The organism is Spirosoma luteum DSM 19990, from assembly GCF_000374065.1.
In the GTDB taxonomy this organism is placed as follows: domain Bacteria; phylum Bacteroidota; class Bacteroidia; order Cytophagales; family Spirosomataceae; genus Spirosoma; species Spirosoma luteum.
Map to the genome: position 1 here is coordinate 1 of NZ_KB893273.1, position 49,521 is coordinate 49,521.

Here is a 49,521-nt window from a genome sequence, read left to right on the forward strand (position 1 = left end):
TCGGCATACCCGGTTTTAACTATATCTACGTAGACGGTTGCAACCGATATGATCCGAACAGCACGGCCCGCGACGCCAATGGAGACCCATACGCGCCGTCTTTCTCTAACATCATGTCCTACTATAACAATTGGACTGACGCTTGTCCGCATGACTTCACACCCGGCCAGAACGACCGAATGCTGGCCGGTTTAGCCCTACGCCAGAGTCACACCAGTTATACCCTGAATGCACCGGCCACCAACGTGACAGCCGTAAGCAATCTGGTCGGCAGTTTCAACGGAACCATGATCGTATTGAACTGGCAGGATAATGCCAACAATGAAATGGGGTATTTTATTGAACGCTCCACCTCCGCCACCACGGAGTTCGTTCCCATTGGTGGGGTGGCTCCCAACGTAACGACATTCAGCGATACTAAAATTGCAAACCGAACAACCTACTATTACCGCATTCGCCCCTCTAACACAACGTCAGGCAGCCTAAGCCCGGTTATCAGCGTGGCCGCTGAAATCCCCCCGGTAACCGGGCTAACAACCACCAACATTTCTGCCAATAGCGCGCAACTGAACTGGAATAGCCTTGGCACCGGAGCCGTGTATGATGTGCAGTGGCGTGCGGTGGACAGCGCCAGTTGGAGTTCGATAAATGGCCTGTCAACAACGAGCGTTACGCTGTACGCGCTAACGATAAATAAAGCCTATGAGTGGCAGGTGAAAGCATCGGCCAATGACACCTACTCCAACCCTGTGAGCTTTACCACCACATGCCCAATCTCCCAATACTACAGTAGCAACCCCGGTAGAACAACTACTTCGTTATACTGGCAAGGGTATACCGGTCAACTATTTACCCTACAGTGGCGACCGACCGGGACTACTGACTGGCTGACGATCAGCAACCTGACGAACTCTTCCTACCAGCTAACCGGCTTAGCCGCAACAACGCCTTATGAATGGCGGCTTGCCAGCAGTTGCCCCGGCTCAACCACCATAAATAATGGCTATTCCTCTGTTCAGTCGTTCACTACGTTATCGTGTCAGCCCCCTATTCCCTACACTGGGTTAGTCTTTGCTGAGTCTGCAACCCTTTCCTGGAGTTATACAGCATACGAAGTGGGCCGAACCACCGAACTCCGGTACAGGCAGGTGGGCATTGCCAGTTGGACAACCATCAGCAACCTGACTGGTTCGGGCATTACGCTGACCGGACTTCTGTTCAATACGTCCTATGAATGGCAGATAAGGGGCGTTTGCAGCGCGACTGATATCTCAGCTTATTCGGCGCCAACGATCAACACATTCACAACAACCTGCCGTGTGCCGACAAACCTAGCCAGCACTGCAACGGCTACGGGAGCTTTCCTGACATGGTCGGCCAACTACCAGCCCGAATTAGGAAGTACTTACGAGGTGCAATACCGGCTGGCTACCAGTCCCGACTGGATTACGGTCGGTGGCGTCACTGGTTTTTCGTACACCTTGGCGGGTCTGCCTGTTAATTCTACTTACCAATGGCGGATTCGGACCGGTTGCTCAGGCGGCAATCAATCCACGTATACCGATACAAATTTTTTCACAACTAACTGTAATGAGCCTTTTAATCCTTATGCTTCGTTGGTATCCTCCGGGTCGGCTCAACTAAACTGGTCGCAGGTGGTCGATTCGGAAACTCGCAACGAACTGCAATACCGGCCCGCTGGAACGGCCAACTGGACCACCGTCAGTAACATCGTTCCAACCGTGAGTACGGTTAATAATATGTATGTTGTAACCAACTACAATTTAACGGGACTCATTAATACGACTGCCTACGAGTGGCAGGTAAGAAAAATTTGTTCAGCAAGTCAGTCTTCTGCTTTTTCGCCTGGATCAAACTTCACCACCCAATGCCGGGTCCCCCCCTATATATCCGCATATGCTCAGGTCACTTCGGCTACGGCATATTGGGATCGAATGGGAGTTGATGTTCGGTACGATCTTCAGTATCGGATGGCTGGAGCTGCGGACTGGTCAACGTTCAGCAATTTGACCAACCCTATTCAATTAATCCAAAACTTAACCGGCAATACCCCCTACGAGGTCCGAGTCAGAACTGGCTGCAGCGAGACTATCTACTCCGATTATTCAGCCGCCTACACCTTTTCTACGGGGTCGTGCACCATTCCCACGTCGCTAATTACCAGTGATATAACAATAAACTCTGCAAAACTGAACTGGAATTTTTATTCGGCCGGTGCTGACACCCGCTACGAGGGTCGGTATCGGGTGATAGGGAGCGCCGACTGGATGCCATTGACCAGCATTACCAGTTCCGGCGGAACTGCCTATCAGGTGCTGACGGGGCTGGCCAGTGACACGCAATATGAATGGCAGATAAAAACCGTTTGTTCGTCCACCGAGAGTTCGGGCTTTTCGTCCTCCAATACGTTCAGAACGCTCGTGCTTTGTCCCGACATGCGTACTGTAAAGGATGGCACCTGGTCCGATCCAGCAGTCTGGTCCTGCGGCCGAACTCCTACATTCTCGGATCTAGTTACCATTAAGCACATGGTACAAATGCCCAACTATTACCAAGCCCGGGCGATGGGGGTTACCTACGATTTGGGGAAGCAACTGCTATTTGATTTTTACAGTGTGCTTCTATTCGGGCAATAATTGTCAATAGGGTTCCGCCAGTCAGTGAATTTTCTAACGCATTTAAATCAAATCTTTAACCAGTATCAGCCATGAAACTCAATTTCATTTGCCTCGTTCTTCTCTTTTTCGGCCAAAGCCTGCGCGTGTGGGCTCAGCAAATAATTACCCCCGACAATCAGGTAGTTAGCTTCCGCACTCTTAATGGGACAAGCAACCTACTTATTGGCCAGAGCACCGGCTACAATACCTTTCTGGGAAGTGGGGCAGGGCAGGTCAATACAACGGGAAGCCAAAATGCCTTTTTGGGAGCCTTAGCTGGTCAGTCGAATACCACCGGGGCCGACAACTCCTTTGTGGGCTACCGGGCGGGCTACAACACCACCAGCGGCATCCGGAATGTGTTTCTGGGCTCGGGCACGGGGTATAGTAACACGACCGGTGAGCGGAACACGTTTGTGGGCACCTATGCCGGGGTGGCCAGCACGACGGCCACCTTCAACACGTTTGTGGGCTACGAATCGGGGAATGCCACCACCAGCGGATCGGACAACACGTTTTTGGGTGGGGGGAGTGGCAAAGCCAACACCACTGGCAATAGTAATGCCTTTCTGGGTACTGACGCCGGGTTAAACAACACAACGGGCAACAACAATGTGTTCAGTGGTTATGCTGCGGGCTACAAGAATCAAACCGGCTTCAGCAATGTAGCCATGGGCATCAAAGCTCTCTACTCCAACGCCAATGGTACCAACAATGTGGCTCTGGGCGATTCGGCGGGTTATGCTAGTAAGGCCTCCAATAATGTCTTTCTAGGCTCAAAAGCCGGTTTTAATAATAGTGGTGGTATCAACAATTTATTTATTGGAAACCGGGCTGGTTATGGCTCAAGTGGCTCTACCGCCTATGGTAATGTTTGCGTTGGGCCCTATACAGGGACAAGTTTATCTACGGGTTTTTTTAATTTGATTCTAGGCCCCTACTCGGGAGGTAATATGACCACGGGCAGTAACAATACCCTTGTGGGGTACGGGACCGGAGGTAACAACAGTACGGGGCAGTACAACACCCTTATTGGTAGTGCCTCTGGTTACAACCTAAATTCAAACTACAATGTGCTCATCGGCTCACAGGCCGGATACGGCGTAACCAGTGGCCAGAGTAATGTGAGCATTGGGGTTAATTCGGGCACTACTATTCAGACGGGTAGTAACAATACCTTCTTGGGAACGGGTGCCGGTAGTCCAGAGGGAGCATCTGCTCTACAGAACTCGAGCGCTCTTGGTGCCTACGCGCAGGTATCCATCTCGAATGCCCTTGTGCTTGGCAATAATGCCAACGTTGGTATTGGCACATCGGCACCGGCCAACAAACTAGAAGTGGTGAGTGCTGCTGCCAACACGTCAGGATTACGCTTAACCAATCTAAAGAGTAGTAGTCCAGTAACGATAGCAGCTACCAAGTATTTAACGGTGGATGCCAACGGGGATGTCGTGCTGGGCAATGCCAGTGGGTCAGGGCGGATTGGAGCCGAGAACTGGACGATTGCCGGGGAGTCTCTTCAAAATACCAACGGGGGCAGTGTTATTATTGGGCAGGGTGTTAGCAAGACACCAGCGGGTTACAAGTTATTTGTCGAAGAGGGGATACTAACCGAGAAGGTAAAAGTAGCCGTGAAGAACACGGCCGACTGGAGTGACAAAGTCTTTGAGTCGGGTTATCATTTACAAGGATTAGGGGAGGTCGAGACTTTCATCAAGGCCCACAAACACCTACCCGGTGTTCCCTCGGCCAAGCAGATGGTCGAGCAGGGCAATGATTTACACAAGACCGATGCCAAACTCTTGGAAAAAATCGAAGAACTGACCCTATACAGTATTCAATTAGAGAAAGATAATCGGAATCAAAAGGAAAAGTTCCAACTACAAATTAACCAACAACAGAAAGAGATTGACGAACTGAAACAACTCATTCGTCAGGTGATTAAATCCCGATAGAGCGGGTACTAATAAAGTCACTGTTCGTTTTTTATCGGGTCGGGTGGGTGGTTCCCCCGGCCCGTTTTTTTTGCTCCACTCTTGTGATTATGCTTCGCGGAATTGATTGATGCCTGAGCCTGATTAGCGCATACAGCACTAGCAACCAAATCAGTTATTTTATTTCCAATCGACTGAAAATCTTTCATTTTATCTAAAAACGATTCAGCCCCAACTGCATAGCATTTGTCTATTTCCGGTCTACTTGTCTCGGCAGACAGTATAACAACCGGAATCGCCTGGTAGCCAGGTTTCTCCTTCAAATAAATCAGGGTTGTCAGCCCATCCATGCCGGGCATGTGGTAATCGAGTGTAATTACGTTGGGGAGCCGTCCAATTTTTGATAACTCGTCTAAAAAGACCCTACCGTTAGCAAACAACTGAGTATCACACTCAGGGAGAGACTTCTTAATCAGTAATTGAATTAGATAACGGTAGTCGGCGTCGTCATCAACAACACAGATTAATGGAGTTGCTGTCATACAGGTTGTAGATTTAGTCTACAACCTGTATGACAGCAACTTGTGGAAAACTGCCATTAAAAAGTTAGGAATTGGTACTTGATTAATATCCAAAACGCACTATCCCCACCCCTGAATTTTGGCACCGTTTCTTTTAGGTTAGGCGAACGGTCGTAAATCTCTTTATAATCTGAAATTTGGCATACCCCTCCTTATTTGACATGTTCCCTAATTAAATAAATCCCTTAGTTAGACATAGTAACTACTGCCTAGGTTGATTTACATAGGCAGCTAAATCAGTTTGTGTTTATCGGGCGATGCAGGTTGCGGTTTGTGAAGCAGTAACGGTATTCGTGCCATCTGAATAGATTGTTGTGCCATTCCGTACCAGCAAATCATTCCTTTCTTTGGACCCACACACCGTTATTACAGCTGAGTAGGTTGGAGGAATGTAGCCTACGGTTGGTCCAGTCCCGGTCATAACCGATTTCACGGTACAATTATAGCACTGATTGTCATATACAATTTCCTCATGATGACAGGCTACCAGTAGGGTGGTAGCTATGCCCAAAAAAGTGAAGATGTACTTTTTCATTGAGCTGTTTGTAGTTTACTGCCTGTTTCGACTTTCCGGCATGTGCGCTTGAATGAGTCAAAGCTGGTCATGTCTATACAATGTAGCCAATAGTAGTTAACGAACGGATAGGTTGAGTTTATGATTGGTGAAAAAGGGTTTTTCTCCGGTGATCAATTTCAGTCTTATAACCTTCTCCTTTTAACACAAAAATCCTAAGTCCGCCAAATCATTCAGAAACTGGTAGAGTAGATGTATTTAGTATATAACTGCATGTCCACTCCAATTGACTTTTAAGCCATTGTCGATAAATCATTGGTTAATGCCTGCTCATCATACAGGGTAAGTGGGCCCTGTCGGACAAATCCGTAATATGTTATCAAGAAGCCAGTCGTAAATAGTTTCCATGCCGAGGCTGATTAGAGTAGACTTAGTAACAATCATTATCTTTCGGGCTGTTAAGTCATTGTATTGTTTAATCATATCTGTTCGTCTTTCAATACCCTGTGACGTATCCCGATTTGAAGCTCGCTGGAAACCGGCGGGTGGTGCCGAACGTGCCATGCCTACGTACTAGAACGGGCGGTGTAGTTTTACGACAATGGCAAACGGAGTACAGGGCAGATTGACCTCTACAAACGCAGCTGTCTTGTGGTGGAAACCAAACAGGGGCGGTCTGTCGATACGGCTGAGACACCTGATTAACAAAAGACACTGGACCATGCTGAATTAGGGTTGCCGCCTTTTTTGCGAAAACACCCCCCAGCAAAGTACAACCCTTGCTGGACACATTAGCCGCCCTTTCCCTCTTACGACAAACCGCTGACGGAGCCTACGCCATGTAAAACAACTCGATCGGCAACTTATATGGTGTGCCTTTCCAATAGCCAACATACGAGGTCAATAGTATTTATTCCCAAACTTTTAAACTGTCTCTCTTGTCGAAGTATAGGGTAGGCGAAAATGCGTATAATAACAACTACACTTTTATCAGTTACCGTTCAATAAAAACAAATAGATATTATAATATATTAAATTATTATTGTTACATAAATCCCACCTAACCTAGCTCATGTGGCTTTATATTTTCAGAGTTGACTCACATTGGTGCTACGTGCCATTATAGTACGTTGTTTTGACCTTATATACCGTGAGGTCAATTTGATTACGCGCTGATTAGTTATCTGTACTCTTATCTAAAGGCATGTCAGATTTGGTTACTCTTCCATGATTAATCAATCTATGACTTTGGTGTAATTATTTTAAACTTCCATCCCTCCTATGAATCCTTCTCTACCTAACCGACCCTCCGGTCAACGAAATCACCAATTATCCAATAAAGTAATTAGAATTAGTATAGCTCCTTGCTGGTGGCTGGTGTGTTTGCTCCTAACCGGCCTCAGTACAGTGGGCTGGGGGCAGTGTTTCACTAAGACAACCCTATCTGCTCTTCCGGGCACCCTTTCCGTAGCAATAGGTGACTTCAACGGTGATGGGCGGTCAGACCTGGTTGCGTCGAACGTAGGCGATAACACCGTCACCGTGCGGTTGGGCGATGGCAGTGGCGGATTTGGGGATCCCATTAGAACCACTGCTGGTCAGCAGCCTATTCCAATAGCAGTAGCCGACTTTAATGGCGATGGCAAAACCGACTTGGCGCTGGGTAATGATCGTTCTAATAACGTCACGGTATTACTGGGTAGTGGCAATGGCAGCTTTGGGGCGGGTACTGACTTTCCTATCGGCCGTGGTGCTTCATCGGTGGTGGCAGCCGACTTCAACGGCGATGGCAAAACCGACATAGCGACCGCTAATCGACTTGCTGATGACGTCTCGGTGCTATTGGGTACGGGCAGTGGTAGCTTTGGAGCAGCTACTAACTTTCCGGTTGGTGATCTCCCCACTTCAATGGTAGTGGGCGACTTCAACGGCGATAACCGACCTGACCTGGCCGTGACGAACGGGAGGTCTAATACCGTTTCCCTATTGCTGGGTACGGGCAGTGGCGGATTTGAAGCAGCTACTAATTTTCCGGTTGGTGCTTCTCCCGGTCCAATAGCCGTGGGCGACTTCAACGGCGATAGCCGACCCGACCTGGCTGTAACCATCGTACGCTCTAATGTCAACTTTCCCGTGAATGATAACGTCTCCGTGTTGCTAAGCGATGGCAGGGGCGGTTTTATGGCGACTACTGACTTTCCCGTTGGTGGTGATCTCGGTTCAACAATAGTGGGCGACTTCAACGGCGATGGCCGACCCGACTTAGTTGGAATAAGCGGCTCAAGCGCTAGCGAACTCCTGGTCTTGATCAATTGTACTCCGCCTGCTGGCTTTGGTATCACGAGCGTGACTCCGGTGCGTTGCAATACCGTAACGGCTACGGAGCGCCAGTTTACCTTCACCCCCCAATACGCCGGGCTAAACGGCCAGCCCGTCAGTTTCTCGGTAATCAATGAGATGCTGCCCACTACCAACCCCGGCCCCTACACCCTGCGTTTGTACACCGACAACCCCATCATCAGGCTCAGGGCCACGCAGAGTGGCTCACCGGGTGGGGCCAGTGTGGACTACAACTGGCTGGCCGTTTGCCAGGCCGGTTTCACCCCGCCTGCACCCTTCGGTATCACGGGCGTAACCTCCGTGAGCTGTGCTGCGGTAACGGCCACGGAGCGTCGGTTGACCTTCGCCCCCCAGTACACCGGGGTGAGCGGCCAACCCATCAGCTTTTCGGTTATCAATGAGATGCTGCCCACCACCAGCCCCGGCCCCTACACCCTGCGTTTGTACACCGACAACCCCATTATCAGGCTCAGGGCCACGCAGTATGGCACAGCGGGTGAAGCCAGTTTTAACTACAACTGGCTAGCCGCCTGTAGCAGCACCCCTCCGCCGGTTGGTGGGAACGGTCCCACCTGCGACACTTATACCAACAGAACCACCGCTAACGGGCTGGGGAGTAATAATGTGCGTGGCGTGTATGTGATTGGCTCGAAGGTGTATGCCGCTACCGATGGTGGGTTAGCCATTTCAACCGATGGAGGCAACACCTTTACCAATAAAACCACCGCTAACGGACTGGGGAATAATATTGTGTGGGGCGTGTATGTGGTTGGCTCGACGGTGTATGCTACTACCGATGGTGGGTTATCCATTTCGACCGATGGAGGCAACACCTTTACCAATAAAACCACCGCCAATGGGCTGGGGAATAATTTTGTGCGGGGGGGCGTGTACGTGGTCGGTTCGTCGGTGTATGCTGCTACGTTTAGTGGATTATCGATTTCAACCGATGGAGGCAATACCTTTACCAATAAAACCACCGCCAACGGGCTGGGGAATAATTTTGTGTATAGCGTGTATGTGGTTGGCTCGACTGTATATGTCGCTACCGTGGGTGGGTTAGCCATTTCGACCGATGGAGGCAACACCTTTACCAACAAAACCACCACAAACGGGTTGGGGAGTAATAATGTGTATAGCGTGTACGTAGTTGGCTCGACGGTGTATGCCGGTACCCTGTTTGGTTTAGCGATTTCGACCGATGGAGGCAATACCTTTACCAACAAAACCACCACAAACGGGCTGGGGAGTAATTTTGTGCGGGGGGGCGTGTACGTGGTTGGCTCGACGGTGTATGCCGGTACGTTTAGTGGGTTAGCCATTTCAACCGATGGGGGCAACACCTTTACCAATAAAACCACCACCAATGGGCTGGGGAATAATAATTTGAATAGCTTGTACGTGGCTGGCTCGACGGTGTATGCCGCTACCGTGGGTGGGTTGTCGTTCTGCACCCCTTCAACCCCCTCATCTTTCGCCATCACGGGAGCCACGGTGAGTTGTGCGACGGTGAATGCCACCGAGCGCCGACTGACTTTTACCCCCCAGTACGCAGGCGTAACCGGCCAGCCAGTGAGTTTCTCAGTCGTTAATGAGATGCTGCCCACCACTAGCCCCGGCCCTTACACCCTGCGCCTTTACACCGACAACCCTGCCATTACCCTGAAGGCCACCCAGAGTGGTACACCGGGCGAAGCCAGCTTTATTTACAACTGGCTGGCCGTCTGTAGTGGGGGAGGTGCTCCCCGTCTTGGTGTGAGCCTGGAACCCACGCCTAAACTACAGGTCAAGCTACTGGGCAACCCCGTACGTGAGGCCGTCGAGGTGGAGGTAACGGGTGGTGAAAACACGATGTTACACCTGTCCCTGACGGATATGATGGGCCGCGTTGTTGGCGAAACTCGAGTAGAGCGAGCTAGTGCCAGCGAGCACTATCGGTTTAATGTATCCACCCTACCCGCAGGTACACTCTTACTACGAACCAGCAGTCAGGGGCAATCGGAAACGATCAGGATTCTGAAGGTGAATTAATGCCCCCATTACTCAGGCAGCCCAAAGGCCCCAGCTACTAGTTGGGGCCTTTGGGCTGTTTTGTGATGTAACCCACTATCAAACTCACCGGGTTCAACCACTGAGAACTTAGGAAACACTACCTACCCCCACCCCTGAATTTTGGCACCGTTTCTTTTCGGCTAGGCGAACGGTTGCCCGGTCGAGCGGTGGCAGAGAGTTGATATACCCCCTCCCCCTCTCTCCAAACTATACCTGAATAAATCAGCCAAAGGTTTACCCGCAATCATTATCTTTTGGGCGTATTTGCCTTTGCCTTTTTTGATCACACCTGTTCTTACTTTCTTCTTTCTGTGACCTATTCAGAATTTGAAGCCCGCTGGAAACCTACGGGCGGTGCTGAACGTGCCAACTACAGCCCGTTTCTACAAGACCTTTGCGACCTTATTGGCGTACCCCGTCCTGATCCTACCACTGAAAACCCCGCTCAGGACGTTTATGTATTTGAACGGGCGGTGGAGTTCAATGACAACGGTAAACGCAGTACCGGCCGGATTGACCTCTACAAGCGCGGCTGTTTCGTGCTGGAAACTAAACAGGGCACCGATACCCCCAGCCAACAAAAGGCCGTTGAACAGGCTGAACGGGTTGAATTAGGTCTATCTCCCGAAAAACGCCGGAAAGGGCACGCCTTACGCGGTACAACCAAATGGCAGCAAATGATGCAGACCGCCCGCCAACAGGCATTAGGCTACGTGCGGGCCTTGCCAACCGACGAACCCCGGCCCCTGTTTGTGCTGGTGGCTGACGTTGGCTATTGTATTGACCTCTATAGCAACTTTTCAGGGGTGGGTGACCAGTTTGTACCATTCCCTGACCAAACTCGTTACCGGCTCCCATTGGCGAAACTGGCGGATGCCGAAACGCGGGCAATGTTACGGGACATTTTCACGGACCCCCGCGAACTGGACCCCAGCCGACGGGCCGCCCGTGTAACGCGTGAACTGGCGGGTTATCTGGCGAACCTATCTGCCCAATTAGAAAGGGCAGGACATACGCCCGATTTGGTGGCTCAGTTCCTCATGCGGTGTCTGTTTACCATGTTTTCAGAGGATGTGGGCCTGATACCCAAAACATCATTTACGGGTATGTTACGGGAATATTCAAAAGCGGAACTACGTGACGTTTTGCCCGATGCCTTAGAAAATCTCTGGCATACAATGGACAAAGGCGGGTTTTCATCTGAGTTAAGGGCCCGGCTACGCAAGTTTAACGGCAAACTGTTTCACGATGCCCGGGCGTTGCCATTAAATGCTGACCAGATCGCCTTGTTGCTCAAATCGGCTGAATCCGATTGGACCGCCGTGGAACCCGCCATTTTTGGCACCTTGCTGGAACGGGCGTTAGACCCCCGCGAACGGCACAGCCTGGGAGCGCACTACACCCCACGCCGGTATGTGGAGCGGTTGGTATTGCCGACGGTGTTGGAACCCCTGCGCCGGGAATGGGTAGCGGCTCAGGCTGCAGCCGCGCAACTACTGGAGGAGGGAAAAGAAAAGAACGCACGCGCTGAACTGGAACGGTTTTTACGTCGGCTGACGACCATCAAAATTCTGGACCCGGCCTGTGGTTCGGGCAACTTCTTATATGTGACCCTTGAACACCTCAAACGGTTGGAGGGTGAAGTATTAGCGGCTATTAACTCCTACGGCGGAACGGGTTTGCTCAACCTCAGCGGAGGTACGACTATTTCACCCCGGCAACTTTTGGGCCTTGAACTGAACCCCCGGGCGGCTGCCATTGCCGATGTGGTACTGAAAATTGGTTATCTGCAATGGCATTTGCGCACCCACGGCGAAAGTGAACTACCCGAACCGTTGTTAGACGAATACGAGAATATTCACCAACAGGACGCCGTGTTGCAGCACGGCCCGCCCGTTCCGCGATTGGATGCCAGTGGCCAACCCGTTACGCGCTGGGATGGAGTAACGACTAAACTACACCCGGCAACCGGGCAACCCGTACCCGACGAAACCGCCCAAACGACCGTTTACGATTACCCAAACCCTCAACCCGCCGAATGGCCGCAAGCTGATTTCATTGTTGGCAATCCGCCGTTTGTTGGTACGGCCCGTATGCGTGACGCCTTAGGCGATGGCTATACCGAAGCGTTACGCAAAACATACAAAGGCAAAGTGCCGGAATCGGCTGATTTAGTCATGTACTGGTGGCATAACGCGGCTGAGCAGGTAAAACAGGGCAATGCCGAACAATTCGGTTTTATCACAACCAACAGTCTGAAACAGACCTTTAACCGGCGCGTGATGCAACCGTTTTTAGAAGGTGAAAAGTCTCCGTTAATTCTAACGTTTGCCATACCAGATCATCCGTGGGTTGAAAGTGCTGACGGTGCTGCCGTACGAATAGCTATGACAGTAGGAGAACGAAGGAGCAACGGGGTAGCAAGCGGTAGTCTCTTGACGGTCAAATCTGAGAGTGTGCCAAATGGAGAAGATGCCGCCGAAGTAGCATTTTCGACACAACAAGGTACAATCTTATCTGATTTGACAATCGGTGCTGAACTTGACTCAGCGAAGTTATTGAAGGCGAATGAGGGTTTGTCCAATCCCGGCGTAAAGCTCCACGGTGCCGGTTTCATCGTAACGAGCGATCAGGCAAAGAATCTAGGTCTTGGAGAATTAACCGGTTTGGGACAACATATCAGACCATACCGCAATGGGAAAGACTTAATGGATAAACCCCGTTACGCTCTTGTAATTGACCTGTTCGGATTAACAGCAAAACAGGTTTTTGATATGTACCCCGCCGTTTATCAGCACGTAATGGAAAACGTAAAACCAGAACGGGATCAAAATAACCGAGCGTCTTATCGTGACAATTGGTGGATATTCGGTGAAGCTCGTAAAAGTTTCAGACCTGCCTTGCAAAACCTCTCTCGTTACATTGCTACAGTCGAAACTGCAAAACATCGTACTTTCCAGTTTCTTGACGCCGAAATTTTGCCAGACAATATGCTGATCGCTATTGCATTAGATGATGCATATTGTTTAGGCATTTTATCGAGCATCATTCATATAGTTTGGGCGTTAGCAGCTGGTGGAGACTTGGGAGGAAATACGCCCCGATATAACAAAACACGTTGTTTTGATCCGTTCCCTTTCCCCGATGCAACACCTCAACAGCAGGACCGTATTCGTGGACTGGCTGAACAATTAGACGCACACCGTAAACGCCAACAGGCCGCACACCCTACCCTAACGCTAACGGACCTCTACAATGTGGTTGAAAAGTTAAAGGCGTGCGAACCCTTAACCGCCAAAGATCAAACCATCAACCAACAGGGGTTGGCGTCGGTAGTGCTCAGTTTGCATCAACAGCTAGACGCGGCCGTTGCTGATGCCTACGGCTGGCCTCATAACCTGCCAGAAAGTGAGATATTGACCCGCCTTGTTCGGCTCAATCACGAACGAGCCGCCGAAGAAGCCGCCGGAAAAATCCGCTATTTGCGCCCCGAATACCAGGCACCCGGCCAACAGCAGTTAATTGGTCTGACAAATACGGCAATCAAAACCAGTGCCCCCGTTGCCGATGCCATTAAACAGGAATGGCCGAAAGAGTTGGCCCAACAGATGCAGGCCGTTCGAGATACGGTACAACAGTCGGGCGTTCCGCTCAGTACCAAACAGGTTGCCGCCTTTTTCCAGAAAACACCCCCCGGTAAAGTGCAACCCTTACTGGACACCCTAGCTACGCTGGCCTTGGTACGCCAAACCCCCGAAGGAACCTACGCCATGTGATTTTTCGATCAGTTTACATATGGATGTTATTAGAATCGTGAGGGCGTTCCATATCGGAGTCGAGTGTGGCCCGCAGATCAGTATTTAGTGGTAACGTATTAGTCACATTAAACAGGGGTCAGACCATGAAAGACATTTATAAGCTGATTGTATCAAAAGATAAATTAAACAGAAAATTTGAATTGTTGAGCCAGAGTAGAGGTTTTAGCCCTGCAAAAGTTATTATTGAAAATATTGCCAGGTTAATGACTGACAAAGATGGAAACTTCATCCAACAATTTCAATCAAATGGATTTGAAGCTCGTCTTTGGGAAATTTACTTGTTCGTATTATTTAAAGAAATTGGATTTACGCAAAGCAATAAATACGATAGACCTGATTTTCATTTGATAAAAGGTGATACAGAAATATTTGTTGAAGCCAGTGTATCAATTGAGAAAGAAGATGAAATATTTAGTGAGGAAAATATTAAAGATGCAATATCTAAAAATGATTTAATACAGCAGCAACAATTAATTAACTACTATATAATCAGAATGGGAAGTGTCTTGTTTTCAAAACTTAACAAGGAGTATTGGAAATTAAATTGGGTAACAGGCAAACCGATAGTATTGGCAATTACCCCGACTCATAACTATTTAGCATCTTTTCTTCCAGATGCGAAATTAACTGAATATTTATATGGGATTAGGCAAAAAGTGAAACTTACGGAGGATGGTTTCGAGGATTTAGGAGCAGAGCAAGTAGAATACTTTCAGTTTGATAACAAAAGGATTCCTGCTAACTTCTTTGCACAACCATTGTCGCAAAATATAAGTGGGGTTTTGTTCACAAACAACGCTGATCTACATAAATTCAATAGAATGGCTTATGAATCTGCTTTAACCAATGAAGAATTAATAATTGTGAGAACAGGGGCTAAATATAATCCACAATTAAATTCTGTAGCAATTGACTTTACTTATCAGGTAAGACATAATGAAGGAATCGAAAATTGGTGCGAAAGTGTAACCTTATTTCACAACCCGAATGCACTTCATAAAATTGATAAAGAAACATTCAATTATATCAGGCAAGTGTGGAAAGAACCAGATGATACCTTTGACGGAATTATGCCAAATGAATTTGTTTTTTCTTCCGTAACAGGAGTTATGTTTAGAGAGTAAAGACCATACTGCAACTAACAGGGTATTTGCAGTATGGTAGCTAACTAAGCGAGGAAGCGGCTTTACAACCGCACTTCGTAGGGCGTTCCCGGCTACTGGTCGAGCGCGGCCCGCTGGTCGGCCGTCAATCGTAACGTCTCGGACACATCGAACAAAGTAGGGTTATGGTGAATCTTGTTAATGCTGCGCCGTAGATTATTGCGCCGGTTACTGTACACGTTACGGACGTTATGAGCCGCCCGGCTGTATTCGTCCTCTTTCGAGCCTTTGGCATACTGCCGGTGCTGATTGTCGAGCGTCAGCATTAGGTCGTCGTCGTTGCGTAGCATGCTAGCCGATACAAACCGTTGCCCCGGTTGGGGTTCCTCAATCAATACCCCCGTTACCGGACAGATAACCGGGTCGGGTTGGCGGTCGGCCGGTGTATTCTCCGTGTCAGATTGTAACCCTGAATATAAAGGGTTAATTCGTGACAAATCGGGGATTTCGATGTAGGTTAATTCGTGACAGTTTCCGCCCGCCAAATTCCCACAATCGAGACTGACTAACCCGGTTAATTCGTGACAGGTTGAGGGCGGGTTTATAACAGCTCCATTACAGCTATTGGGGATTTGTGGAGGGTCCGTTTTTGGCGGGTTTCTCTTATTATCCTCTACTCTTTCGGCCTGATTTTCCTCTGGCAAAATACCGTGTTTTGTCAGGTGTTGCCATGCCGCCCGGCGTTCGTCAATACAGGTCAGCAGGTGGTCAGAAACGTTGGTTAATTGCTCCCACGTTTGGGCAATCAATGCAGCCGTTTGAGCGGGCCGGTTTTCGCCCCGTCGGTGTTTATCGAGTAGTGCCCGGTAACGTCGTTCTGTGCGTAGCAACCGTTGATTGTGGGTGTTTGCCTGGGTGGTGGTCAAGTTGTCGGGTATCTGCCAGAATCGGGGGTTGCATCCGTTCCGGTAAATTTCCCGTTCGCGGGCTGAAAGGGTATCAGGGTTGATTGTCGGGTCGTCAAATAGAATCCTGTTGAACGTATCTGTCAGCAACACCCCCAGCGGGCGGTAATTGGCTATTGTCAGCAAATCGGCCAACGTGTTGAGGTGCACCCCCGTTTTATCGAAGTAAATCATTTTGGCAACCTTGACCTCAACCCGTAGCAGGTTCCCATCCAACCCCCGTTGTTTGCCCTTGTCGTACAACTTCACCGTAAACCGCTGGAACCGACATTCATAATACGGGGTCTTACTGCCCGTATCACACCTAAAAGGTTTGTTCTTATAGCAGATCAGGTTATCCAGTAGCTGAGCAACTGGAAAAGGCAGTTCCAAATTCACCCCAAATTCAATAGTATTGATTTTTGAGGTAAAGGGGTCAATTCCGTAGTTAGTCACCAACTGATCGAGCGTCAGCAGCAGGTCATTAGCTGTGAACTGATCGGCGTCATGTTCGCCGAAGTTGCCGAACTTGTGTAAACTTCCTTTTGTCTCAACCCGCTGGCCTTCGCCCGTTCGTCGGGGAACGATCCGGAAAGTCAGCCCCCGGTCAAAGGCCTTCCGTATTGGGTTGATAATAGCCCCGGTATTGGTATCGACCAACGCTCCGAACGTCAGCCGGTCGTTATTCAGCAGCACCGGTACGCCGTTCGGGTCATGCCATAGTCCAACGTCCAGCATTTTCATACCATCAATCATAGTTGTAGTAAACCGCCCGACACGAGCGGCCGGGCGGTAGGGTTACGATGTGGATAGAATCAGAGAAGCCCGCGATTGATAACCGTCGATACAAACGCGTCTCGCTCTTTGGGATACGGGTAATAGGCTGGAAAGTAACGGAGGGACATACGCCCGGCATCCGCGGCAAATCGTACCAGAACGCCGTTCTGAACCTTATTGCCATTGCGCCCGAACGTCAGCACGTTGCCAATATATACGCCGGTATGGGCGGTAGGTTGCAGACCCGTAAAAAACGTAATCTTCCGTTTACCTCCTTTGCCAGTACCCCCTTTCTTTTCGGTGTTGGGACCGCGCAGGATAATTTCAGCGTCTATGTTGTCATTGAACCGTCGTTCTTCAGCAGTGACTTCGCGGGGTACTTTGCAAAACCCCGGCTCACATTCTTTCACTACATAGCGGCCTTTGTCGTAATCGAGCGCAAAGGTCATAAAGTGCGAAGCTGGTAGATAGGTCATTGCCCCCGGCCCTCCACTGCCTTAGTGTGTTTAAACCGTCGGGATTCTTTCAGCGCGGCCAATACGTCAGCACGCCGGTAACGAACCCGCCCGTTTATTTTGAGCGGAACCAGAACGGCCGGGCGGTCGTCTGAATCTTTCGCCCAATCGTGAAGGGTAGTGAGTGACACCTGAAACCGGTCAGCCGTTTGCCGACGGGTCAGCAATTCGGGCAGGTCAGCCCCTACGGGCGCGGGTGGTGTGTAGGTCGCTAACTCCGAGCGAACCGCCCCGCGTACCAACTCTGTCAGTTGATCGGGGGTAATCTGAATTTGTGTGATAGTGCCGTACATTTTTGAGCCGTAGTTTATTGTCTACGATTCAAATTACGCGGGTCTGTATGGCGGGGGTAGTAGTTGGAGTACTCCAAAAATCACGGTTCAGTCAACTTCTGTTCAGTAATGCCATTAGTTCATCTACTGCATTTACGTTTTTTTGATTTCGGTATGGATTATTTTCCAGAGCCGTTCTTTCAGGGTCACAATGTCTAATATAGTCAACGGCGTTGTCTGCACTACCTCCGCACAACGTACTAATCAGTTTACCTTTCGATTCAAAAGATAGTTTCTGCACCTCTGGTAATTTAAAGAATCCTAATTTGTCGAGCAGCAGGATTTTGGGTGGTAGGTTTTTCCATTGACCTTTTATGCCTGACTCGTTTGGGGTTATGTTAGCTATCGGGTTAGCTGGTTGATTGCCAACGACACTTTCTCTGTATTCGTTTAGTACTTCAGGTACGAAACAGATTAAATTTTCTTTTATTGTACGTAGCCAATCCAATAGATGTTCTTGCAGTCCCCCCAAAAAACTAATTGCATGAAGGAAGTTTTTTTGTTCTTCTGTTCTATCCTGCCTTTTCGGTATAGCATTTATGTATTCTACAAAATCCAAATGGGACTTTTTATGTTTGGATTGGGTTGGCCAATTACTCCAATCGTAAGTAGCGGCAATATCATTTACATACTTCAACTTTGACTCTATCAAATCTACGGTGTATTTAACGGGATACTTATAAATATCAAGTAAGTATCGTCCATATCTTTCCTGCGTTTTTGAATCGTCTAAAGACAAGAAAAACGATCTGATTTCTTTATCCAAGTCCTCTATTTCATCTATTCGTTCTGGTCCAATGCTATGACCGTACTTCTTGTAATATGGTGTTTCCTCAAGAAGTAAATTATTTTCATCATTTTCACCGTAAACCCAATTATCCACAACTGGCAGAATGTAGTATGTTGTCTCCTTCACATACTCCATCAAGTCAATTCCTTTCGCTAATGTGGGCAACTTTTCGGGTGGTTGAACTTTAGTGGTTTTATTCGTTTCTGTCGGCTGTGGCTCTTGACTAACTGAGTTGAGAAGATTATAATACTGTTGCCACTCCTCAGGTGCGTTACTTTTTAATAACTTATGAATAGGTAGCCGAATCTTGTTTAAGTTATGGAGTGAATCCTGAACCGCAAGTGAATCCTCTAATGCCTTTCCTGTTATTCGCCCTCCATCACCGTTTACCAGAACATCATCCGCATTCTCCGCAAAATTTTGATACTCTTTTATCTTGCTGAACGCGGTGTCTAATGAATGTTTAAGTAGTCCGAACAATTCTCCACTGTAGCGGTCTTGGCGTTTCGTTTCTGTAAATCGGTGAAAATTTTCTCTTATTTCCTGCTCAAACTCATTACCCAATTTTGTGCAATAAGGATTATCAAGGAGATCAGGTGCAAATGTTTTGATAATATTTCCAAAGCCATTACCCTCACCTATGTATTCTATCTGAACCAGAAACTGTAATGCGGATTTCACTTTAGCGTGGAAATCAACTACGCTATTGAAATTAAGGGAATAATCAATCATTCGGTTGAACTTGGTTTGGTCATGAATCAGTGATCAGAATGCGGTTTCCAGCCCGTTCTAATGCAGCATGACGCTGCCTAAATCAACGGCCCGTACTTCATCGGCCTTTAGGGTATCTACGCCTACCGTGTCTCCTTTAGCGTTGATAAATTCCACTTCGTACAGATCGTTACTACCATAGATATGAACGACGGTGCCCACATCACCCCGGCGCAATCCGAGTGCCGGGCGGTCAGTCAGCAAGGCTACTAATTCGAGTTCCTGAATCATACGGTTGTTAGATAGTTCGGGTCAGGTAGTCAGCTAATCGTTGCAACAGGTCGGAGTGTAATCCATCCGGTATGTAGCCGATGGCCCGGTCTATGTCAGCAGCCGGTATGGCAATCAGGTTAGCCAGCCGAACAACCGACGCAACCCGTAACCGGTTGTCAGGATTTGGCTGTAACACCTCATCGAAACCCGGTACGGTTTGCCGTAGCTGGGAGGAAATACCACATACCAGGAAATCACCGTAGCCAGGCAACCGACGCAATAACAGGACCGGGCGCGGTTTGTAGGCTCCGTCTGACTGTTGAATTGATGCAATGGCTATATCTCCCTCCTGCATGGTTAAGAACGGTTGCGGGCGGTGTAGGCGGGTACGTCAGAGTAATCAGGCTCATTGTCACCGTAGGACCGGTTCAGCGCGGCATGAGCAGCCACCCGAAAATCAGCCCGTTCGGTTTCTTCGGCCTGTTGCTGTATCAGATCCAGCAGACCACTCACAAAGGGGTCTAACTGGTTATCGTGTTGCTCAATATCAATCGTCAGAATTTTAGGCTGTCCTTGGGGGTCAGTAATGAGTGATACACCTTGCATGTTGGCTATTGGTTGAGGTGAAAAATCAGGCTACTTTGTGCAATGGAACAACCGGAACGGCTGGACTGATACCGGAAAAATGCGGATGCGCCAGCATCAGCAGGGCGTTTTGCTCCGATGAAACTTTAATGTACTTCATAAACATTACCTCCGATTTGTGCCCGGTTATTTTCATAATCGAAACCGTTGGCACAGCCGCTAAAAATGCGTTTGTAGCGAACGAACGGCGGGCGGTGTGCGTGGTTAGCATTTCCCATTTTTGCGCGGTCAGTGTCGAACGTTTGCCGCCCTGGGTGCGGGTCCGTTCTACCGGCGTTGTCAGCCCGGCTACCTGTCCCAATTCTTTGAGGTACTGATTAAACTTCTGATTCGACATCGTGCGGGGTGGTACGCCTTCGTATTTGGCGAGTATAGCCAGTACATTCGGGTTGAGGGGTATGGAAACCCGGGCGGCTGTCTTTTGGGTCGTTACGCTCAAAATACGGCCCCCGTAGGTAATGTTTACCGGGCTCAACTCCGAGTAATCCGAAAACCGTAATCCCGTATAGCAACCAATCAAATACAGATCCCGAACCCGGTCGAGCCGTAGATCATGTCTCAGGTTGAGGTTGTAAAGGGTTGTCAGTTCGTCGTTATCGAGGTAAATGGTATCAACCTCCTCCTCAATCTTTTTAAAGTCTCTAGATTGAAAGTCGGTGTTCTGGTGTAGTCCTTCGGCGTGGGCGTGTTTCAATAACATTTTAACCCCGTTCAGCACGGCCCCCACGTAATTGAGCGAATGTCCCTGCGCGGTCAGGTACTTTTTAAATCGGTTGTAGAAGTCGAGCGTAAAGGCATCGTACTCCAGCCCCCGCCCGATGTTTTGCTGATAGTCGGTCAGGATATTCCGAAACTTCATGAAGTTTTTGAGGGTCCCATCGGCAAACCGCGAATTTTTGGCGTTCAGCCGTTTCCCGGCCTTTGCATCGGCTACGAACCGGGTAATAAACTGCGTAAACGTTTCTTTCTCCTCAACCTTTGCCGGTTTAACCGCCCTGATACGCCCTAACTGGTTGTCGAGGTGGTGTTTGATCACGGCGTTATCAAACGGCTCTCCAGCCAACTGTAATGCATTCATAACCCGCACGAATGCCGCCCGGTGTCGGTCGAGGTGGGCGTTAATGGTTTCGTGTTGTTGCCGAACGATACGGTTTTTCTGGTTGGTGTAGGCGCGTTGGTTATCGGTATCCCATTGGTAGGACTCAATAAATTGCCCGGTTGAATAGACAAACCGACGGTTTTCGTAGCGAAAAATCAGTGAAACGAGGGTGGCATCTGTAGCGCGGGGGTCTTTCAGCAGGAATTTTACATCTGCGGCAAGGGTATTTTGCATGGTCGTAACTTGGTTGGTCGATACCAAGTTACGAATAATCCGTCAACCAGCCTATATCCAGTTGACGGATTGGTTGACGGTTTTACTTTATTTTATCGAACTATTCTTAATAAAGTACAATCAACAAAAAAGGCTAATCAGTTGATTTTGAGCTACTTTAACTCTAATCCTGATTAGCCTTAATTTGTAAAAAGTGATCCGGCTGGGATTCGAACCCAGGACCCATACATTAAAAGTGTATTGCTCTACCAGCTGAGCTACCAGATCGTTTTTCCATCGTTTCGACTATTTGTCGTCGTTTGGGAATGCAAAAGTAGGTGTTTGCTTTTCTAAACGCAAGCTTGATTTAAAAAAAAGTTAGCTGCTGAGTTAATTTTATGGCCTCTACAGCCTCCCGAACGTCATGTACCCGTAGAATGGACGCTCCCTTAAGCAGGGCAGCCGTGTTCAAAACAGTAGTCCCGTTTAAGGCCTCATTAGCACTGATTTTGAGGGTTTTCCAGATGGTTGTCTTTCGTGAAAGACCCACCAGTAATGGCTCCCCCACTACCCTGAAAACATCTAGCTGATCAAGTAGCTGAAAATTTTGTTCAACAGTCTTGGCAAACCCAAATCCGGGGTCCAAAATGACATCTTTTGCTCCTAAAGCCCGTAACGTTGTGAGCTGGATAGCCAGTTCATCGATAATTTCGGTAACCAGATCGGTGTAAATTGCCAGCGAATTCATGGTTTGGGGCGTCCCGCGCAGGTGCATCAGTACGTACGGAACGGAATCTGACTGGTTCAACCCGCCCACAGTGGCAAACATGGCCGCATCGAGCGTACCCCCCGATACATCATTGATGATTACAGCACCTGAGGCAACTGCCTGACGAGCTACAGCTGCCCGGAAGGTATCAATGGATAGCAGGGCATCAGGAAAGTTGGCCAGAATAGCTTCAATGATGGGTAGCACGCGGTCGGCCTCTTCAGAGGGAGTTACCGCATCGGCTCCGGGGCGGGTGGAGTAACCGCCAATATCAAGGAATGTAGCACCTTCGTTCAGCATGCGCTGAGCCCTGTCAACAACCCGGTCAATAGATGATTGTTTGGTACTGACCCGGCTACCGGCAAAAAATGAGTCAGGCGTAGCGTTTAGAATACCCATCACAACGGGCTGAGTTAAATCGACCAGCCTGCCCCGGCAGTTCACAAAGTGCCGCCCGAGCGGAGCACCGCCCAGCGTTTTTTTCGTATCTTTCGGCATAAAATCAGTTTTCGGTTCTCAGTCTCAGGTTTACGGTTAACGAGTCCGAAACGATGATAAACCGAATACCGTTAATCCAGAACTGTGCATCATACTGAATCTCAATATCGGCAGGTTATTCAGCACTGCAAGGATTTATTTCTGAAAAAAAATAAAGACTACGGTACGGCCTGGCGTATTCTGCGCCTGCCCAGCATTACCGACCAGATTTTCATAAAAGCCCAGCGCATCCGCACGCTACAGGACATGGGCGCTACCGGTGCATCGGGAGGCCGTGTTGGGGAAGGTATCGAACCGGAGTTTGTGGGTATCATCAATTACTGCGTAATGGCCCTGATTCAACTGCAGTTAGCCGCTAATACGAGTACGGGCCCGGCCAGTATGGACATTCCGGTTGGTGAACTTGAACAACTGTACGATGCGGAAGTTAATCGGGTTATGGAGCTGCTGTTTGCCAAGAATCATGACTATGGCGAAGCTTGGCGCGACATGCGGGTTAGCTCCATGACGGATATTATTCTGATGAAATTGCTCCGTACCAAACAGATTGAAGACAATCAGGGGGCTACGCTGGTTTCGGAAGGTATCGATGCCAATTATATGGATATGATCAACTACGCCGTTTTCTGTTTGATTAAACTCAGTGAAAAGAATGATAAATTATGAATGATGAATAACCGCCTGGTTGATATACCTATTCATCATGGCACGAATATTTCCATCATCATTCATAATTTATCATTTATCATTCCAAGACATGAACCCAACAACCTTACCCCCTAAAATCAAAACCGGTACGCCACCGATGCTGATTGCCGCCCGAATTGCCCGAATTCTGGTTGGGTGCGTTTTTATATTTTCGGGTCTGATTAAGCTAAATGACCCGGTTGGTACGCAGATAAAGTTCGAAGAGTATTTCGAGGTTTTTGCCCAGGATATACCTATTCTGCATGATTTTTTCATGGCCTTGGTACCCTTCACACTGGTGATGTCGGTGCTGTTCTGTGCGGCCGAAATCATTCTGGGGGTAGCCCTGCTGGCATCCTATAAACCCAAAGTTACGGTCTGGCTGTTGTTTTTTCTGATTACCTTCTTCACGTTCCTGACGTTTTATTCGGCTTATTTCGACCGGGTAACTGACTGCGGTTGTTTTGGGGACGCTATTAAGCTAAAACCCTGGACATCGTTTGGAAAAGACATTGTGCTTACGGTGCTTATCCTGTTTATTATCGGCCACCGAAACCGGCTGCGCTCCCGCAAAACGGGCTGGCTGGTGGCCCTGACTACCGTACTGACCCTGGGACTGGGTATATATGCCGTTCAGTTTCTACCCCCTATTGATATGCTCCCCTACGCCGTGGGAAAAAGCATACCAGCCGGTATGAAACCCTCGGAGCCATTACGGTATAGGTACGTTATGGAAAAAGACGGTAAAAAGGAGGAGTTTGACGCCTACCCGACCGATAAGGCTTATACCTTTAAGGAAATGGTGCTGGTGAATGAAAAAGCGAAACCCAAGATTACGGACTACCGGGTCTGGAATGATGAAGGTGATTTTACGGAGCAAACGTTCGAGGGAAATAAACTTTTTATCATCGTAAAAGATACCAAAGACATCGATGCCGGCAGCCTGCCTGCCATTCGGTCCCTGGTAGAGGGCCTGAAAGGGTCAACGGTCTCTGCCTATATTCTCACCTCTACCAATGACGACGACATAAAGGCATTTCAGAAGGAGTATCAGCTTACAACTTTGCCTTATTACAAGGCCGATGCGACCGTCCTGAAAACGATTATGCGTTCCAATCCTGGCACCTGGCTCATGAGCAACGGGGTCGTTAAAGGCAAGTGGCATTATAACACAACTCCGGGTGCGGAGGAGGTTATTCAAAGAGTAAAATGAGCGAAAGAGTGAAAGAATGAAAGAGCGAATAGACAAGACACTCTTTCACACTTTCGCTCTTTCGCTCTTTCATCATGAAAAACATCTTCCTGGTTGGCATGCCATCCTCTGGCAAGAGTACGCTGGGTAAGCGTATTGCCGCTACCCTTCACTATCATTTTGTTGATACTGATAAGGTCATTATTCGCGAAGAAGGCCGCTCTATAGCCGAAATCTTTGCCCGGTCGGGCGAAGCGTACTTCCGGGAGATTGAACGGGATGTGCTGCGGTCTATCCGTGCCGGAGCTAACCTGGTTGTTTCAACGGGTGGTGGAATGCCCTGTTTTCATGATAACATGGACTATATCAACGCTACCGGTGTGTCTATCTTTCTGGATGTGCCGGTACCGGTGCTGGCCCGTCGTATTCTGGCCCACGCGTATGAAGACAGACCGCTAAACAACGCCAGCGATCCCGAACTACTGGCCACGCTACAGAAACGCTACGAAGACCGACTCCCCATTTATACGCAGGCTAACATCATTATCTCTGGCGAAACAACCGAGGATGATGTGTTAAGAAGGGTGGGTGAATGGCTTTAATGCAAAAGAAGACGGTCTTATGGCCGTCTTCTTTTGCATTAAAGGACTATCCTGTTTCAGTCAACGCGTTGTATTTAGAAAAAAGTACCTACCGATAGCGTAACAGTTGTTCTTTTATTGTCGATCTGAGCTGATCCGTAGTTAGCCGTATTGGGCAGCGTATAGGGCGTATAAGCCGATTTAAACGTATTGTACGTGCCGGATACGTCAGCAAAGAAGCGATCGTTTCGTACGCCAAGCCCACCGGATACGAGGAGTTTACTCCGGTCTATGTTGTCCAGCTGACGCAGGTATGGATCGGGTAAATAGGCTGCTCCCCCCCGGATACGGAGTAATCCAGCCCGGAATTCGGCCCCGGCCCGAAAGTTAATCACGTTCTGGTAGGTGTTCTGAACGGAGGTGCGTACGTCATTTTTAAAATCACTGTTCGCCTGTGCGTTGCTGTTATCCGATGTACCGGCTCCCAAGCCACCGTAACCGACGTATTCGGCCGAAGCGGTCAGGAAACCGACTTTATTCTTCCCCAGAAACACCGTAGCTCCACCCGAGGCCCGAAACGGAGATGTCACGCTGTAATTGAAGTCATTCGGCAGCACATCTACCGTACTATTCCTTAATAGGGTACGGTCAAAAGCAACCGCACTCACACTTTGTGAATAGGTTTCCCGTAAGCTCATGAAGGTTGGGGTGGCTACATTGGCTCCAATCTGGATATCGGGCGTTAGTTTGTAGATGGCACCAACCGATAAATTAAACCCGTTGCCCCTAACACTCAACTGATCGCGCAGCGAGTAATTATCGAGCACAGTTCCGTTCACTACAGTTTCGGTAAGCACATTATCGGAGGTGTAGCGCACGCTGGACAGGCCGATATTCACACCCAGATAGAGTTTATCGTCCAGGTTGCCCGCATACCCGAATGTCCACTGCGACTGCGCCCCGGATGAGGTGAAGGTGTTGCGCTGGTCGCGGGGATTGAGGGGATCGAACCGGCTGTAGGGTGGCCGGCTGTTGGGCTCTCCCTGGGCATCGGTAAAGGGGGTGCCGTCGATCAGGTATTGCTGATAGGCAGCGGCCAGCAAATCAGTAGCCTGATTGGCGTCGGGATCATATTCGGCATCAATCTGAGCACCCGTTACGTTGCGGCTGTTCGCATCCAGAATGATCGGGTCAATCAACGAACTCCTGTTGTTGCGCCCCTGAAAGGTAAACTGGTTGAAATAATTGATATTCTGCTGGTACCCTACGCCAAACGTAGACCGCTTCCAGCGACCGCCGTCCTTACCCCCCCCGGCAAAGATAAGGCCCAGCTGACCGATCGAAAACTTGGTTCCGTTATTCGGGGTAGTAGTGCCCAGATACGTGGATTGCGTATTATTCAGATTGACGGTAGGGCTGATACTAACTTCGGAGCGGTTATAGAAGGCAAGACCCGCCGGGTTACCGAACAGCGAGCTGGCATCCCCGCCGAGGGCGGTCTGGTTGCCCCCAAGGCCCCGAAAACGAGCGGTGCCATTCTGTTGTATTTCCGAGAACCGGAAGGCTTCCCCAGCGTAAATATCACCGGTTTGCCCGAAAGCGATGTCAGCACTCAGAAGAAAAGCTGACAGGAGAAATAGTCTGGTAGTCATGGAATGATTGTGATAGGTCCGCATATATCCTTTGACAACAAATACGGCTTTATGTTTAATTGTACTACCAGTAATAACGAAAAAGCCCATCGTTTGTCCTGAACGATGGGCTTTTATTTTGACAATTTTTGTCAGATTTTACCGGGGACCTCTGGAACCACCACCGCCACCGCCACCACCGGAGTAGCCACCCCCGCCAGATGACGGACTTGGCGCACTATAGGTCCGCTGGGGAGCACTATAGGTTGGTTGTGACTGCTGCATGCTGCGCTGTGGCGCACTGTAGCTAGGTTGCGAGGATTGATAACTTGGCTGGCTGGCACTGCCCCGCCCCCCGTTATAGCTTCCTGAGTAGTTAGGCGAACTATAGCTACCCCGGCTATTCTGGCGGGGAGCAGCGTAATAATCACTGCTGGAGCTTCTGCCCGACGAAGGAGCTGAACTGTTGTAGGACGGTGCTGGGCTGTTTGCTGAACGACCACCCCTGGAACTATTGCTGTTATCGTAGTAGTAGCTACTGCCACCCCGGGAATTACTGCGCGGTGTAGCATAGTATCCGTTGGATGTGTTACCGCTGGCTGTGTTGCCTGTATAGGCGGGCGTACCGGCGGTTCTACCACTACTGCTGCGGGGGGTGTTCACGAAAGAATCATTGTATCGGTTGGTTGCACTACCGGCACGGGCACCGTACGTACGGTTGCTGGCACGGTAAGGATCAGCCCCGGTTACGTAACTGTTATTGATGTAGGAGTTACCATAGTAGCCACCGTACCCACCACCATAATAGTTACCATACCCACCACCGTAGTAGCTACCGTATCCACCAAATCCGCCGAAAGCATACGAGTTAAACGGTGAGTAGAAACTGTTGTAGCCAAAAGGCGAATAAAAATTATTGTAGCCGAACGGCGAGTTGAACGGGCTGCCGAAGCCGTAACCAAACGGGCTTCCATAGCCATAACTCCCCATGCCGATACCCATGCCAAGACCTAAACCCAAACCGTTGTAAAAGCCCGTGTTATTATACCCCCAGCGATTCCAGCTGTAGGCCGATGTGGTGGCTGAGTTATACCCGTTAACAAAGCCGGAGTTGTAGGCATTGGTGCCATTATCATTCCAGCCCGGATCGGGCGAAAGGCCCCGGTTCAGTTTACGGGCACTCAGTTCCGTATAGTACTCATCGGTATTGGTGCCGCCATTGGCTGCGTACTGTTCGTCGTTATAATCCGGATTGGCATTACGAAGCGAACGTTGCTGCTGGCGGCTATACCGCTGTGATGGGGCATCTTTCGAAGCCACCGAACTGTAGTCAGATGAATTACTGGCGTACACGGCTGCGTTGCCGGAGTTGCCATACAAATCATCCACTTCACCCGTATTCTGAGCAGTCTGAAGGCTAGAGGAACAACTCCAGAAACCCATCAGCAGGGCCAGTGTCAGGTACGAATATGGTTGTTGCTTTTTCATTTGGCAAGGGAATTATGGTAATAAAGGCTCGTCTAAATCTGCTCTAAATATATAACACAGAATTAACCTGTTTGATTACAAAAATAGTGTAAAAAACTATCTTTGCAAGTTATCAGGTATTAGATTTCAGTTAACCAGTCAAGGTTTAATCCTTCATTAAAAAAAGTTAGTTGGTTAGTGAATTGGTCAGCTACCTCACTAATCAACAGACCAACCAACGCATGGCAAAAGCAATTCCGTCCCGTAGTGAAAACTACTCCGAGTGGTATAATGAGTTAATTAAAAAGGCCGATCTGGCCGAAAATTCAGCCGTCCGGGGCTGTATGGTCATCAAGCCCTACGGCTATTCCATCTGGGAAAAAATGCAGCGGGCACTGGATGACATGTTCAAGGAAACGGGCCACTCAAACGCTTATTTCCCGCTGTTTATCCCGAAGTCATACCTAAGCAAGGAAGCCTCCCACGTGGCGGGGTTTGCCAAAGAGTGTGCCGTTGTAACGCACTACCGGCTTAAGAATGCGGAAGATGGATCGGGTATTATTGTGGACCCCGATGCCAAGCTGGAAGAAGAACTCATTGTGCGGCCCACATCGGAAACCGTTATCTGGAGTAGCTACAAAAACTGGATTCAGTCGTACCGCGATCTGCCGCTGCTTATCAACCAATGGGCCAATGTGGTGCGCTGGGAAATGCGCACCCGACTGTTCCTGCGTACCGCCGAATTCCTGTGGCAGGAAGGACACACCGCCCACGCCACCTCCGACGAAGCCCAGGCCGAAACCCGCCAGATGCTCGACGTGTACGCTCAGTTTGCCGAAGAATGGATGGCCGTACCGGTCATACGAGGGGCTAAAACGGCCAACGAGCGGTTTGCCGGGGCCGAGGATACGCTTTGTATTGAAGCCCTGATGCAGGATGGCAAGGCGCTTCAGGCGGGTACGTCCCATTTCCTGGGGCAAAATTTTGCCAAAGCGTTCGATGTACAGTTCCTGACGAAACAGAATCAACTGGAGTACGTATGGGGCACGTCCTGGGGCGTATCAACCCGACTGATGGGTGCGCTTATCATGGCTCACTCCGACGATGATGGCCTGGTGCTGCCGCCAAAACTGGCCCCCATTCAGGTCGTTATTGTACCCATTTACCGCACCGAAGAGCAACTGGAGCAGTTGTCGGCCAAAATCAAGCCGTTGGTGCAGGCACTCAAAAAAGCGGGTGTGCTGGTCAAATACGATGATTCCGATGCCAACAAGCCCGGCTGGAAATTTGCTGAGTACGAACTGCGGGGCGTTCCCGTTCGGCTGGCTATGGGCGGACGCGACCTGGAAAACGGTACGGTTGAAATTGCCCGGCGCGATCTTAAAACCAAAGAAACAGTCCCCTTCGACGGGCTGACGGAACGAATTGTGGCCCTGCTTGATGACATTCAGCAGACTATTTACGAGAAAGCCCGTGCCTTCCGGCATGAAAACACCTTCCGGGTCGATACGTTCGAACAGTTTCAGGAACAGATAGAGAAGGGTGGCTTTATACTGGCGCACTGGGATGGCACGTCAGAAACCGAAGAAACCATTAAGGAAATGACCAAAGCCACTATCCGCTGCATTCCCTTCGATCAGGAACCGGAAGAAGGTAAAGACGTGTATTCCGGCAAGCCATCGAAGGGCCGGGTCGTGTTTGCCCGTGCCTATTAGCGCCAGAAAATCCACGGATTGATTCAGGGAAACTGCGTAGGTAAAACACGGGTAGGTAAACCCGAACAAGGAAATATTGTGTGTTGGAGGGGCTCTTTCCAGGTACTACCCGTTTATTTTCTGGCTAAAATCCTGAACTTTTGACCGTAGTAGCGAGTTGGTCAAAAGTTAGCGTACAACCAAACCATGGCGGAAGATCCGGCATTTAATGACTACGCTCCCAACAAAACACATAGCATTATGGCACAAGCAAAATCTGGTGACACCGTTCAGGTGCATTATACCGGAACCCTCTCCGATGGCACTATATTCGATTCATCGGAAGGGCGTACTCCCCTGGAGTTTACCGTGGGCAGTGGTCAGGTGATCAAAGGCTTCGATGATGGCGTGGCGGGAATGAATCCCGGTGAGAAAAAAACCATAAATATTCCGGTAGAAGATGCCTACGGGGCAACCAACGAGGAAATGATCTTTACGCTGAACCGGTCGGAAATACCGGAGGATATTCCACTGGAAGTAGGCTCAACCCTCAACATGCACGAAGACGGGAATCCACGCCCTATTCCCGTTATTATCCGCGACCTGACCGATACCAGCGTGACGCTCGATGCCAATCATCCTCTGGCCGGTCATTCTCTGACCTTTGACGTTGAACTGGTTGGTGTAAAATCGCCATCAGGCTTGATTTTGTAAGTAATAAATACCAAAAATGGGAAGCGGGAAGGAGATAATAAATCTCCTTCCCGCTTCCCATTTTTGGTATTTATTCGTCAAGGATTACCAGGTGTTCCAACTCACGCAGGGCCGTTTGAATGCCCCGCAAATCGGCGCGGGCTACGTAGGCGGCCAATGCTACCGTAAGGGCACCTACGTTAAGGGCAACGACCACATTTCGGATTCGTTTCAGGCTGCCCCTGGCATCGGTTATGGTTTTCTCAATGCTCGCCGACACGGCAATGGTGTTCGTATAAGCAGGTCGGGCGCTGCGTGTAAGCAGATCCTGCGCTCGATTGAGCAGACTGCTCTGATACGCATTAAGGTCCAGTTGCTGCTCATGCGAAAGCTCAACCCAATGAGTAACCTGATATTCATTCAGCGCACGAGCCATACTGTAGTAGCCTTTGGTGATACCGTTAAGTTGGTCTGGCGTAAAATCTTCCATATACAGATTCAGTTCTGAATCAGGGTACTCTCCATAAGTTGCTCTATTTCGGTGCTTATGCTCCCTGGTACGATGCTTAAGTTATAGTAAAGTATGTTCAGGTACACCCAACTTTTTAACGAACGGTCAGAAATCAGCGGATATGACTCCCCTGCCTGACGACAGTGAGCCTACTCTGCTCATCGCAAAAAACCCGCTACTTTCTGACGAAAGTAGCGGGCGGAATAGAGTTGGCGACCGAGCCTGTCCGAAAAGGCTGGCTACGCCTTGTGTGTTGAGGTAGTGAATGATGAATACCCAAAGGGGCATCCTGGTTGTTTAGTGCTGAATAGCAATACGCGTTGTAAATTGCTTCTGATCCGGGCCAACCACAAAGGTGTAGGCACCTGCGGGCAGACTCGATAAATCAAACCGACGCACCGACCCTTTGAACGAATCCGTTTGTACCAGTACGTTCTGAGGGTCATAAATTGCTACCGTAGACTCATCTACATTGTTAACCGGCAGCACAACTTCAACCTTGTCTTTCTCGTAGGCTGTCAGCGTAGGTTTGGCAACCTGCTGGATGTTGCGCTCGTCGACGTTAACCGAATTGGCTTTGATCGTTAACCCCTGCGACATCCACCAGGCGTTGTTGCCAGCGGTCAGGTAATACTGACCATCGGGTAGGTTGTTCAGATTGAGCGAGGTTACCAGTTGCTCATTTTTGGCGATAACGCCCCGGTAAAGTACGTTTCCATTGGCATCGATAAGGGCCAGATCAACGGAGGTACCAGGCTTTGTGTATACACGTACTTTCTTGCTTGCGGACTTCTCAACTTTCACACCACCCATTCCTGATCCATTGTCGGCTTTGGCTACTCCCAGACCTGCCAGACTCCATACTGATAACAGTACTGCGATTGATAGACGGATTTTTTTCATGGTTGTATAATTTATTTTTTTTCGGTTGTATATTTTGTTTTTCCGTGACAAAGGTGTGGCAGGAATGCGATTCGTTGCAAGAGTGCTACCCTTGGAAACCAGTGTTTTACGAAAACTTCATTTTATAATTATATCTATTCTAGCCAAATTAGGGCGTTTATTGAAAAAGTACAACAAGTCCCTATTTATACCGTATGAATTGTATTTTTCTAATATTTCAAAAAAGTTGTACTCTATTCATTTCAGGGTCTACTTTTCATATGCAAAGTACAATTCGGCCAGGATAGGTCGAGTACACCTCTAGCATTCAGGCGGCATGCTTCACGGTTCCGTTGTTGATTTTAGCCCCTTAGCCCACAGTTTTCAGGGGCCCCGACACTGTGCCGGACCGAAATGAAGGGAAGGTATGGTCAATGGAGCAGCCGAACTAACCCGGCCGGTGCACCAGCGGTAGCAGTAAGTCGGCTCGCCAGCTACTACATGAGAATATCCCGAACTGCCTGAACGCGTTTGGGCAGGTTGGTTTCGCCCAGCATATCGCGGAGGTCAATTTCGATGTTGCGACAGATGGCGGTCATAGGCACATCATTGATGCTATTTTCAAATGGGTTTTCGCTGGTGTCCCCCACGACTTCCATCGTGTTAAAGATCCACGCGATAACGGTATAGAACGGCACCGTCAGCCAAATATGCCAGCCGCTGAATTTGGCCATCTCGGATAATAGCCCGTAAGGCAGAACAAAAATGAAAAGCCAGGTAAACACGAAACTAAAAAAAGCGTACTGTCGCGGGAAAGGGAAGGATTTTATCCGCTCGCAGGCACCCTGCTGGTTATAGAACTCGGTTAGCATCCGTTCCATGTCGACATGGTAGTAGTCGCTCAGGTAGTGCCCCTTCCTTAGTTCCCGTAACTGGGCTGATTGCTGGCGCAGTAGAAACGTCGCCGGATTGGGATGCTTCATGATTTCATGGATTTCCTCGTCGGAAAGAAACCGGCTCAGTTCTTTGTCCAGACTACATTGCCTGAAGGCCTCGATGCGCTCAATAATAGTATGAGCCATATCGTGATGAAGTTCCCAGACTGGTTTTTGGCGTAACTGTATCCGTATGGCGGTAATATAGGCCAGATGCCGGTAGATGAGTTGCCGGTGAATCGGTTGCAGGGATGCAGCAGACTGCGACTGTTCGCAACTACCTGACGATACAACGTAGTCGAGTACCAGAATACCCCACGACCGGCTGGCATTGGTGATGCTACCCCATATGCGCCGGGCTTCCCAGAGCCGGTCGTAGGAGGAGTTATTCTTAAACCCCACATAAAAAGCAACGGCGGTACCAATAGTAGCAACCGGTACAAATGGAATGGCCAGGAACGTCCACCCGAAATAGGCGTAAAGCAGGCAAACAAAGGCCGAATAAGAAAAGAAGAAAAAAACGGAAGGCCAGGCGAATGGTAAAACAACCCGAAACGGAACTCGTTTGGCAGTGAACATAAGACAGATAGTAGCGTTGATGCCTTACAGGCGTATTTTTGGAAAGGGAAAGCTACTACAATAACCAGTAAATCTGGTCAGCAAAGCCGGGATTTTACCGCAACGCCCGTCCAGGAGGGACAGACTAACAGTAGATTAATTTGTTGTTTGCCTGCTTTGCAAGCCGTAGTTTGCGCCCCCAAACGGGTCTGATTCACCCGAACGGTGCGTGAAATCAATACTACTCTGAGGTTGAAAGAGCTTACCAATAAACCACAAGGTACGGTTACCTATATACTATGGCTTTTTTCCTGAAGCTATGTTCGCCTGAGTTAAGCTAACTGATTGTAAAAGAGTTACACTGAACGATAATTCTGTCAATTCATGGAAAACACACTAAAAGGCCAAACGGCCATCATCACCGGTGCCAGCAGTGGCATTGGAACGGGCGTTGCCAAAGCACTGGCAGCTGCCGGGGCTACCGTCGTTATCAACTACCCCGTCGAGTCGTCGAAGCCGGATGCAGAAGCCGTTCTAACCGATATAATCAACGCTGGTGGTACGGGCATGACGGCCCAGTGTGATGTGAGTAAGGAAGACCAGGTCATCAGGATGTTTGCGGATACGGTAGCTCAATACGGTACGGTCGACATCCTGATCAATAACGCGGGTTTGCAGCGCGATGCCAAGTTTGATGAAATGACCCTCGACCAGTGGAATTTGGTCATTAATGTTAATCTGACGGGACAATTTCTTTGCGCCCGCGAAGCCATCCGGGAGTTTCTGCGCCGGGGACCACGCCCGGACGTATCATTGGCTACCGGCAAAATTATCTGTATGAGTTCGGTGCACGAGTTAATTCCCTGGGGGGGGCACGTCAACTACGCAACGTCCAAAGGGGGTATAAAAATGCTCATGCAATCGCTGGCGCAGGAGTACGGCGACCGCAAAATCAGGGTCAACAGCATTTGTCCGGGGGCGATTCAAACCCCCATAAACCGGGCTGCCTGGGAAACACCCCAGGCCCTGAATAGCCTGATGAGCCTGATTCCGTATAACCGAATTGGCCAGCCCCAGGATATTGGAAACCTGGCGGTGTTCCTATCGTCCGATTTATCGGACTACATCACCGGTGCCAGTATTTTCATTGATGGGGGCATGACCGTGTTTGAAGGCTTCGCCACGGGGGGGTGAGCAGTTTAACCCAGTTTGTAGTTTGACGTTTGTGGTTGTTTCCACTGGCGCGTTAACAACTACAAACGTCAAACTACAAATTTTACTGTGTCCATCGAAAAGCAGCGCCTTGACGACCCCGCCTGGCGACAATGGGGTCCCTACGTGTCCGACCGGCAGTGGGGAACCGTGCGCGAAGATTACAGTGCCAATGGCGATGCCTGGAATTATACCACCCACGATATGGCCCGCAGCTATACGTACCGGTGGGGTGAAGAAGGAATAGCGGGTTTCTGCGACGATAAGCAGCAGCTTTGTCTGGCACTGGCCCTCTGGAACGGGCAGGACCCTATTCTGAAGGAACGGTACTTTGGCTTATCCAACAGCGAGGGAAATCACGGCGAAGATGTCAAGGAACTCTATTATTATATAGACAACATCCCTACACATTCGTACCAGCGGATGCTGTACAAATACCCGCAGGCTGCTTACCCCTACGAGTGGCTCATTCAGGAAAATCGCCGGCGAACCCGGCAGGACCCAGAATTTGAACTGCTCAATACCGGAATCTTCGATGATGACCGCTACTTCGATGTATTCGTCGAGTACGCTAAAGCCGGTCCGCAGGATGTACTGATGCGGGTAACGGTGCACAACCGGGGGCCTGAAGCCGCCGATCTGCACCTGCTGCCCACGCTTTGGTTTCGGAATACGTGGGCACACGGAGATGATACGGATGGGGTACCCAATTACAAACCGATGCTGGTTTTGTCGCCCGAGGGCAACGTGTCGGTCGAGGATTCGGCCCTGGGTTATTACGTTTTACACGCAGACGGGCAACCGGAATGGCTGTTCTGCGACAATGAACCCAATGTTGCCCGGCTCTACAACACCCATACCGGTTCCCGCTACCCGAAAGACGGCATCAATGACCATGTTCTACACGGGGCAAACACCGTTAACCCGCACCACACGGGTACCAAAGCAGCCGCTCATTACAAATTGACCGTTGAAGCGGGGCAATCCGTCACCCTGCGGTTGCGGCTTGAATCGGTTTCGCTGCCGAATCCCTTCGTAGATTTCGACGCTATTTTCTCGAAGCGGCAGGTAGAGGCCGATGAATTCTACGCCACCGTTCAGGCCGAACAGGCTACCGACGACGAAAAGCGGGTGCAGCGCCAGGCTTTTGCCGGAATGCTCTGGAGCAAGCAGTATTACTACTACGACGTATCGCGCTGGCTGGCTGGGTCGCCAGCCAGCCCTCCCCCACCCCCCGAACGCCGAAACGGGCGTAACCGCACCTGGCTGCAACTCATCAATGCCGACGTTATTTCCATGCCCGATACCTGGGAGTACCCCTGGTATGCCGCCTGGGACTGGGCGTTCCATTGCGTCACCCTGTCGCTTATCGACCCTGGCTTTGCCAAGCAGCAGCTCATGATACTGACCAACGAGTGGTACATGCATCCCAATGGGCAACTACCCGCTTACGAATGGAACTTCTCCGACGTGAATCCACCCGTGCAGGCCTGGGCGGCCTGGCGAATTTTCCACCTCGAGCTTGAGCGCAATCCATTTGCGGGCGAGGAAGATTTGACGTTCCTGCGGGGTATTTTCCACAAACTGATGATCAACTTTACCTGGTGGGTGAACCGGAAAGATGCATCAGGGAATAATATTTTTGAAGGGGGGTTCCTGGGCCTGGACAACATCGGCGTTTTCGACCGTAATACCGTTTTTCCCGATGGCAGTCATCTGGAGCAGGCCGACGGAACGAGCTGGATGGCTATGTACGCGCTCAATATGATGCGTATTGCGCTGGAACTGGCCCGCCACGATGCCGTGTATGATGAGATGGCCACCAAATTCTTTGACCACTTTCTGTACATTGCTGGTGCTATCACCAAAATTGGTGGTACTGATACGGGGCTTTGGGATGAAGACGATGCGTTTTTCTACGACCAGCTTCGGATGAGCGATGGCACGATTCACCGGCTGCGTGTCAAAACACTGGTGGGGCTGATTCCCCTTTACGCCGTTGAAATACTGGATGGCGAACTACTAAAAGCAAATCCATCCTTCGTGGAGCGAATGGACTGGTTCCAGAGTCACCGCCCGGATTTGTATAATCAGGTATCACGCTACACCGAAAAAGGGATGAACCAGAAGCGGTTACTGAGTCTGTTGCGCGGCTTCCGGTTAAAAGCTTTGCTCAGTAATGTACTGGATGAAAACGAATTTTTAAGTCCGCACGGGGTCCGGGCGGTATCGCAGGTGTACCGGGAACGTCCTTACCAATTTACGCTGGATAATGCTACGTTTACCCTTACCTACACCCCTGCCGAAAGTACGACCGATATGTTTGGGGGAAACAGCAACTGGCGTGGTCCCGTCTGGATGCCAACCAACTACCTGATGATAGAAAGCATCGAACGGTTTTACGATTATTTCGGGGACGAATTCACCGTCGAATACCCCATTGGGTCGGGGCAGCAGATAACCCTCAAAGCCGTAGCACTGGAGCTGACGAACCGGCTAATTGGTCTGTTTACGAAAGACAGTGCCGGCAACCGCCCTGCGTTTGGCCAGCACCCCAAACACAAAGACCCGCACTTCAGGGATTACGTCCTGTTCTACGAATATTTCGATGGGGACAACGGCCGGGGCGTTGGAGCCAGCCACCAAACGGGCTGGACCGGTTTAGTGGCGGAACTTATCAATCGGAAGTACAGGCTCCTGACCTAAAATGCCCGTATAATGTCGGCACTGGACATCATACGGGCACCGTTGTTTGTTAGTCTATTCGGTTGTCAGTCGTTCAGCCTTACCGGACGTAATACGGTAAAGCGTTGCTGAAGCAGGTAGTAACTACCAAACAGTACCGCACTGAAAAACAGATCACCCAGCAGTCCATTCAGGAAGAAGGACGTGCCGTTATAAAACGCCAGCCCGGCTACGTAACAGCCCATCAGACCAGCCGCCGTTTGTGGATAAAACGAGCTACCGTACCATACTACAAAGTTGGTAATCAGAAAGAAGAGAATGGACGAGCTAACAGATGCCAGGGCGATGCGACCAGCCGACGGGCGCTGTAAACTCCATAGACCAATGAGCCACACCAGCGCGAAGCTGATGTAAACTGCTCCCATGCTATTATGAAATCCAATTAGTGTATCACTTAAAAGCATGGCTGCAAGCGGAACAAACAGCCCCAGCCATTTACGGTCGAAGGAAGCAGCCCCAAATAGAGCCAGCGCAGCTACGGGTGTAAAATTGTACCAGTGCGGTACCAACCGAAACAGGGCCGTAGCCAAAATAAGTATAGTCAGTAATGTCAGGCGAATCTGTAGGGGCTTCATATGTATAAAATCAGCAGTTAGGGAATCAACGTAAACGAGTGGCGAATTGATCCTGCAATGTGTGTGGCAAAGATAACCCCTTAAATAGTTATGGCAAAGCCTGCCGGTAGTTGTGCAGCAAAACAGCACTGATTCGCCTGAATTTACCCCATAAAACCGGGTATGGCAGAAGAAAGTCAGTTAGCTGTGTAGTGGTGTAGAAACGTAATCAGCCGCTCGAAGTGGGTTTGTTCGTAGGAATTTTGCGTCAGGCGAACAAGCGAGTGCCGGTATTCGTCCACCAGCCTGTCAAAATAGGGATTGTGGTTCAGCCGGGCCGCTATAAGTCCTTTGTAGCACCGGTGGGTTTGATTGTACACATAGCGACAGGGCTGGTCGGGCTGGTCGTTCAGTAACTGATCGATAACGGCTATGGCGTAGGCTTTCTGCATAAATTCAAATCCCTGCTGGTCGAAAAATAATTCTATCTGTTCGCAAACGTGCATAAGTTCATCCTCCGAATGAATTCTATACCGGAAATACTGGAGGCCCCTAAACCGACCGATAGATAATAAAAACGTGTTGGCATCAGACCTGAACTCAGTCAGGTTGTGTAAAAATTGCTGGGCAATCTGTTCAATCTGATCATTTCGGCAGCCAAAATTTACCTCCAGCATGGTATCGTCCGGATATGGTACAGAGGAAAGAACAATATTCTGAAATCCATTGGCCGTTTCCCGGCGAAACTGTTTTTTTTCGGGCAACAATCCGTAACCGTGTTGCGCAAAAAACGGTGCCAGGCACTCATACAGTTTCGTTTCAAAAGGAGTAACAGTCATGTCATTTAACGTTACGGAAATGGCACAGGTCGCCTTCCGGTACAACTACATTTAAGCACCTATTGTTACGCGATTTGCCCCTACCCCTGATTTCTTCCGCTGAGCAGAACTAAACGGGGCAGTGAACAGTTACATTATTTACACGCCCAAATCAGGGCCGTTAATTTGGGGACGACCGGAATTGACAGCTTGCAGAGGTCGCGTGTAAGCATGCCGGGAGTTGACGGAATTTCCCGCCCAAACAAATCGTCAAAACAATAACAGGCGAGTATAACTACGCCATGGCTGCCTAATCCGGAGGATTAAGCATTAGCCATTGTCTCCCCGGCCTACGTGCTGCTGGCTGGATCAGGAGGCACCATCTCGCAGCGCTGGCTCAGTTTATGGTGTTAACGGCTGAGCGAGACACAAGCACCTACGGATGACGATTGGTTTGGTACACACCGGTCTGATTCCCGACAATCCCAAGCGTACCTAAGCATGTAGAAAGCACGACGGGTTCCTTGACTGGACGAGGGTTCAAATCCCTCCGTCTCCACAAACAGGATTGTAAATCACGTAGTTACAAGATTTACACACAGTATTGCACACAAAAGCGGGTTATGCACAGGCATTTCCCGCTTTTTGTTTTTTAAGGAAAGGGGGTACGCTTTAAACGCGATCTTTTGACTATTTGGTGATGGCTTAATTGCGTTTATCGGCAAAGAAAAATTGATTAATGAATAGGCCTATTATTGTGTCGTGAATCACGACTGACTTTGAGAAGCAAATGGTTCGGCGGGTCAATCGTTTTAAACGCGTTCGAAGGGTCAGGTGCTTACGTTCAAGACTTTGCAAAGATGCTTTACGGATTAAGCGAAAGCGTTGGTCTAAGCAGTCAAAATAGGCCCACCAAGAGTCCTTTATCCACCTGATTACTTCAATTTTAGCCACCTCCAACAGATTCATCAAGTGGCGGAACGTTTGGTGGGTACGGCCGCACCGGCGGACCGGTCCCAAAACAAAGGCAATAATCTCGCCTGTCACGGCATCCTCCACCCACCACAGCCAGCGGGGTTGTTTCTTCTTACCCACGTAGGACCGCCCGGCGGCCCGGCACATCTCATTGACTTTGAGACTCATTTTCAAGCCTCTATCAATATACAAGGGGTTAACATGAATGACTTCACTACTTTTTTTCAAACTGAGTGCTGACGGTGTTCCGATTAACGCCTAAAATACGGGCGGTATCACGTATGCCTGCTCCGTTGAGTACCATCTGAGTGATCTGCTCGTTGACCAAGGGGTCACGGGCCTTGTGGGTGTAAGTTTGAACAAACGTTCGGCTACAGTCATAACAGCGGTAACGTTGAGTGCCTGCACGGGTTGTGCTATAGCGTTTGACTTGTTGAGTTTGACCACAATGCTTACAGGCAACCGCTTCTAAGACCATTCACAAACATATCTGATTCAACGCAGTTAGGCCATTACCAATCATTGAAACAAAACTGGCACTTGGCTTTACTTCTCGTCGAATCAACTCTGTTGCGATAAGAATTTTCCAAGAACTGTACAGCCTTTACAAAAGCATAAGTTCTTCACGGTAACCAACGTCATTGGCCATGCTACTTAATGACAACATGCAAGTCAGTGCCTAGTTTGTGTAAATGCAGGTCAATTGTTTCATATTGAGCCTTTTTGAAATTTAAGTACCTAATAAGTGTGGGAATATTATGGTTACTACCCTATAAATCCAGTCGGTTCAGGACAGGGATTACCAACATATCTTGCCTAATTTCTTGCTAACAACTGAGCGGAAATAAACAGGATTGGCCTTGGTAACATCACGCCTGCAAGCCTTTTGCAAACGGATCACCATGCCGAAATCCCTAATACGGGCGGCCACAGCGATCCGGTAGCCCTATTAGCAACAGTTAAGTAAACAACTAGCCAAGCTCTCCTCCCAGTTCATAGCCTGCGGGGAGGGCTTGGTTGGCTGCTTACTTAAATGTTAAGTTCTGTACCCGAACGGCGTTCAGAATCGCCAGCATAGCTACGCCGACGTCGGCGAAAACGGCCTCCCACATCGTGGCAAGCCCGCCCGCACCCAGTACGAGTACGATGCCTTTTACGACTAAGGAGAGCGTAACGTTCTGCCAAACAATCCGGCGCGTTGCCCGACCAATCTCAACCGCCATGGCAATTTTAGCCGGTTCATCGTTCTGAATAATAACGTCGGCGGTTTCGATGGTCGCATCGGAGCCTAAACCGCCCATCGCTATGCCCACATCGGCCAGGGCGACTACCGGCGCGTCGTTCACGCCGTCGCCAACGAAGGCCAGCTTCGCTTTCGGATTGCCAGCCAGCTCTGCTTTAAGCCGCTCGACCTGCGCCACTTTGTCTTCGGGTAACAGATCGCCGTGCCACTCGCCGATACCCACCTGCTTAGCCACCAGTTCGACCACCGCCGATTTGTCGCCCGATAACATTACGGTGCGGATGCCGTCGGCTTCCAGGCGTTTCACAGCCTCGGCGGCATCGGGTTTCACTTCGTCGGCGATGGTAAAATAACCCGCAAACTGTCCGTCGATAGCCGTCATCACGATGGTGAAGGAAATCTGGGTCAGTGCCTCATCAAACGCAACATTGAATTTACGAAGCAGTTTGGCATTCCCCGCCAGCATTGCTTTCCCATCGACCTGCCCTTTAAGCCCGTGCCCGGCAATCTCTTCTACGTCTTCGACCACTACCGTTTCGTAGCCCGTACCAGCGTATTCGATAATGGCCGTGGCCACCGGGTGCGTTGATTTACTTTCCAGCGCGGCTGTCAATCGAGCCAGTCCGGGCGCGTCGATACCTACGGGTTTAACATCCTGTACCTTGAAAACACCTTTAGTCAACGTACCGGTTTTATCCATGACCACCGTTTTTAGCTGGGTCATCAGGTCCAGAAAGACCGAACCTTTGAACAGAATACCCTGCTTTGAGCCAGCCCCGATACCCCCGAAATAGCCCAGTGGAATAGAAATTACCAGTGCGCACGGGCAACCAATCACCAGGAATACCAAACCCCGGTAGAGCCAATCCTGAAACTGATAGTTTTGAACAACGAAATATGGCACTACCGTAATCAGCAGGGCGAGGGCGCAAATGGCGGGGGTGTAGATTTTGGCGAAGCGGGCGATAAATTCCTGCGTCTGCGCTTTGCGGCCCGTAGCCTGCTGTACCAGTTTGAGAATACGCGACAGTTTGGAATCCTGGTAGGGCGTGGTAACATCCATCTCCACCAGCGACTGCCGGTTGATCATCCCCGCCAGCACGGCTTCCCCTTTTGCAATGGTCCGGGGTACGCTTTCGCCCGTCAGCGCAGCCGTATCGAAGGTACCGTTATTGGAACGCATCACCCCGTCCAGACCTACTTTCTCGCCCGGCTTTATCTGAATGACATCGCCCACCCCAACGGTAGCGGCTTTAACAGTCTGCGCCTGTCCATTATGCAGCACGGTCACCTCATCGGGGCGTACGTCGAGCAGGGCCTTGATAGAGCGACGTGCCCGCAGCACGGCCGCATCCTGAAATAACTCACCAATGGTATAAAACAGCATCACCGCTACGCCTTCGGGGTATTCCCGAATACCAAACGCCCCCAGGGTCGCTACGCCCATCAGGAAAAACTCGGTGAACAGTTCGCCTTTGCCAATGCTGCTCACCGCCCGGCGCAGTACCGGCCAGCCCACGGGCAGGTAAGCCAGAACGTACCAGAGAAGCCGGCTGGGGTCCTTGAACCAGCTTTTGGCGTAATAGTCGAGCGCAATACCGGCCAGTAGCAGCACCAGGCTGATAGCTGCCGGGGCATAGGTGCGCCAGACCTGATCCGGGCCTTTCTTAGCGGGGGCCACATCGGCCACCGGGGTCGTGCCTTCTTCGATTAATTCGATGTCGTCATCATCGTCGTGGTCATGGTTGTGGTCGTGGTCGTTAGCCATTGGGATGTCAGAATTTAATAAAAAAGATGAGAACACCGAGGGTAATCAGAATACCGCCGGTTATGCGTTTTTCGTACTGATCGAGCCAGTGCCCGTTTACGCGGGCCAATCCCCGGTACGACACCGCCGTTAGCCCCACCATGCAGGCAATGGTCACAATGGTATAGGTTACGGCCAGCGTAGCGATGGCGGTCCAGCCCAGGGTACCCGCCGTGAAGAAGAATGTTTCAATTTCCAGGCAGGGCGAAAAAAGCATCGCCACCGACAGTGTCGTAATAATGGTCGATTTGGAACGGCCCGTCAGTCCTTTTGGCACGTGTTCGTGAGGGTGGTCCGGCGATCCGGCATTGGTGTCGTGCATAGCAAAGTAGATTAGGCCCATGAACACTAACAGTAGCGATGCAATTAACCGGGTCTGCGCTTCTAATCGTTCAGATACTTCCATGCCGATGGCCCCGATAACGACGCCCAATGTCACCGTACTCAGCGTATGAAAAAAGCCGCTCAGTGCTACTACGCCCAGTGTTTCCCGTTCTGACCAGCCCTCGGACCGACCAATCAGCACGACCGGTAACCAGTGGTTAGGAATGGCTGCGTGAACGGACCCCAGCAAGATACTGCCGATTAGTAAGTTCCAGAGCATCTAATTATTTTTTGGGCTACATGTCATGTTAGATGTGCAGCCGTTTCTGGCTTTTTACCAACCCGGCGTAAAACCCATCATACGAATAACATTGAATAGTTTACATAGTTTGCTCCCTTGATGGCCAGGCTTAATCCCAGCGCCCCGCCAATGAGCGACTGCCGTCGGCGGGGTGAAGTGTCAAAACTACCTGATAGAAACGCATTCCCGTGGCAACAATGCCAAGTGCCGCCATGACCAATTGATTTATCTGAAGCGGCTTTTTTCGAGCGTGATTATTTCAGCACACCTGGCCCTACAAGCATTGACCTGGCTTTACGACGAACAGCAGATCCAGTGGCAAATCTGGCCGCTTCGTTCAGGTACAATACGCTTGTTTGTTGTTGAAGAGTAGTCATTGACACGGGCCACCGGGGGGCAGGGCTGTGGCAGTTGGACTACCAGTACCAGTGTACTTAGTCCACGCTGTTTGTTAGGACGTGTTGGCGAATTGACCAGTAAAATCATAGCAACGGCTAATTAGACAAGCTGCGTTCCTGATTTGATAAGGAAAGGCACGTTTATCTTCAACCAATAACCGCCCGCTCATCTGTTGGCTAAATTAGTAGCCAGATTAGGACATGTTCGAATAGCGATAGCCCATAAAAAAGATGTCCACTGACTATTTGTGTAACTCAGATCAAGTTAATACCAGCCCTATCAATGGCTTTTTTGTATACCTTATAGTAGATTTTAGTGATTATTGCCCTATCGCGGCCGTTCTATCAGCAAATGCTCGCCCGGCTTAACCAGATGATTATTTGAGGTAACCGTTATAAGATAGCCGTCTATGTCCATTTAACTACCGGTCTGCCAGTCAGCGAAATGAGCCTGGTGGAGGCCAACCAAGAAGATGTTGTTTTAGCCTTCAACGTTATGTTTAAGCGCAATAACCCCGAATCGGAATGGCTATTGGTGACTCCCCTTACCTTTACGGATGATCGGTAACGCTACCCAATGAGCCTAGTGATGAGGTCATGTTGGTCTGGTTAAATAAGGGATTGATCGAACCTAAAAATAGGCTGTTTACTTACCTTTCCAGAAAAAATACGTCGAATGCGCCTTCTTTGTCTGGTATTCTGTTTACAGCCTTTTTTTAGCTTCGCTCAACTTAAGGGCTGGCAGGAAATCACCATATCCGAAGGCTTGTCGCAAGGCATGATCTATGATCTCAAACAAGATCATAAGGGCTTCATTTGGGCCGCTACTAAAGACGGACTGAATCGCTATGATGGCTACAATTTCACCGTTTTTACCCACAATGTTAATAACAAGTACAGCCTGTCGTCCAATGCCTGTTCTACCTTACTGGTTGATCGTCATGGGCGCTTATGGATAGGAACGTTAAACCGGGGACTCAATCTATATGATGAGCGAACGCAACGGTTCTACCCTGTCGACATGAGTGATCCGGCTTTTCCTGACGCCGGAAATTATGAGATTAGTTTGTTGGCAGAAGATCCGGAAGGTAACATCTGGGTAGGCACCAGTCAGAATAAACTCGTTAAAATTACCTTGTCTGATTCGCTACGCAACGGTTTTCCCCAGCAGGCTGATGCTACGCCCCAGGTTCGATTCAGCCGATTTTCATTTCCATTACATGGAGTAAGCAGTGGTAGCGCGCCGACACGGATTAGCTTTCATAATGATGGTCAGGCGGTGGTCAGTGCTGCCAGAGAGTTATACACACTGAACTGGCGGAAGCCGAAACCTGCCAGCTATTCGCAAATCAAACGCTTTGGCTCATTGGCCACGCTGTTTAAGGCAACACCAGATGGGCAACAACCTGACTACTGGTTTGGATTTAGTGCGGATACACTCGTTGGCTGGCAACAGACCAGACGAAAGGTTATCAGGAGGCCACCTGCAAAAAACATCAATGTATATCTGGATGAAATTGATGACCATACTGTAGCCGTAGCAACGCCAGACTTTTTGTGGCTTTTGTCGCCTGCTCAACTCTATGCCCAGGATAGCCTGTCGGCCCGCAATGCGTTTGCCGTTATGCCGCCGAATCTATTTGGCGTTACGAAACTCCTCATTGACCGAACGGGCAATATCTGGGTGGGTACAGCAGGCTATGGTCTGCGTAAATTTAGTCCCCGTATCAAGCAGTTTAAAACCTACCTGCCCAATATCTCCCTCTCGTACTTATTTCAGGATAAACAGGGGCAGACCTATGTTCGGAGTCAGTTCGACTTTGGACGGTTAGACCGTTCCAACAATCGCCGAACCCCTTTTTTAATTAAAAGCGGCATAACGTTAGGTGAACGGCCCGCTTACATCATTCAGGATCATAAGGGATTTTTCTGGGCATCCATGGTTAACGATCAGGCCGATCCTCCTGCTCATCGACTCGTTAAGTTTTCAACGAATTGGCAACAACTCAAAACCTATTTGCTGCCGCCTGGCATTGCCTTTGGTTTTTATGGGAACCAAACCCGGGAAGACAAAGCCGGAAATCTCTGGATCGGGGCGACGAATGGTAAGCTCTTAAAGTTCGACCCGGCAACAGAAACCTTTACTGTCTTTTCTTACCAGCGTTTGCTACCCAGGCAGGCTGCCGAGATAGAGACATACTCCCTGTATTTCGATGGGGCCGGTACGGGCTGGATTGGTACACGGAGTGGTCTTATCCGGGTCAATCATCCGCAGTCAACGCCGTCTTTTACGATCTACAAAAACGATAGTACTAAACCTGAAAGCCTGAGCAACGATTTTGTGTCAAGTACAATCGACGATCCTGATCGGCCGGACAACTACCTCTGGATAAGTACGAAAGGGGGCGGGTTGGATCGGTTCGAAAAACAAACAGGGCAGTTTCGGCATTTCACCGAAGCCCAGGGACTGCCCAACAAAGTGGTCTATGGCATCCTGACAGATGAGTTTAAAAATCTCTGGATGAGTACCAACCGGGGCCTGGCTCAGTTTAATCCCCGCACATTCAGGTTTCGTAAGTATACCAAAGCGGATGGGCTTCAGGATGATGAATTCAATACGGGTTCGTTTCTTAAAACCGTATCAGGCGAGTTACTCTTTGGGGGCGTGAACGGGTTGACAGCGTTTCAGCCCAGAGACGTAGTCACTACGGCTGCCGGATCGGCTCCCCAAGTCCATATCATTGGGCTGAAAATCAATAACGAAGCCGTTGCTGTGGGTGCCGCTAACGGCATTTTACCGGAAAGTATTGAGGATACCCGACAACTCGATTTGTCGCATACCCAAAACTTACTGACCCTGGAATTTGCGCTGATGGACTATGCTAATTCGGCTAAAAATCAATATCGATACCGGCTGGCTGGTATCGATCAGAGCTGGGTAGAAGCTGGCACTAACCACTTCGCCAACTATGCCCAACTGCCCAGTGGCACCTATACGTTTGAGCTGGAAGGCTCTGCCAATGGGGAGATTTGGAGCAAAGCCGTCCCGTTAACAATTCAAATTCATCCACCCTATTACCGTACCTGGGGGGCGTATCTGCTCTATTTCTTTGTACTGCTGCTCGTTGGTTGGCAACTGTACCTGTTCCAGAAACAACGATGGTTGTTGCAGCAACAGCTAACTCTTGAGCACAAAGAGGCCAGTCGATTAGCGGAGCTCGATGCACTTAAAACCCAGTTCTTTACCAATATCTCCCACGAATTTCGGACTCCTCTAACCTTGATCCTGAGCCCCATCATGGATCTGAAACGTAAACTGCCCTCCGAACCGGTACTGGAGATAATGGAGCGTAATGGTAACCGGTTGCTGAGTCTGATCAATCAGTTACTCGACCTAAGCAAGCTCGAAGCCAACCAACTGAATCCCGAACCCGAACCGGGCGACCTGGCTGTGTTTCTATGGACACTGACCAGAGCGTTTTCCTCCCTGGCAGAAAGTCGCCTGATTCAGTTTTCTTTTACCCAGAACGCTGACAGTTGGTGGACCGAATTTGACCACGATCGAATCGAAAAAATAGTTACTAACCTGCTGTCAAACGCCCTTAAGTTTACTCCCCCCGGGAAGCAGGTTCAGATGCGGGTTGAGTATCCGCAATTGGGCCATTCGGCAGCGGTAAGGATCACTGTTGACGATACCGGTATTGGTATTGCTCCTGATCAGTTGACACATATCTTCGAGCGTTTTTATCAGCGGTCATCCGATTCGGCCGACGGACAGATGAATCGTGCCTATGAGGGTACAGGTATTGGGCTGGCCTTGGTGAAAGAACTAGTTCGGGTACTGGGCGGAGAGGTAAGCGTGACCAGTACGTTGGGGGTAGGAACAACCTTCACCCTATGGCTGCCCATGACGATCCTGGCCAAACCAGCCGGCATACCCCTGTCGGTAGATAGTGAAACAAGCCAACCCGCCCTATTGAACCTGCCGACCTCCATAGCCGACTTGGCGATATCCACGACGAGCGTCCAGCCCGGTACGGAAAATAGTCTGCTCATCATCGATGATAATGCCGATATCCGGGCTTATGTGCGCCGTATTTTTGAAAACGAGTACCAGATTATCGAAGCCATGGATGGGCTTGAAGGGCTGGAACGGGTTACAGAGATGGTGCCTGACATCGTAATTTGTGATCTGATGATGCCCCGACTTGATGGCTTCGGTTTTTGCCGAGCCCTGAAAACCCAGGAAGCCACCAGTCATATTCCGGTGGTGATGCTCACGGCCAAAACCACGCCCGGGGATCGGATCACGGGCTTCGAACTAGGGGCTGACGATTATCTGACCAAACCCTTCAATCAGGCTGAACTTCGTGCCCGGGTACGCAACCTGATTGACCAGCAACAGCGGTTATTCCGGCGTATGGTAACGGACAATTCTGTTCCGCTCCTTACCAAAGGGACTGCTGAATCGGTTGACGTTGTTTTGCCGGTTAGTGAACAGAAATTTTTAGACCGGCTGTCGGTCGTAATCCATCAGCACATAAGTGATCCGGACTTCTCTGTCGAAATGCTTGCCGAAGGAGTCAACATGAGTCGGACGCAGCTACACCGAAAACTGAAGGCGGTCACCAACCTGAACGCCACCCTTTTTATCCGCAATATTCGGCTGACGAAAGCTGCGGAGTTGCTGCATGCGGGAGAGAGCAATGTAACTCAGGTAGCCTATGCCGTCGGGCTTGAAAATCTCTCCTACTTTGCCCGAGTGTTTCAGGAGCGCTACGGGGTAGTACCCTCTCAGTATAGTAAATCAGCCGCAACCCTGGCAAATTCACAACGGAATGATCTTTCTAAAACAACCTGATTTCAGCTGCTTTTTGAGTAAAATGAAACGTGGTTGTTAATTATTGAAACGTGAGTGGCAGCGGTTAAGTGGGAATTGGCAGTACTTGCACCCGTATTTGACGATCATTTCGTTGCCTGTATCGATCCGCGTTGGAGTAGATAGTCAGGTGATTCGGGAGGCTATCGTTACGTGCGCTTTAGTCCCATTATCTAACCCATATTTACTTCATGAATTCAATGTTTACGTACATCCAGAAGCTGTATGCTACTGGCTACAGTCTTTTTATTGGCCTCCTTTGTTTGTTGGGGTGCCAAACCGTCGTTTTTGGTCTGTCACTACCGGCTGGACACAGCGCCATTGGTGAGAAGATAAAAATCAGATCCGGTGTTAACCAACCATCTGAAGCGGTCTTCTCACCTACACGAGCAGTAGCCCCCTCCTCGTCACCGGGTTCTGTTTCGGTGGTTGAAGCCAATAAGTGCTATCGACTCGTATCCCGGCTCAGTGGAAAAGTACTCGCCGTAAGCGGCACCGCCCAGAGCGACGGCGACCAACTTACCCAGCAAACCGATGCTACTAAACTGACCCAGGGCTGGCGCTTCACGGCCGCTGGCGGGGACTACTACAGCATTCAGGTGTTGTCTACCCAGAAAGGCATTCAGGTGGCCAACTCGTCAACGGCCGATGATGCTTTGCTGGAGCAATGGACCTATTGGGGGGGCGCTCATCAGCAGTGGCGGCTGGTGCGCAACGGGGAGGGNTATTTCACCCTGCTCAACCGCAACGCCAACAAGGCCATCACGGTGCGTGCTGCCAGCACGGCCGAGGGGGCACCGATCAGTCAGATGGCTCTGGGAGTGGGGCAGGAACAGCAGTGGAGCATT

36 protein-coding genes, 1 tRNA gene and 1 other RNA gene are annotated in these 49,521 nt (G+C 49.8%); 15 read left to right on the forward strand and 23 right to left on the reverse strand.

The genetic code is table 11. The annotated features are described in order from the left end of the window. Positions 1–2,657: fibronectin type III domain-containing protein (locus B156_RS0120515; RefSeq protein ID WP_018621659.1), on the forward strand; the 2,657-nt coding region annotated here is incomplete at its 5' end. 71 nt (positions 2,658–2,728) lie between these two features. Then, positions 2,729–4,633: a beta strand repeat-containing protein gene (locus B156_RS0120520; protein WP_018621660.1), complete on the forward strand. Its 1,905-nt coding sequence runs from the start codon at positions 2,729–2,731 to the stop codon at positions 4,631–4,633. Positions 4,634–4,650: 17 nt separating this feature from the next. Here the strand turns inward: B156_RS0120520 and B156_RS0120525 are convergent, their stop codons facing one another. Together B156_RS0120525 and B156_RS0120530 are read right to left on the reverse strand one after the other, a co-directional pair. Continuing rightward, on the reverse strand, positions 4,651–5,154 hold the full coding sequence (locus tag B156_RS0120525) for a response regulator (protein ID WP_018621661.1): 504 nt from the start codon (positions 5,152–5,154) through the stop codon (positions 4,651–4,653). A 286-nt stretch (positions 5,155–5,440) separates the two neighbouring features. Further along, positions 5,441–5,728, reverse strand: a complete 288-nt coding sequence (locus B156_RS0120530; protein ID WP_018621662.1) for a hypothetical protein — start codon at positions 5,726–5,728, stop codon at positions 5,441–5,443. A 1,260-nt stretch (positions 5,729–6,988) separates the two neighbouring features. Here B156_RS0120530 and B156_RS30445 point away from each other — a divergent pair. The 3 genes from B156_RS30445 (at position 6,989) to B156_RS0120545 (ending at position 15,041) form a co-directional block, all read left to right on the forward strand. Continuing rightward, complete coding sequence (locus B156_RS30445) at positions 6,989–10,078, forward strand: T9SS type A sorting domain-containing protein (RefSeq protein ID WP_157627117.1); 3,090 nt, start codon at positions 6,989–6,991, stop codon at positions 10,076–10,078. 332 nt (positions 10,079–10,410) lie between these two features. Next, the gene (locus B156_RS0120540) at positions 10,411–13,875 is read left to right on the forward strand and encodes a class I SAM-dependent DNA methyltransferase (protein WP_157627118.1); all 3,465 of its coding nucleotides are present in this window, start codon (positions 10,411–10,413) and stop codon (positions 13,873–13,875) included. A gap of 125 nt (positions 13,876–14,000) precedes the next feature. After that, positions 14,001–15,041 (forward strand): hypothetical protein, encoded by a 1,041-nt coding sequence (locus tag B156_RS0120545; RefSeq protein WP_018621665.1) that lies wholly within the window; start codon positions 14,001–14,003, stop codon positions 15,039–15,041. A gap of 92 nt (positions 15,042–15,133) precedes the next feature. On the opposite strand, the gene B156_RS0120550 is transcribed toward B156_RS0120545, so the two are convergent. The 10 genes from B156_RS0120550 to folP form a co-directional block, all read right to left on the reverse strand. Beyond that, positions 15,134–16,720, reverse strand: a complete 1,587-nt coding sequence (locus tag B156_RS0120550; RefSeq protein ID WP_018621666.1) for a hypothetical protein — start codon at positions 16,718–16,720, stop codon at positions 15,134–15,136. 59 nt (positions 16,721–16,779) lie between these two features. Beyond that, positions 16,780–17,190 (reverse strand): hypothetical protein, encoded by a 411-nt coding sequence (locus B156_RS0120555; RefSeq protein WP_245563793.1) that lies wholly within the window; start codon positions 17,188–17,190, stop codon positions 16,780–16,782. 23 nt (positions 17,191–17,213) lie between these two features. Then, entirely contained in the window at positions 17,214–17,549 is a 336-nt protein-coding gene (locus B156_RS0120560) for a helix-turn-helix domain-containing protein (protein WP_018621668.1), read from the reverse strand. Positions 17,550–17,640: 91 nt separating this feature from the next. After that, positions 17,641–19,110 (reverse strand): hypothetical protein, encoded by a 1,470-nt coding sequence (locus B156_RS0120565; protein ID WP_018621669.1) that lies wholly within the window; start codon positions 19,108–19,110, stop codon positions 17,641–17,643. Positions 19,111–19,167: 57 nt separating this feature from the next. Then, positions 19,168–19,380, reverse strand: a complete 213-nt coding sequence (locus tag B156_RS0120570) for a DUF4926 domain-containing protein (protein WP_018621670.1) — start codon at positions 19,378–19,380, stop codon at positions 19,168–19,170. A 7-nt stretch (positions 19,381–19,387) separates the two neighbouring features. Next, on the reverse strand, positions 19,388–19,717 hold the full coding sequence (locus tag B156_RS0120575) for a type II toxin-antitoxin system PemK/MazF family toxin (protein ID WP_018621671.1): 330 nt from the start codon (positions 19,715–19,717) through the stop codon (positions 19,388–19,390). A 2-nt stretch (positions 19,718–19,719) separates the two neighbouring features. Further along, positions 19,720–19,968, reverse strand: a complete 249-nt coding sequence (locus B156_RS0120580) for a hypothetical protein (protein WP_018621672.1) — start codon at positions 19,966–19,968, stop codon at positions 19,720–19,722. Positions 19,969–19,993: 25 nt separating this feature from the next. Beyond that, positions 19,994–21,340: a site-specific integrase gene (locus B156_RS0120585; protein WP_018621673.1), complete on the reverse strand. Its 1,347-nt coding sequence runs from the start codon at positions 21,338–21,340 to the stop codon at positions 19,994–19,996. A gap of 194 nt (positions 21,341–21,534) precedes the next feature. Further along, a tRNA-Lys gene (locus B156_RS0120590) sits at positions 21,535–21,607 on the reverse strand. A 79-nt stretch (positions 21,608–21,686) separates the two neighbouring features. Further along, on the reverse strand, positions 21,687–22,586 hold the full coding sequence (folP, locus tag B156_RS0120595; RefSeq protein WP_018621674.1) for a dihydropteroate synthase: 900 nt from the start codon (positions 22,584–22,586) through the stop codon (positions 21,687–21,689). Between the two features lie 84 nt (positions 22,587–22,670). Here folP and B156_RS0120600 point away from each other — a divergent pair, with 84 nt between their 5' ends. The 3 genes from B156_RS0120600 (at position 22,671) to B156_RS0120610 (ending at position 25,067) form a co-directional block, all read left to right on the forward strand. Beyond that, positions 22,671–23,252, forward strand: coding sequence for a DUF1599 domain-containing protein (locus B156_RS0120600; RefSeq protein ID WP_018621675.1), 582 nt, complete (start codon positions 22,671–22,673; stop codon positions 23,250–23,252). A gap of 91 nt (positions 23,253–23,343) precedes the next feature. Then, entirely contained in the window at positions 23,344–24,486 is a 1,143-nt protein-coding gene (locus B156_RS0120605; RefSeq protein ID WP_084757812.1) for a BT_3928 family protein, read from the forward strand. A gap of 74 nt (positions 24,487–24,560) precedes the next feature. Next, complete coding sequence (locus B156_RS0120610) at positions 24,561–25,067, forward strand: shikimate kinase (RefSeq protein ID WP_018621678.1); 507 nt, start codon at positions 24,561–24,563, stop codon at positions 25,065–25,067. Between the two features lie 74 nt (positions 25,068–25,141). Here B156_RS0120610 and B156_RS0120615 read toward each other — a convergent pair whose 3' ends face one another. Together B156_RS0120615 and B156_RS0120620 are read right to left on the reverse strand one after the other, a co-directional pair. Then, a complete protein-coding gene (locus B156_RS0120615) occupies positions 25,142–26,698 on the reverse strand; it encodes a PorV/PorQ family protein (RefSeq protein ID WP_026260950.1) in 1,557 nt (518 codons plus the stop codon). A 138-nt stretch (positions 26,699–26,836) separates the two neighbouring features. Next, complete coding sequence (locus tag B156_RS0120620) at positions 26,837–28,165, reverse strand: pilus assembly protein (protein ID WP_018621680.1); 1,329 nt, start codon at positions 28,163–28,165, stop codon at positions 26,837–26,839. 221 nt (positions 28,166–28,386) lie between these two features. On the opposite strand from B156_RS0120620, the gene proS reads away from it, so the two are divergent. Next, positions 28,387–29,859 (forward strand): proline--tRNA ligase, encoded by a 1,473-nt coding sequence (gene proS / locus B156_RS0120625; RefSeq protein ID WP_018621681.1) that lies wholly within the window; start codon positions 28,387–28,389, stop codon positions 29,857–29,859. 240 nt (positions 29,860–30,099) lie between these two features. Beyond that, positions 30,100–30,552, forward strand: a complete 453-nt coding sequence (locus B156_RS0120630; RefSeq protein ID WP_026260951.1) for an FKBP-type peptidyl-prolyl cis-trans isomerase — start codon at positions 30,100–30,102, stop codon at positions 30,550–30,552. A gap of 70 nt (positions 30,553–30,622) precedes the next feature. Here the strand turns inward: B156_RS0120630 and B156_RS0120635 are convergent, their stop codons facing one another. From B156_RS0120635 to B156_RS0120645, 3 genes are all read right to left on the reverse strand, one after another. Further along, positions 30,623–31,021: a hypothetical protein gene (locus B156_RS0120635; RefSeq protein ID WP_018621683.1), complete on the reverse strand. Its 399-nt coding sequence runs from the start codon at positions 31,019–31,021 to the stop codon at positions 30,623–30,625. Between the two features lie 318 nt (positions 31,022–31,339). After that, positions 31,340–31,945: a T9SS type A sorting domain-containing protein gene (locus B156_RS0120640; protein WP_018621684.1), complete on the reverse strand. Its 606-nt coding sequence runs from the start codon at positions 31,943–31,945 to the stop codon at positions 31,340–31,342. Between the two features lie 476 nt (positions 31,946–32,421). After that, positions 32,422–33,438: a bestrophin family protein gene (locus tag B156_RS0120645; RefSeq protein WP_018621685.1), complete on the reverse strand. Its 1,017-nt coding sequence runs from the start codon at positions 33,436–33,438 to the stop codon at positions 32,422–32,424. 363 nt (positions 33,439–33,801) lie between these two features. Between B156_RS0120645 and B156_RS0120650 the strand changes: the two genes are divergently transcribed. After that, complete coding sequence (locus B156_RS0120650) at positions 33,802–34,611, forward strand: glucose 1-dehydrogenase (protein WP_018621686.1); 810 nt, start codon at positions 33,802–33,804, stop codon at positions 34,609–34,611. Positions 34,612–34,698: 87 nt separating this feature from the next. After that, positions 34,699–37,335 carry an MGH1-like glycoside hydrolase domain-containing protein gene (locus B156_RS0120655; protein WP_018621687.1) on the forward strand — a complete coding sequence of 879 codons (2,637 nt, stop codon included), beginning with the start codon at positions 34,699–34,701 and terminating at the stop codon, positions 37,333–37,335. Positions 37,336–37,400: 65 nt separating this feature from the next. Here the strand turns inward: B156_RS0120655 and B156_RS0120660 are convergent, their stop codons facing one another. After that, positions 37,401–37,949: a DUF6580 family putative transport protein gene (locus B156_RS0120660; RefSeq protein WP_018621688.1), complete on the reverse strand. Its 549-nt coding sequence runs from the start codon at positions 37,947–37,949 to the stop codon at positions 37,401–37,403. A gap of 176 nt (positions 37,950–38,125) precedes the next feature. Further along, positions 38,126–38,767, reverse strand: coding sequence for a hypothetical protein (locus B156_RS0120665; RefSeq protein ID WP_026260952.1), 642 nt, complete (start codon positions 38,765–38,767; stop codon positions 38,126–38,128). A 167-nt stretch (positions 38,768–38,934) separates the two neighbouring features. Here B156_RS0120665 and ssrA point away from each other — a divergent pair. Next, positions 38,935–39,308: a transfer-messenger RNA gene (gene ssrA, locus B156_RS30975) on the forward strand. A gap of 143 nt (positions 39,309–39,451) precedes the next feature. Here ssrA and B156_RS0120670 read toward each other — a convergent pair. The 4 genes from B156_RS0120670 to B156_RS0120680 all read right to left on the reverse strand — a co-directional run bounded on the left by B156_RS0120670 (position 39,452) and on the right by B156_RS0120680 (position 43,375). Then, positions 39,452–39,949, reverse strand: a complete 498-nt coding sequence (locus tag B156_RS0120670) for an IS1 family transposase (protein ID WP_018621690.1) — start codon at positions 39,947–39,949, stop codon at positions 39,452–39,454. Beyond that, complete coding sequence (locus B156_RS32645) at positions 39,936–40,199, reverse strand: IS1-like element transposase (protein ID WP_084757814.1); 264 nt, start codon at positions 40,197–40,199, stop codon at positions 39,936–39,938. Before B156_RS32645 ends, B156_RS0120670 begins: the two co-directional genes overlap by 14 nt. Before the next feature lie 547 nt (positions 40,200–40,746). Then, positions 40,747–42,732 (reverse strand): heavy metal translocating P-type ATPase, encoded by a 1,986-nt coding sequence (locus tag B156_RS0120675; RefSeq protein WP_018621691.1) that lies wholly within the window; start codon positions 42,730–42,732, stop codon positions 40,747–40,749. A 7-nt stretch (positions 42,733–42,739) separates the two neighbouring features. Beyond that, positions 42,740–43,375 (reverse strand): MntP/YtaF family protein, encoded by a 636-nt coding sequence (locus tag B156_RS0120680; RefSeq protein ID WP_018621692.1) that lies wholly within the window; start codon positions 43,373–43,375, stop codon positions 42,740–42,742. A 1,095-nt stretch (positions 43,376–44,470) separates the two neighbouring features. On the opposite strand from B156_RS0120680, the gene B156_RS0120690 reads away from it, so the two are divergent. Both B156_RS0120690 and B156_RS0120695 read left to right on the forward strand, forming a co-directional pair. Continuing rightward, positions 44,471–48,655, forward strand: a complete 4,185-nt coding sequence (locus B156_RS0120690; RefSeq protein ID WP_026260954.1) for a hybrid sensor histidine kinase/response regulator transcription factor — start codon at positions 44,471–44,473, stop codon at positions 48,653–48,655. A gap of 218 nt (positions 48,656–48,873) precedes the next feature. Beyond that, positions 48,874–49,521: RICIN domain-containing protein (locus tag B156_RS0120695; protein WP_425423314.1), on the forward strand; the 648-nt coding region annotated here is incomplete at its 3' end.

Excerpts from the sequence above, each read along its gene's own strand:
- B156_RS0120560 (WP_018621668.1), bottom strand. The coding sequence starts at position 17,549 with ATGTACGGCACTATCACACAAATTCAGATTACCCCCGATCAACTGACA.
- B156_RS0120570 (WP_018621670.1), bottom strand. The coding sequence starts at position 19,380 with ATGATTCAGGAACTCGAATTAGTAGCCTTGCTGACTGACCGCCCGGCA.
- B156_RS0120555 (WP_245563793.1), bottom strand. The coding sequence starts at position 17,190 with ATGACCTTTGCGCTCGATTACGACAAAGGCCGCTATGTAGTGAAAGAA.
- B156_RS0120660 (WP_018621688.1), bottom strand. The coding sequence starts at position 37,949 with ATGAAGCCCCTACAGATTCGCCTGACATTACTGACTATACTTATTTTG.
- B156_RS0120520 (WP_018621660.1), top strand. The coding sequence starts at position 2,729 with ATGAAACTCAATTTCATTTGCCTCGTTCTTCTCTTTTTCGGCCAAAGC.
- B156_RS0120630 (WP_026260951.1), top strand. The coding sequence starts at position 30,100 with ATGGCACAAGCAAAATCTGGTGACACCGTTCAGGTGCATTATACCGGA.
- B156_RS0120650 (WP_018621686.1), top strand. The coding sequence starts at position 33,802 with ATGGAAAACACACTAAAAGGCCAAACGGCCATCATCACCGGTGCCAGC.
- B156_RS0120680 (WP_018621692.1), bottom strand. The coding sequence starts at position 43,375 with ATGCTCTGGAACTTACTAATCGGCAGTATCTTGCTGGGGTCCGTTCAC.
- folP (WP_018621674.1), bottom strand. The coding sequence starts at position 22,586 with ATGCCGAAAGATACGAAAAAAACGCTGGGCGGTGCTCCGCTCGGGCGG.
- B156_RS0120665 (WP_026260952.1), bottom strand. The coding sequence starts at position 38,767 with ATGACTGTTACTCCTTTTGAAACGAAACTGTATGAGTGCCTGGCACCG.
- B156_RS32645 (WP_084757814.1), bottom strand. The coding sequence starts at position 40,199 with ATGGTCTTAGAAGCGGTTGCCTGTAAGCATTGTGGTCAAACTCAACAA.
- B156_RS0120585 (WP_018621673.1), bottom strand. The coding sequence starts at position 21,340 with ATGCAAAATACCCTTGCCGCAGATGTAAAATTCCTGCTGAAAGACCCC.
- B156_RS30445 (WP_157627117.1), top strand. The coding sequence starts at position 6,989 with ATGAATCCTTCTCTACCTAACCGACCCTCCGGTCAACGAAATCACCAA.
- B156_RS0120530 (WP_018621662.1), bottom strand. The coding sequence starts at position 5,728 with ATGAAAAAGTACATCTTCACTTTTTTGGGCATAGCTACCACCCTACTG.
- B156_RS0120550 (WP_018621666.1), bottom strand. The coding sequence starts at position 16,720 with ATGATTGATGGTATGAAAATGCTGGACGTTGGACTATGGCATGACCCG.
- B156_RS0120635 (WP_018621683.1), bottom strand. The coding sequence starts at position 31,021 with ATGGAAGATTTTACGCCAGACCAACTTAACGGTATCACCAAAGGCTAC.
- B156_RS0120545 (WP_018621665.1), top strand. The coding sequence starts at position 14,001 with ATGAAAGACATTTATAAGCTGATTGTATCAAAAGATAAATTAAACAGA.
- B156_RS0120575 (WP_018621671.1), bottom strand. The coding sequence starts at position 19,717 with ATGCAGGAGGGAGATATAGCCATTGCATCAATTCAACAGTCAGACGGA.
- B156_RS0120565 (WP_018621669.1), bottom strand. The coding sequence starts at position 19,110 with ATGATTGATTATTCCCTTAATTTCAATAGCGTAGTTGATTTCCACGCT.
- B156_RS0120620 (WP_018621680.1), bottom strand. The coding sequence starts at position 28,165 with ATGAAAAAGCAACAACCATATTCGTACCTGACACTGGCCCTGCTGATG.
- B156_RS0120580 (WP_018621672.1), bottom strand. The coding sequence starts at position 19,968 with ATGCAAGGTGTATCACTCATTACTGACCCCCAAGGACAGCCTAAAATT.
- B156_RS0120525 (WP_018621661.1), bottom strand. The coding sequence starts at position 5,154 with ATGACAGCAACTCCATTAATCTGTGTTGTTGATGACGACGCCGACTAC.
- proS (WP_018621681.1), top strand. The coding sequence starts at position 28,387 with ATGGCAAAAGCAATTCCGTCCCGTAGTGAAAACTACTCCGAGTGGTAT.
- B156_RS0120605 (WP_084757812.1), top strand. The coding sequence starts at position 23,344 with ATGAACCCAACAACCTTACCCCCTAAAATCAAAACCGGTACGCCACCG.
- B156_RS0120675 (WP_018621691.1), bottom strand. The coding sequence starts at position 42,732 with ATGGCTAACGACCACGACCACAACCATGACCACGACGATGATGACGAC.
- B156_RS0120645 (WP_018621685.1), bottom strand. The coding sequence starts at position 33,438 with ATGTTCACTGCCAAACGAGTTCCGTTTCGGGTTGTTTTACCATTCGCC.
- B156_RS0120640 (WP_018621684.1), bottom strand. The coding sequence starts at position 31,945 with ATGAAAAAAATCCGTCTATCAATCGCAGTACTGTTATCAGTATGGAGT.
- B156_RS0120610 (WP_018621678.1), top strand. The coding sequence starts at position 24,561 with ATGAAAAACATCTTCCTGGTTGGCATGCCATCCTCTGGCAAGAGTACG.
- B156_RS0120690 (WP_026260954.1), top strand. The coding sequence starts at position 44,471 with ATGCGCCTTCTTTGTCTGGTATTCTGTTTACAGCCTTTTTTTAGCTTC.
- B156_RS0120615 (WP_026260950.1), bottom strand. The coding sequence starts at position 26,698 with ATGACTACCAGACTATTTCTCCTGTCAGCTTTTCTTCTGAGTGCTGAC.